General features: G+C 65.9%; 54 protein-coding genes and 3 tRNA genes (1 of these 57 cut by a window edge). 18 read left to right on the top strand and 39 right to left on the bottom strand.

The genetic code is table 11. From position 1 onward, the window contains the following. Positions 1-133: 133 nt before the first annotated feature. The 3 genes from Q1U94_RS08505 to Q1U94_RS08515 form a co-directional block, all read right to left on the bottom strand. Positions 134-748, bottom strand: a complete 615-nt coding sequence (locus tag Q1U94_RS08505; RefSeq protein WP_300543355.1) for a DUF2497 domain-containing protein — start codon at positions 746-748, stop codon at positions 134-136. A gap of 95 nt (positions 749-843) precedes the next feature. Beyond that, entirely contained in the window at positions 844-2,238 is a 1,395-nt protein-coding gene (locus Q1U94_RS08510; RefSeq protein WP_300543356.1) for a TolC family outer membrane protein, read from the bottom strand. Positions 2,239-2,460: 222 nt separating this feature from the next. Next, positions 2,461-3,114 carry a protein-L-isoaspartate O-methyltransferase gene (locus Q1U94_RS08515; RefSeq protein ID WP_300543358.1) on the bottom strand — a complete coding sequence of 218 codons (654 nt, stop codon included), beginning with the start codon at positions 3,112-3,114 and terminating at the stop codon, positions 2,461-2,463. A gap of 173 nt (positions 3,115-3,287) precedes the next feature. Here Q1U94_RS08515 and Q1U94_RS08520 point away from each other — a divergent pair. Then, positions 3,288-3,361, top strand: a tRNA-Cys gene (locus Q1U94_RS08520). A 52-nt stretch (positions 3,362-3,413) separates the two neighbouring features. On the opposite strand, the gene Q1U94_RS08525 is transcribed toward Q1U94_RS08520, so the two are convergent. Next, positions 3,414-3,767, bottom strand: a complete 354-nt coding sequence (locus Q1U94_RS08525) for a DUF962 domain-containing protein (protein WP_366917276.1) — start codon at positions 3,765-3,767, stop codon at positions 3,414-3,416. Positions 3,768-4,132: 365 nt separating this feature from the next. On the opposite strand from Q1U94_RS08525, the gene Q1U94_RS08530 reads away from it, so the two are divergent. Further along, positions 4,133-4,208 (top strand) — tRNA-Asn (locus Q1U94_RS08530). A gap of 59 nt (positions 4,209-4,267) precedes the next feature. Here Q1U94_RS08530 and Q1U94_RS08535 read toward each other — a convergent pair. The 3 genes from Q1U94_RS08535 to Q1U94_RS08545 form a co-directional block, all read right to left on the bottom strand. Next, positions 4,268-4,993: a prephenate dehydrogenase gene (locus tag Q1U94_RS08535; RefSeq protein ID WP_300543362.1), complete on the bottom strand. Its 726-nt coding sequence runs from the start codon at positions 4,991-4,993 to the stop codon at positions 4,268-4,270. Positions 4,994-5,083: 90 nt separating this feature from the next. After that, positions 5,084-6,991, bottom strand: a complete 1,908-nt coding sequence (locus Q1U94_RS08540) for an ABC transporter ATP-binding protein/permease (RefSeq protein ID WP_300543364.1) — start codon at positions 6,989-6,991, stop codon at positions 5,084-5,086. A gap of 143 nt (positions 6,992-7,134) precedes the next feature. Next, complete coding sequence (locus tag Q1U94_RS08545) at positions 7,135-8,160, bottom strand: LysM peptidoglycan-binding domain-containing protein (protein WP_300543365.1); 1,026 nt, start codon at positions 8,158-8,160, stop codon at positions 7,135-7,137. 133 nt (positions 8,161-8,293) lie between these two features. On the opposite strand from Q1U94_RS08545, the gene Q1U94_RS08550 reads away from it, so the two are divergent. Continuing rightward, positions 8,294-8,860, top strand: coding sequence for a TIGR00730 family Rossman fold protein (locus tag Q1U94_RS08550; RefSeq protein ID WP_300543367.1), 567 nt, complete (start codon positions 8,294-8,296; stop codon positions 8,858-8,860). Here Q1U94_RS08550 and Q1U94_RS08555 read toward each other — a convergent pair. The 6 genes from Q1U94_RS08555 to Q1U94_RS08580 form a co-directional block, all read right to left on the bottom strand. Beyond that, a complete protein-coding gene (locus Q1U94_RS08555; RefSeq protein WP_300543368.1) occupies positions 8,857-9,060 on the bottom strand; it encodes a helix-turn-helix transcriptional regulator in 204 nt (67 codons plus the stop codon). The two genes, Q1U94_RS08550 and Q1U94_RS08555, sit on opposite strands and share 4 nt — an antisense overlap. Beyond that, a complete protein-coding gene (locus tag Q1U94_RS08560) occupies positions 9,057-9,443 on the bottom strand; it encodes a hypothetical protein (RefSeq protein WP_300543369.1) in 387 nt (128 codons plus the stop codon). The genes Q1U94_RS08555 and Q1U94_RS08560 overlap by 4 nt, the downstream gene beginning before the upstream one ends. Further along, positions 9,443-10,354, bottom strand: a complete 912-nt coding sequence (locus tag Q1U94_RS08565) for an alpha/beta hydrolase (RefSeq protein WP_300543370.1) — start codon at positions 10,352-10,354, stop codon at positions 9,443-9,445. Before Q1U94_RS08565 ends, Q1U94_RS08560 begins: the two co-directional genes overlap by 1 nt. Positions 10,355-10,488: 134 nt before the next feature. After that, complete coding sequence (gene gltX, locus Q1U94_RS08570; protein WP_300543371.1) at positions 10,489-11,826, bottom strand: glutamate--tRNA ligase; 1,338 nt, start codon at positions 11,824-11,826, stop codon at positions 10,489-10,491. 102 nt (positions 11,827-11,928) lie between these two features. Further along, on the bottom strand, positions 11,929-13,593 hold the full coding sequence (locus tag Q1U94_RS08575; RefSeq protein WP_300543372.1) for an NAD+ synthase: 1,665 nt from the start codon (positions 13,591-13,593) through the stop codon (positions 11,929-11,931). Positions 13,594-13,650: 57 nt separating this feature from the next. Next, positions 13,651-14,580, bottom strand: coding sequence for a Gfo/Idh/MocA family oxidoreductase (locus Q1U94_RS08580; RefSeq protein ID WP_300543373.1), 930 nt, complete (start codon positions 14,578-14,580; stop codon positions 13,651-13,653). 180 nt (positions 14,581-14,760) lie between these two features. On the opposite strand from Q1U94_RS08580, the gene Q1U94_RS08585 reads away from it, so the two are divergent. The 3 genes from Q1U94_RS08585 to Q1U94_RS08595 all read left to right on the top strand — a co-directional run bounded on the left by Q1U94_RS08585 (position 14,761) and on the right by Q1U94_RS08595 (position 17,281). Then, positions 14,761-15,546, top strand: coding sequence for a hypothetical protein (locus Q1U94_RS08585; protein ID WP_300543375.1), 786 nt, complete (start codon positions 14,761-14,763; stop codon positions 15,544-15,546). 25 nt (positions 15,547-15,571) lie between these two features. Next, positions 15,572-16,567: an NADP-dependent oxidoreductase gene (locus tag Q1U94_RS08590; RefSeq protein ID WP_300543378.1), complete on the top strand. Its 996-nt coding sequence runs from the start codon at positions 15,572-15,574 to the stop codon at positions 16,565-16,567. 447 nt (positions 16,568-17,014) lie between these two features. Further along, positions 17,015-17,281: an HU family DNA-binding protein gene (locus tag Q1U94_RS08595; protein WP_300543380.1), complete on the top strand. Its 267-nt coding sequence runs from the start codon at positions 17,015-17,017 to the stop codon at positions 17,279-17,281. 257 nt (positions 17,282-17,538) lie between these two features. Here the strand turns inward: Q1U94_RS08595 and Q1U94_RS08600 are convergent, their stop codons facing one another. From Q1U94_RS08600 to glmU, 5 genes are all read right to left on the bottom strand, one after another. Continuing rightward, on the bottom strand, positions 17,539-18,909 hold the full coding sequence (locus Q1U94_RS08600; RefSeq protein WP_300543383.1) for a class II 3-deoxy-7-phosphoheptulonate synthase: 1,371 nt from the start codon (positions 18,907-18,909) through the stop codon (positions 17,539-17,541). A 1-nt stretch (position 18,910) separates the two neighbouring features. Next, positions 18,911-20,299, bottom strand: coding sequence for a glutathione-disulfide reductase (gor, locus tag Q1U94_RS08605; RefSeq protein WP_300543385.1), 1,389 nt, complete (start codon positions 20,297-20,299; stop codon positions 18,911-18,913). Positions 20,300-20,360: 61 nt separating this feature from the next. Beyond that, entirely contained in the window at positions 20,361-21,062 is a 702-nt protein-coding gene (gene rpiA / locus Q1U94_RS08610) for a ribose-5-phosphate isomerase RpiA (RefSeq protein ID WP_300543387.1), read from the bottom strand. Continuing rightward, positions 21,059-22,549 carry an NAD-dependent succinate-semialdehyde dehydrogenase gene (locus Q1U94_RS08615; RefSeq protein ID WP_300543389.1) on the bottom strand — a complete coding sequence of 497 codons (1,491 nt, stop codon included), beginning with the start codon at positions 22,547-22,549 and terminating at the stop codon, positions 21,059-21,061. Before Q1U94_RS08615 ends, rpiA begins: the two co-directional genes overlap by 4 nt. Before the next feature lie 3 nt (positions 22,550-22,552). Continuing rightward, the gene (glmU, locus tag Q1U94_RS08620; protein WP_300543391.1) at positions 22,553-23,905 is read right to left on the bottom strand and encodes a bifunctional UDP-N-acetylglucosamine diphosphorylase/glucosamine-1-phosphate N-acetyltransferase GlmU; all 1,353 of its coding nucleotides are present in this window, start codon (positions 23,903-23,905) and stop codon (positions 22,553-22,555) included. 115 nt (positions 23,906-24,020) lie between these two features. Between glmU and Q1U94_RS08625 the strand changes: the two genes are divergently transcribed. Then, positions 24,021-24,704 carry an HAD hydrolase-like protein gene (locus Q1U94_RS08625; protein ID WP_300543394.1) on the top strand — a complete coding sequence of 228 codons (684 nt, stop codon included), beginning with the start codon at positions 24,021-24,023 and terminating at the stop codon, positions 24,702-24,704. A gap of 9 nt (positions 24,705-24,713) precedes the next feature. On the opposite strand, the gene Q1U94_RS08630 is transcribed toward Q1U94_RS08625, so the two are convergent. After that, positions 24,714-24,932, bottom strand: a complete 219-nt coding sequence (locus Q1U94_RS08630; protein WP_300543396.1) for a phosphoglycolate phosphatase — start codon at positions 24,930-24,932, stop codon at positions 24,714-24,716. 252 nt (positions 24,933-25,184) lie between these two features. Between Q1U94_RS08630 and Q1U94_RS08635 the strand changes: the two genes are divergently transcribed. The 4 genes from Q1U94_RS08635 to Q1U94_RS08650 all read left to right on the top strand — a co-directional run bounded on the left by Q1U94_RS08635 (position 25,185) and on the right by Q1U94_RS08650 (position 29,140). Next, a tRNA-Val gene (locus tag Q1U94_RS08635) sits at positions 25,185-25,259 on the top strand. A gap of 154 nt (positions 25,260-25,413) precedes the next feature. Next, positions 25,414-26,484, top strand: a complete 1,071-nt coding sequence (locus Q1U94_RS08640) for an extracellular solute-binding protein (protein ID WP_300543398.1) — start codon at positions 25,414-25,416, stop codon at positions 26,482-26,484. Continuing rightward, a complete protein-coding gene (locus Q1U94_RS08645) occupies positions 26,484-28,109 on the top strand; it encodes an iron ABC transporter permease (protein WP_300543401.1) in 1,626 nt (541 codons plus the stop codon). Before Q1U94_RS08640 ends, Q1U94_RS08645 begins: the two co-directional genes overlap by 1 nt. Continuing rightward, positions 28,106-29,140 carry an ABC transporter ATP-binding protein gene (locus tag Q1U94_RS08650; RefSeq protein WP_300543404.1) on the top strand — a complete coding sequence of 345 codons (1,035 nt, stop codon included), beginning with the start codon at positions 28,106-28,108 and terminating at the stop codon, positions 29,138-29,140. Before Q1U94_RS08645 ends, Q1U94_RS08650 begins: the two co-directional genes overlap by 4 nt. On the opposite strand, the gene Q1U94_RS08655 is transcribed toward Q1U94_RS08650, so the two are convergent. From Q1U94_RS08655 to Q1U94_RS08665, 3 genes are all read right to left on the bottom strand, one after another. After that, a complete protein-coding gene (locus tag Q1U94_RS08655) occupies positions 29,137-30,210 on the bottom strand; it encodes a Glu/Leu/Phe/Val dehydrogenase dimerization domain-containing protein (RefSeq protein ID WP_300543406.1) in 1,074 nt (357 codons plus the stop codon). The two genes, Q1U94_RS08650 and Q1U94_RS08655, sit on opposite strands and share 4 nt — an antisense overlap. Positions 30,211-30,323: 113 nt before the next feature. Beyond that, positions 30,324-30,914 carry a uracil-DNA glycosylase family protein gene (locus tag Q1U94_RS08660; RefSeq protein WP_300543408.1) on the bottom strand — a complete coding sequence of 197 codons (591 nt, stop codon included), beginning with the start codon at positions 30,912-30,914 and terminating at the stop codon, positions 30,324-30,326. After that, positions 30,901-31,158 (bottom strand): DUF3253 domain-containing protein, encoded by a 258-nt coding sequence (locus Q1U94_RS08665; protein WP_300543410.1) that lies wholly within the window; start codon positions 31,156-31,158, stop codon positions 30,901-30,903. Before Q1U94_RS08665 ends, Q1U94_RS08660 begins: the two co-directional genes overlap by 14 nt. Before the next feature lie 44 nt (positions 31,159-31,202). Here Q1U94_RS08665 and Q1U94_RS08670 point away from each other — a divergent pair, with 44 nt between their 5' ends. Further along, positions 31,203-31,925 carry an acyltransferase gene (locus tag Q1U94_RS08670; protein WP_300543412.1) on the top strand — a complete coding sequence of 241 codons (723 nt, stop codon included), beginning with the start codon at positions 31,203-31,205 and terminating at the stop codon, positions 31,923-31,925. Here the strand turns inward: Q1U94_RS08670 and Q1U94_RS08675 are convergent. Beyond that, the gene (locus Q1U94_RS08675) at positions 31,922-33,202 is read right to left on the bottom strand and encodes a nucleoside transporter C-terminal domain-containing protein (protein WP_300543414.1); all 1,281 of its coding nucleotides are present in this window, start codon (positions 33,200-33,202) and stop codon (positions 31,922-31,924) included. The two genes, Q1U94_RS08670 and Q1U94_RS08675, sit on opposite strands and share 4 nt — an antisense overlap. 99 nt (positions 33,203-33,301) lie before the next feature. Between Q1U94_RS08675 and Q1U94_RS08680 the strand changes: the two genes are divergently transcribed. Both Q1U94_RS08680 and Q1U94_RS08685 read left to right on the top strand, forming a co-directional pair. Further along, positions 33,302-33,514, top strand: a complete 213-nt coding sequence (locus tag Q1U94_RS08680) for a DUF1289 domain-containing protein (RefSeq protein ID WP_300543416.1) — start codon at positions 33,302-33,304, stop codon at positions 33,512-33,514. A 19-nt stretch (positions 33,515-33,533) separates the two neighbouring features. Further along, a complete protein-coding gene (locus Q1U94_RS08685) occupies positions 33,534-34,238 on the top strand; it encodes a TIGR02281 family clan AA aspartic protease (RefSeq protein ID WP_300543419.1) in 705 nt (234 codons plus the stop codon). Here the strand turns inward: Q1U94_RS08685 and Q1U94_RS08690 are convergent. Then, a complete protein-coding gene (locus Q1U94_RS08690) occupies positions 34,235-35,050 on the bottom strand; it encodes a sulfite exporter TauE/SafE family protein (RefSeq protein ID WP_300543421.1) in 816 nt (271 codons plus the stop codon). The genes Q1U94_RS08685 and Q1U94_RS08690 overlap by 4 nt on opposite strands. A gap of 3 nt (positions 35,051-35,053) precedes the next feature. Next, positions 35,054-36,049 carry a tRNA dihydrouridine(20/20a) synthase DusA gene (gene dusA / locus Q1U94_RS08695; protein ID WP_300543423.1) on the bottom strand — a complete coding sequence of 332 codons (996 nt, stop codon included), beginning with the start codon at positions 36,047-36,049 and terminating at the stop codon, positions 35,054-35,056. 142 nt (positions 36,050-36,191) lie between these two features. Between dusA and Q1U94_RS08700 the strand changes: the two genes are divergently transcribed. The 4 genes from Q1U94_RS08700 (at position 36,192) to Q1U94_RS08715 (ending at position 41,792) form a co-directional block, all read left to right on the top strand. Then, complete coding sequence (locus tag Q1U94_RS08700; RefSeq protein WP_300543425.1) at positions 36,192-36,743, top strand: hypothetical protein; 552 nt, start codon at positions 36,192-36,194, stop codon at positions 36,741-36,743. Positions 36,744-36,825: 82 nt separating this feature from the next. Next, positions 36,826-38,400 carry an EAL domain-containing protein gene (locus Q1U94_RS08705; RefSeq protein ID WP_300543427.1) on the top strand — a complete coding sequence of 525 codons (1,575 nt, stop codon included), beginning with the start codon at positions 36,826-36,828 and terminating at the stop codon, positions 38,398-38,400. A gap of 16 nt (positions 38,401-38,416) precedes the next feature. After that, on the top strand, positions 38,417-38,971 hold the full coding sequence (locus tag Q1U94_RS08710) for a response regulator (protein ID WP_300543429.1): 555 nt from the start codon (positions 38,417-38,419) through the stop codon (positions 38,969-38,971). A 52-nt stretch (positions 38,972-39,023) separates the two neighbouring features. Then, a complete protein-coding gene (locus tag Q1U94_RS08715) occupies positions 39,024-41,792 on the top strand; it encodes a PAS domain-containing sensor histidine kinase (protein WP_300543432.1) in 2,769 nt (922 codons plus the stop codon). Positions 41,793-41,794: 2 nt separating this feature from the next. Here the strand turns inward: Q1U94_RS08715 and Q1U94_RS08720 are convergent, their stop codons facing one another. From Q1U94_RS08720 to Q1U94_RS08785, 14 genes are all read right to left on the bottom strand, one after another. After that, positions 41,795-42,340, bottom strand: coding sequence for a periplasmic heavy metal sensor (locus tag Q1U94_RS08720; RefSeq protein ID WP_300543434.1), 546 nt, complete (start codon positions 42,338-42,340; stop codon positions 41,795-41,797). Continuing rightward, positions 42,337-42,750, bottom strand: coding sequence for a hypothetical protein (locus Q1U94_RS08725; protein WP_300543437.1), 414 nt, complete (start codon positions 42,748-42,750; stop codon positions 42,337-42,339). The genes Q1U94_RS08720 and Q1U94_RS08725 overlap by 4 nt, the downstream gene beginning before the upstream one ends. A 4-nt stretch (positions 42,751-42,754) precedes the next feature. Then, entirely contained in the window at positions 42,755-43,387 is a 633-nt protein-coding gene (locus Q1U94_RS08730) for an RNA polymerase sigma factor (RefSeq protein ID WP_300543439.1), read from the bottom strand. A gap of 26 nt (positions 43,388-43,413) precedes the next feature. Then, complete coding sequence (locus Q1U94_RS08735) at positions 43,414-43,959, bottom strand: hypothetical protein (RefSeq protein ID WP_300543442.1); 546 nt, start codon at positions 43,957-43,959, stop codon at positions 43,414-43,416. A gap of 71 nt (positions 43,960-44,030) precedes the next feature. Next, complete coding sequence (locus tag Q1U94_RS08740) at positions 44,031-46,901, bottom strand: bifunctional [glutamine synthetase] adenylyltransferase/[glutamine synthetase]-adenylyl-L-tyrosine phosphorylase (RefSeq protein WP_300543446.1); 2,871 nt, start codon at positions 46,899-46,901, stop codon at positions 44,031-44,033. Beyond that, positions 46,867-47,565 carry a GSU2403 family nucleotidyltransferase fold protein gene (locus tag Q1U94_RS08745; RefSeq protein ID WP_300543449.1) on the bottom strand — a complete coding sequence of 233 codons (699 nt, stop codon included), beginning with the start codon at positions 47,563-47,565 and terminating at the stop codon, positions 46,867-46,869. The genes Q1U94_RS08740 and Q1U94_RS08745 overlap by 35 nt, the downstream gene beginning before the upstream one ends. Further along, positions 47,550-47,972: a GSU2403 family nucleotidyltransferase fold protein gene (locus tag Q1U94_RS08750; protein ID WP_300543451.1), complete on the bottom strand. Its 423-nt coding sequence runs from the start codon at positions 47,970-47,972 to the stop codon at positions 47,550-47,552. The genes Q1U94_RS08745 and Q1U94_RS08750 overlap by 16 nt, the downstream gene beginning before the upstream one ends. Positions 47,973-48,012: 40 nt before the next feature. Then, on the bottom strand, positions 48,013-49,452 hold the full coding sequence (locus Q1U94_RS08755; protein WP_300543453.1) for a HAMP domain-containing sensor histidine kinase: 1,440 nt from the start codon (positions 49,450-49,452) through the stop codon (positions 48,013-48,015). A 4-nt stretch (positions 49,453-49,456) separates the two neighbouring features. Continuing rightward, positions 49,457-50,128: a response regulator transcription factor gene (locus Q1U94_RS08760; RefSeq protein WP_300543456.1), complete on the bottom strand. Its 672-nt coding sequence runs from the start codon at positions 50,126-50,128 to the stop codon at positions 49,457-49,459. An 11-nt stretch (positions 50,129-50,139) separates the two neighbouring features. Further along, positions 50,140-51,645, bottom strand: coding sequence for a Do family serine endopeptidase (locus Q1U94_RS08765; protein ID WP_300543460.1), 1,506 nt, complete (start codon positions 51,643-51,645; stop codon positions 50,140-50,142). Positions 51,646-51,752: 107 nt separating this feature from the next. Further along, positions 51,753-52,997, bottom strand: coding sequence for an alpha/beta fold hydrolase (locus tag Q1U94_RS08770; protein ID WP_300543462.1), 1,245 nt, complete (start codon positions 52,995-52,997; stop codon positions 51,753-51,755). Between the two features lie 65 nt (positions 52,998-53,062). Further along, positions 53,063-53,512: a cytochrome c maturation protein CcmE gene (ccmE, locus tag Q1U94_RS08775; RefSeq protein WP_300543465.1), complete on the bottom strand. Its 450-nt coding sequence runs from the start codon at positions 53,510-53,512 to the stop codon at positions 53,063-53,065. Further along, the gene (locus tag Q1U94_RS08780) at positions 53,512-54,171 is read right to left on the bottom strand and encodes a DUF938 domain-containing protein (protein ID WP_300543467.1); all 660 of its coding nucleotides are present in this window, start codon (positions 54,169-54,171) and stop codon (positions 53,512-53,514) included. The genes ccmE and Q1U94_RS08780 overlap by 1 nt, the downstream gene beginning before the upstream one ends. Before the next feature lie 58 nt (positions 54,172-54,229). Beyond that, on the bottom strand, positions 54,230-55,456 hold the 3' portion of the coding sequence (locus Q1U94_RS08785) for a hypothetical protein (RefSeq protein WP_300543469.1). Its footprint extends 78 nt past the window's final position; 1,227 of the gene's 1,305 nt are visible here — the last part of the coding sequence; its start codon lies beyond the right edge, outside the window; its stop codon occupies positions 54,230-54,232.

Consider the following 55,456-nt stretch of genomic DNA (forward strand, 5'->3'; position numbering starts at 1 on the left):
GGCGCACATCCGCGCTTTGGCACTTTTATGGACATCTGCCCGCACTTGTCAGCCCGGCAGCTGCGGAAGACGACCCCAATGAAAAAGCGCGCCCGGCAGGACGCGCTTTCCAAAAGTCGCTACCGGCCAGCCCCTAACGCCGGCGGCGGGCCACGCGGTCGATCTCGGCCTGGACCTTTTCGTCCACGATGGCCGGCAGGTTGGAGTCGAGCCATTCCTTCAGCATCGGACGCAGCAGCGCGCGCACCACGCCTTCCAGGGTACGTCCCTCTTCCTCGGAGACGCGGATATTTTCCGCCAGCGTGTGGAAGGAGCCCATGGCGGCCGTGGCCGCCGGTTCGGACATGATGCCGTCGGAGACTTCTTCCTCGAGCGCGTCGAAATCGATTTCCGGCTCGGGCTCCGGCTCGGGTTCGGGCTCCGGAGCCGCTGCTACCGGCTCGGGTTCCTCCTCGCGATCGACGATCATCAGATCGTCGTCCACGGCCATCGGATCGGTGCCGCCGTCGGGATCCTCGATCTTGTCGGTCAGTTCCAGAACATCGGCATCGTCGCCGGCGCCGGCATCGGTGTCGCCGGCCTCGTCGAACATCGCATCGACATCGTCCTGGGATGCCGGCTCGTCGGCCGCGGGCGCGGCCTCTTCGGCCTCGGCCGTCTTGTCGTCATCATCCTCATTGATGATCCGGCGGATCGAGGAGAGGATTTCTTCCATCGACGGTTCGTTTTCGGCGGTCTGCTCAGCCATGCGCCAGGTCCTTGCGATATGCGGGTCTTATTCTCTTGTAACGCGAATTAACCGGGTCGAACAAAGCCTGTCCAGCCCGCGACTCTCAGGACAGGCTAGTCCCAGGGCGTTAAGTCAAGGTTAGGGAACCCCGATTCGCTTCGATCTTCAGCAGCCGGATCGTAAATTTCCACGTTCAGCCCCAGTTGCGAGGCCGAAACCGCCCCCATCGCCTGCAGAAGACGGTAGCCGGCCACGTAGGAATCCCGTTCCGCGGTCACCAGGGTGAGCCGCGATTCCAGAAGTTCCTGTTCCGCATCAAGCACATCGAGCGTGGTCCGGATGCCCACATAGGCCTCCTGCTCGACCCCGTCGAGCGCAATCTCGTTGGCCCGCACGGCCTGGCGCGAGGACTCGATCACCGCCAGCGACGCCATGTAGGCGCTCCAGGCATTGGTGACGCCTTCGGTGACCTGACGGCGCGCCTCGCGCACCTGGAAACGGGCTTCATCCTCCTGGGCGAGCGCGGCGCGAACACGCGACCGATTCAACCCGCCGGTGAAAAGCGGCACCGAAATCTCGCCACGCACAACCGTGGAATCGCGGACATCGCCGGAAAAGTTCGAATCGCGGGCCGAGGAATGCGACGCGTTCAGGGACACTTGCGGCCGCAGATTGGCGCGGGCGATCCGGATCGCGTGCCGGGCGGCCTGTTCCGCATACTGGGCCGCCAGCAATTGCGGGCTGGACGCATAGGCATATTCGGCGGCGTCGGCGAGCGCGTCCGGCATGTCCGGCAGGGCCGGCGGTTCGGACAGGGTCGCCGGCGGCTGGCCCGTCACGCGTTCATAATAGGCGCGGCTGGTCGAGAGCTGTGACTGGGCTGCGGACAATTGCGCCTGGGCGCCGGACAGGCGCGCCTCGGCCTGGGCCACATCGGTGCGGGTGATCTCGCCGACTTCGAAACGGTCGCGCGCCGCCTGCAGGTGCTGGGCGAGCACTTCGGCATTGTTGCGGCGGATCTCGACCACTTCGGCATCGCGCCGCACATCCATGAAGGCCGTCACCGCGTCCACGAGCACAGTCTGCTCGGTGGCCCGCAGGGTTTCCCGGCCGGCCATGATGACCGCAGTCGCCTGATCGATCGAACCGCTGATCCGGCCGCCCTGGTAGATCGCCTGGCTGGCACTGATGGAATAATTCTTCGGCGTCGCATCGCTTTCGCTGTTCGAGGGCACGCGCTGGCCGTTGATGACGAAGGTGCTTTCCGATTCCACGTGCTGGCGCGAGATCGAGGCAGAAGCCGACACCGACGGCAAACGCCCCGCCTGGGCTTGCACCCTCTGCTCGTCCGTGGCCCGCAAGCGTGCGCGCTCGGCCTGCAGGGTCGGATTGGAATTATAGGCCAGCGCCAGTGTCTCCTCGAGCGACTGGCCCGCCGCGACGCCCGACATTGCCAGCATGGACACACCGCCAGCCAGAGCCAGCGTCCAGTTTCTAAACCGCGTCATCTACGCACCCCTCGAACCGGCAGGCCATCTGCGGCCTGTCCCCTGTGGAAACCATAATAACGCCGGCTGGCCCCAAAGCCAGCGACGCGATGTCGCTTGCATATAGGAAGCCCTCGCACAGAAGTGAACGCCGTTCACCTGAATTTTTCGCAAGCTGGATCAAGCGTTGGGCATCGACACTGCTAACGCGAGCGCTGGCAGATTCCGTCGCCGCCGGCTGCCCTAGAACGCGAAGCGGGGTTCGGCCTCGAAACCGGGCAGGACTGCGGCACTGGCATCGAACACGACGCGTTCGCCGATGCCGGCACCGGACCGGGAGAACACCGTCGCCTTGCCGACCGGCCCATTGCGCACGATGACTACGAGCCGGCCGCCTTCGGCCAGCTGGTCGAACCAGGCATCGGGAACCGTGTCGACCGATCCATTGACGAAAATCACGTCGAACGGCCCCTGCTTGGGCACGCCGGCCTTGGGGTCGCCTTCAACGACAACCGCATTGTCGGCACCAACCTCGGACAGGAGGGCCGAGGACCGGGACAGACCGTCCTCATCGTCCTCCACGCCGACAACGGTCTCGGCCATACGCGCCAGGATCGCCGTGGAATAGCCGCGCCCGCCCGCGATATCGAGCACGACCTCGTGGGGCTGGATGTCGGCCGCGTGGATCAGCTTGGCCAGGTCGCGCGGACGCATCAGCGTACGCGTCTCGCTGGTCGCCACCTGCGTGTCGGCATAGGCAGCGGCGCGGCGCGAACGCGGCACGAAGAGATGGCGCGGTATGTCCAGGAAAGCCGCGATCAGACGCCGGTCGGTAACGTCGGCCGGGCGGATCTGGCTATCCACCATATGCTTGCGCGCCTGTTCGAATTCGCTCACGGGTCTCTCCCTCGCGGAACCGGTTCGCGCTGATATATCCTGCCCGCACAAAACTCGGCAACCACCCCACTGCGTGCGGGGCTATTTGCGGCGCGGGCAATTTCACATACCGGTGATGTGGCGGATTGCTCCGCTCGCGCACACCGGTTATAGCTCCCGGCTCGCAAGTCAGCGGCACCGTGGCGGAGTGGCTACGCAGAGGACTGCAAATCCTTGTACCCCGGTTCGATTCCGGGCGGTGCCTCCACCCTTCGTCCCAAGGGCGCGACGCGGGATTGTTTGCGACAGGTCCTTTCGACTTACGCGCGCACCGTGCCGTCCGGATTGACGCCGGCCTTTTCCAGCTCTGCATCCAGCCTGCCCGTCAGAAACAGGGCATACATGCGATAATCGCCGATCAGCGACCAGAGCGGATAGGTGAAGGTGGCCGGCTTGTTGCGCTCGACGAAGGCGTGGCTGACCCAGGCGAAGAAATAGCCCGCCACGGGCACCGCCGCGAGCGCCCACCAGGTCCGCGTCACCACGGCGCCGATCAGTACCAGGATGGCCAGGGTCGAACCGACATAGTGCCAGGCACGTGTCGCCGGCCTGGCGTGTTCGCGCAGATAGAAGGGCCAGAAGGACCCGAAAGTCTCGTGTTCGCGCATCGCCATCTCCCCTGATGCAACCGGTCCGAATCAGTAGCACGGCAGGCGCCGGGCCGCGAGACAGGTTCGGGCGAGGTTATCGCACTCTCAACGGCAAAGACCGCATTTCCCGGAAATCATTAGGCTTTGGGCAAGGACGATGAACCAAACGCCCAATTCTACACGCCCGATTAACCTACTCTTAAGGGTTCTGACCCAATCCTTCACACGTCTTCCCGTGAAGACACCCCACCATCCACCCAATGCCTTTTCGGGAGCCTCTGCGGCTCCCGATTTTTTTTGCAGGAAGTCCCTGCATCTTGCGCAGCAGGGTGCTTGCGCGGCGAGCCGAAGCTCTGATAAAAGCCACGCCTCGCTTGCGAGACATGTGTTCCCCGGTAGCTCAGTTGGTAGAGCAGGTGACTGTTAATCACCGGGTCGGCGGTTCGAGCCCGTCCCGGGGAGCCATTTCCTCCTTTCAGTAACATCGTCCGACGCTGCACGCTGCGTTGCCGCGCCGCGGCCGTCTATTCCGCAAGGCGTTCGTCCAGTGCGCGGGCCGCTTCGAAGAAGCGCTGCCGCAAGGCCGCTGCGTGGGGATTGTGGCGCTCGATCGCCCGGAAAAGTTCGTCGCTGTCCTGGGAGACCAGACGCGCCGCCTCGGCAAGCAGATCGTAGCTGCGTGTCGTATAGGGCGCTTCGGGCAGGCCGAGATCGGTAATCACCCGCGACACCAGATGCGTCAGTGCCTGCACGCTGGCCATGGTGCGGTCATGGGTGTCGGCGTCCGAGACATGCATGGCAAGGCCGAGCCTGTCACCCAGGAAGGCGGCGACACACTCCGTATCCACGCCCGGTCCGGGGCACAGGACGATCGACTGACCTGCCACGCCGTCTGCCGCACTTTGCGGACCGAACAGGGGGTGCGTTCCGAGAATGCGCGTTTGCGGGGGCAATTCCTCGTGCAGGATGCGCATGGGCTCCAGCTTCACCGAGGCCACGTCGAGGACCAGCGCGCCGGGCTGCAAATGCGGCGCGATGGCTGCGGCGGCCTGCGCCATGGCCTGCACCGGCACGGCCAGGATCACGCAGGGCTGCGCGGCTGCCTCCGCCAGTCCGGCCAGGCGCACGCCCGGTACGTCCGGCACATCAGGATCGTAGCCAGTCAGCTCCGCGTGCGGAGCCAGATTCCGGGCTGCCAGTGCCCCGAAGGCACCCAGGCCAATGAGACCGATACGGGGGCGCTCGCTCATCGGCCGGCTCCGCCCGGTTTCGTCAAAATGTCCAACTCTCGCATGACCGCCCGATCTCCCACGGATTTGGCGGATTATGCATGCGCCCCGTCAGTGCACCACACCCGTGTCAGCGGGAAATGCGATCACTTTGCCATCCTCGCCCGCTTCGCTCTGGCGCTTCCACATCGCGGCATAGAGCCCTTCGCGTGCAAGAAGTTCGGCATGGGTTCCGGATTCCGCAACCCGGCCCTCGTCGAGCACGAAAATGCGGTCGGCCCGGGCGATCGTGGACAGGCGGTGCGCCACGGCGACGGTCGTGCGCCCCCTGGCGGCCTCGGCCAGGGCCATCTGCACATCCGTCTCGGTCTGGCTGTCCAGCGCGGATGTGGCCTCGTCCAGGACCAGGATGGCCGGATTTTTCAGGATGGCGCGGGCCACGCCCACGCGCTGCTTCTCGCCGCCGGAGAGCTTCAGTCCGCGCTCGCCGACCCGGGTTTCCAGCCCGTCCGGCAATGCATCCACGAAATCGGCCAGGCGCGCACGCTCCAGCACGTCGCGGATCTCCGCCTCGCTCGCATCCGGACGCCCGTAGACGATGTTGGACCGCAGCGTGTCGTTGAACAGGACCACGTCCTGGGGCACCAGGCCCAGCGCCTCGCGCAGGCTTTCCTGGGTGAGATGGGCGATATCCTGTCCGTCTATCTCGACACGCCCCGTATCGGGGTCGTAGAAGCGGAACAGGAGCCGCAGCACGGTCGACTTGCCCGCACCCGAGGGGCCGCAAATCCCCACGAAACTGCCAGCCGGTATATCCAGGTTCACCCCATTGACCGAACGCGAACGCCCGTCATGGGTGAAGCTTACGGTCTCGAACCGGACCGCCCCGCCCGCCAGATGCAGCGGTTGCGCATCCGGCGCATCGGCCACTTCGGGCTTGAGTGCCAGGGTCTCATAGACACGTTCCATGTCGACCGCGCCCTGCTTGATCTCGCGATAGGCCCAGCCGAGAATGTTCAGCGGCTGATAGATATTCATCAGGATCATCGTCACCGCAGCCACATCGCCGGGCTGCAGCACGCCGTTCCACGCCTTCCAGCCCGCCGTCAGCGCCATCGCCAGCAGTCCGCCATTCATGATCAGCGCCTGGGTGCCGTTCAGCAATGCCAGCGAGGACTGCGACCGCGCGGCCGCCCTGGCGTAGCGGGTCATCGCCCCGTCAAAGGCCTCGGATTCGCGGCGCTCGGCGGCAAAGGCCTTTACCGTCTCGAAATTGATCAGGCTGTCGACCGCCCGCGCCGATGCCTCGTTGTCGGCCTCGTTCATGGTGCGCCGGATCTTCACGCGCCATTCGGTCACCGACCAGGTCAGGGCCATGTAGATGGCCACGGTGACAATGGCGATGGCGGCAAATTCCCAGCCGTATTTCACGCTGAGCACTCCGGCCGCGAGGACGAGCTCCAGCAGCGTCGGGGCAATGTTGAAGATCAAAAAACGCATCAGGAAATCGACGGCCCGCGCGCCGCGTTCGATGATGCGGTTGAGAGCGCCGGTCCGCTTGGTCTGGTGATAGCCGATCGACAGGCCCTGGACGTGGGCGAAGGCCTTCACCGCCGTCAGGCGCTGGGCGTCCTGGCTGACCGGGGCGAACAGGGCATCGCGCAATTGCGGCGCTCCCACCGACATGAAACGCGCCACGGCATAGGCGATGAAGGCCAGCGCAAAGGTTCCGGCAATGCCCGACAGCGCCGCCGCGGCTGCTCCGTCCCGGGAGTTGCCCCCCTCACCGCTACCGACATGCCGGGAGATCAGGTTGATGCCGTCGCCGAAAAAGACCGGCGCGGACACGGCGAAGAGTTTCGCCAGTATGGTCAGGCCCAGCGCGACGCCCATGCGAAAGCGCCACTTGGCCATTTCCGGCGACGCCAGAAGCGCGAACAGGCGCAGCATCGTTGTGCCGAGAGATCCCTGGGGGGCAGACTTGGCCTCGGCCTCGGTATCGGTGGGGAGCGGTCTCATAGGGGCTGGAGATAGGGCCTGAGCGGTCCGCGCGCCAGTGCCCGAGCTTCAGAGCGCCGCGTGCCTCTGCGTGCACACACATATTTTCCCGGTCGTGTTACGGGGAAAACAGGAAGGTGTTTGCCGAATGCGGGAGCAAAGCCCTACCCGTCGCCCTCCCCGTCCGTCTCCGGATCACGGGGCGCATCGAAGACCTGGCCGGGATAGATCAGGTCCGGATCGCGGATCTGATCGCGGTTGGCCTCGTAGATCACCGTGTACTGGATGCCCTCGCCATAGAGGCGCCGGGCCAGGCGCCAGAGCGAATTGCCGGGCTGCACCACGACCGAGTCGGGACCCAGATTGAGCGCTTCCGGAGCGACCCGTTCGAAGGGCAGCACGATCACGGCCGAGACATTGCCATCGGGGTCCACCTGGTCGATCTGGAGGTCGTAGACGCCGGGCGCCAGCAGCGAGCCGGCCTGAAGGTCCCAGCGTCCGTCGCGACCGACGGACGTTTCGCCCACCAGGGCCCCGTTGGCAAAGACCCGCACCGTGGTGCCGGTATCGGCGCGGCCGGAGAAGATCACGGCACCGGTGGCGTCATAGTCGACGGTTTCCAGCACCAGCGACCCCATTTCCGCATCCAGGCAGGACGGGCATTGCCAGACCCGGCTGGCTTCGCCAGGACGGCCTACGACCACCAGCGGCGTGGGTCCGCGCTGTTCGGGGATCGAAACGACGACAACCTGTTCGGACAGCATTTCCCGGCCGTCCGGCGCCACCATGCGCAGGGACAACTCGATCGCACCGGAGGGCAGCGGCTCGTCGGGGATGATCACCCACTCGCCGCGTTCATTGATTATCTGGGTATCGGCGCGCTGGCCCGATTCGTTCGTGAAGAAGAGCGGCTCGCCATCGGCCAGGAGCTGGATCGTCGCACCGGGCTCGCCGCGGCCCGCGGTGACGGCAGACCCGACCGGCGCCACGCGCACGATATCGAAGACCGGCGGCGCGATCATCGCGGCCGGCGCCGCGTTTTCCTCCGCATCCGTTTCGTCCGTGTGTGCGGCAGGTGGCGTTTCAATCCCGGTTTGCGACGCCGGGCGATACATGATGAAGGCCAGCGCGGCGGCGATCGCCAGCGCGGCCAGGGCAGCAGCGATAATGAACGACCGCGTTGCGGTCATGGCGGGCCTCCTGTCATCGATCGGCCAGAGCGGGACACGCCGGCCGGCGTCCTGATACTGGATGCAAGCCTCGCGCCGACAGCTTCCGGCGAATACCATCCCGTCCGGATAAAGCAAATATGGGCGATTTGAGATGGCAAAAGTAAGGTCGATAGGTGTCTTTTGCGGCTCACGGATGGGTGAGCGGGCACAATACCGCGACGCCGCGGCACGAGTCGGCCGGTCGATCGCCCGCGCGGGATGCCGCCTGGTCTATGGCGGAGGCGATGTCGGCCTTATGGGCACGGCCGCCTCTGCCGCCGCAGCCGAGCACGGCGAGGTGCTGGGCATCATTCCCGGTTTCCTGATCGCCCGCGAGGGGCATCTCGACGGCGTGGAGGTGCGAATCGTGGAGACGATGAGCCAGCGCAAGAAGCAGCTGATCGAGGAATCGGACGCCTATATCATCCTGCCCGGCGGCACCGGCACGCTGGAAGAAGTGTTCGACGTCGTCTCGCGCCAGCAGCTCGCCCTGCACGACAAGCCCATCGTCTTCCTGAACACCGCCGGTTTCTGGACACCGGTCATCGCCCTGATCGAGCACACGGTTCGCGAAGGCTTCACCCCGCAGAGCCTGGCAGATCACCTGGATCTGGTGGACGAGCCGGAGGCGGCGGTGACACACCTTGTCGACCTGATGGAGAAGGCGCCGGCGGCCTAGCCATCCTCACCGCGCGGGTCGAACACGTCCTCGATCTTCAGACCGAACGCATCCGCCAGGGCAAACGCCAGGGTCAGCGACGGGTCGTGCTTTCCGGTCTCCACTGCGTTGATCGCCTGGCGCGAGACACCGACCCGTTCACCCAGCTCGGCCTGGCTCCAGCGCCGCTCTGCGCGCAGCACACGCAACCGGTTCCTCATCGTCCCGCCCGCCAGTAGAGCAGGCACTGGGCCAGGCCGAACACGCCGATAATGGCCGGCAAGACCCAGGTGAAACTGATCCGCGGCACATCGACGGCCCCTTCCAGGAAACCGTATCCGAACGTGGCAAACCCCACGGTGCCCGCACCCCACAGGAGAGCCTCGGTGGCGATGCGGCGCTGGAATTCGTCCAGGGCGTGAAAGCGCGCAATGAAGGCGTGCAGGGCGTATAGCGCGGGAACGAGCGGGGTCAGCGAGGCCAGCCCGGCCGACCATCCCGACAATTCCCCGTTCTCGATTGCCGCGACCGAGCCGAACAGGACGAGCACGTAAGCCAGCATGGCTGTGCCGAAATGGATGAGATAGCGCCGGTTTGCGGACATTATTCGCCCTCCCCGTTCAAGACGATGCCGGTGACAATGTCATGAAAAGCCGGCGCGCGGTCCAGCATGATGAAGTGGCGGCTGCCCTCGACGACGCGAATATTCACAGCGTCGAGGCCGTCATACTGACTGCGGTAGATATCCGCGAGCTGCGGCGCGCTGACCGGCACCCCCTCGGCCCAGGCGACCAGTACCGTGACATCGGCCTCGACCCCGGGCAGCACGGGCGAAAAGTCGGCGCCGGCGACCTCGCCGAAGGCGGCCGCCACGGTCGCCTGGTCAGAGGCGCTCACCCAGTCCATGACCTGTGCCTGTCCTTCTGCGGAGATCGACTGGACCGGCAGGCCCCGGCGCATCTGGCCGAGATAGACGTCGTGCGGCAGGCCGGCCAGCTGCGCCGCCATGGCCGCGCCCTGGTGCCGGGCCATCTCCGGCGTCGCGGCCGGATTGAACAGGCCCGCATAGAAGGGCGCGCTGTCGACAACGATCACCGCATCCACCCGGTCCGGCATGGCGGCCGCGATCTGGAGGGCGATCTGCCCGCCCATGGAATGGCCGACAAGCACGAGGTCGTTCAGGCCCTCCGCCTCGGCATGAGCGATCAACGCCGTTACGGCCGTGCGGATCACGCCCGCATCGCCGTAATCAGCCGGCGGCTCGCCGCCGAAGCCGGGCAAGGTGACAACATGCATGTCGGCCTCCCCGTCGAGCGCTGCGACCGTGCCGTCCCAGACCGCGCCGGGCGTGGCAAGGCCGGGGATCAGGACGACGCTGCGCGCGCCCGCGTCGCCGGCCCGTTCGATGCGCGGCGCGGTCTGCGCGCCGGCGCTGGCCAGCAGGCTGGCGAAAATGGCCGCCGCGACGGCGATCCAAGCAGCCGGCGTCATCCGGCCGGATCTGGGGTGTGACATAACGGTCTCCATCAGGTTTGTACGACTTTGTGTCATGCAAACCTGACAATTTGCGGTGCGATTGTCAATACAACCTGACAATATGACTTTCAAAGCTGACTTTTAGTCACTGCGCCGTCGGCGGGAAGCCGGGATTACGCTGTTTCACCCTTCAGGCGTTTGAGCACTTTCTCACGGCCGATCAGCGGCAACAGGACCGCCATTTCCGGGCCGCGCGCCTCGCCGGTGATCATCAGGCGAAGCGGCATGAAGAGCTGTTTGCCCTTGCGCCCCGTCGCGGCCTTCAACGCCTCTGTCCACTCGCTCCAACTGGTTTCGGTCAGCGCGCCGGCGGGCAGGTGTTCGGCGGCGGCGGCGGCATAGTCCGGCTCCTCGATCACCGGCGTCACCGGTCCCTCGACCAGGGCCGCCCAGGCTTTGACGTCCGACAAACGCTCCAGATTGGGGCGGACGGCGTTCCAGAAGGCCTCACCGCCATCGGCACCCATCGCCGCAACACGCGGCTGCACCTGGGCGTAGGGCATGGCATGAAGCAGTTTGGCATTGACCCGCTTGAGCTCCTCCGGATCGAAGCGGGCCGGCGAACGCGACAGCTTGCCCAGGTCGAATCCATCCAGCAGGCCGTCCACATCGGCAAAGGCGTCGACGGGGTCCGAGGTGCCGATCTTGGCCAGGAGCGACATGATTGCCATCGGCTCCAGCCCCTCCTCGTCGCGCAGCTCCTGGATGCCCAGCGAGCCCATGCGTTTGGACAGCTTGCCGCCATCGGCACCGACCAGCAGCGCCTGGTGCCCAAAGACGGGTGCAGACCCGCCCAGGGCCTCGAAAATCTCGATCTGGGCGCCGGAATTCGTCGTATGGTCCTCGCCGCGGATGATGTGGGTGATCGCGGCGTCGATATCGTCGACGACGCTGGGGAGGGTGTAGAGGTAGGAGCCGTCCTCGCGGATCAGGATCGGGTCGGACAGGGAGGACGTCTCGATCGACACATGGCCGCGCACCATGTCGTCCCATTCCACCGGATCGCCGGAGAGTTTGAACCGCCAGTGCGGCTTGCGCCCCTCGGCCTCCAGCCTGGCCTTGTCCTCGCCGGACAGCGCCAGCGCCGCACGGTCATAGACCGGCGGGCGGCCATTGGCCATTTGCAGCCGCCGCTTGCGCTCCAGCTCCTCGCCGGTCTCATAGCAGGGGTAGAGGAGGCCCTTGGCCTTCAGCGCCTCGGCCGCCTCGCCATAGCGGTCGAAGCGTTCGGACTGGCGGAAGGTCTCGTCCCATACGATCCCCAGCCAGGTCAGATCCTCGCGGATTCCGTCCTCATACGCCTTCGTGGACCGCCCGGTATCGGTGTCGTCGATACGCAGCAGAAACGTCCCGCCCGCCTTGCGCGCGAAGAGATAGTTGAAGATCGCGGTGCGAACATTGCCGACATGAAGCTTGCCGGTCGGGCTGGGCGCAAAACGGACTTTGGTCATGGGACAAGGACCTTGGCTCAATTGGAGCCGCAGGGCTTAGCGCCGCGCGCGGGCCGGGGCAAGCGGGGGTTCAGTATGGCGGGCGGGAAAGGCGAGGCGGACCTACCCGCCCGACTTGAACCGGTTGGTGATCGGATAACGCCGGTCGCGGCCGAAATTCTTGGAGCCGATCTTCACGCCCGGCGGCGCCTGCCGGCGCTTGTATTCGGCACGGTAGAGCAGGTTTTCCACCTTGCGCACCATGGCCTCGTCCTGGCCTTCCGCGACCAGGTCGCGCACCGAGCGTTCCTCTTCCACCAGCCCGTGCAGGATGGTGTCCAGCACGTCATAGGGCGGCAGCGTGTCCTGGTCCTTCTGGTCCTCGCGCAGTTCGGCGGTAGGCGGTTTGGTGATGATGCGTTCGGGGACCACCTCGCCGACGGGACCCAGCCCAGGGGCGCGGGTCTGGGCGTTGCGCCACCAGGCTAGTTCGAAGACTTCCGTCTTGTAGACATCCTTGAGCGCATTGTAGCCGCCATTCATGTCGCCATAGAGCGTGGCATAGCCGACCGCCATCTCCGACTTGTTGCCGGTGGAGAGCACCATCGGCCCGAACTTATTGGACAGCGCCATCAGCACGACCCCGCGCACCCGCGACTGGATGTTCTCCTCGGTCGCATCCGGCTCGGTGCCCCGGAAGGACGTTTCCAGCGTCTTGCCGAACGCCTCGATCGTCGGCTCGACGTCGATGATGTCATAGCGGATGCCCAGCCGCTCGGCACAGGCCTTGGCATCATCCAGGCTTTCCTCGCTGGTGTATTTCGACGGCATCATCACCGCCCAGACACGTTCCGGCCCCAGCGCATCGGTCGCGATCGCCGCGGAAAGCGCGCTGTCGATGCCGCCGGACATACCCAGGACAACGCCTGGAAAGCCGGCCTTCTCGACATAATCGCGCAACGCCAGGACCATGGCCTTCCAATCGGCCTCGAGCCCCGAGAGGGTCTTCGCCTGCACACCGCCGCCGCATTTCCAGCCCGCCCCGGTACGCACCCATTCCGCCGCATCCAGCGTCTCCTCGAAGGTCGGCAGGCGCTGGATCGTCTCGCCATCGCTGTCCCAGGAAAAACTCGCCCCGTCGAAAACCAGCTCGTCCTGGCCGCCGACCTGGTTGACGAAGACCATGGCCTTGGGCGGGGCCCAGCGCTCGTACCAGGCGGAAAAGGCAGCCTTGCGCTCGCGCTCGATGGTGCGGCGCCAGGGCGAACCATTGATGACGATCATCATTTCCGCGCCCTGTTCGATCAGCGCTTTCGGCACCGCTTCGTACCAGATGTCCTCACAGACCGGCAGGCCCAACCGGATGCCGCGCCATTTGACAATTTCGGGCAACGGTCCGGGCGCGAAAACCCGCTTCTCGTCAAACACGGCATAATTCGGGAGTTCATGCTTGAAGCGCAGCGCGACGAGATGGCCCTCATCGACCAGGGCGACGGCATTGTGCAACTTCCTGCCCTGACGCCAGGGCAGGCCGACCAGCACGGCCGGTCCGGCCTTGGTGTCCTCGGCCAGCTGGTCGAGCGCGGCCTTGCAGGCCTCCACAGCCGCCGGCTTGAGCACCAGATCCTCGGGCGGATAGCCCAGCAGGAACATTTCCGGGAAGACGATCAGGTCGGCGCCGCGAATGCGCGCTTCCGACAACGCCGCCCGGGCCTTGGCCAGATTGCCCTTCACATCCCCGACGACCGGGTTGAGCTGGGCGGTCAGAATGGAAATCCGGTCTGTCATGATCGCGACTTAGACCGCGCCGCCCGCTCCCGCAAGTGGCACGCCGCCGCAACCGGTTCAGGAACCGTAGGTGCGCGCGCCGTCGATCGCCCGGGCCGCGTCCAGGGCGCGCAGCCCGGCAATCCCGGGCACGGCCACGGGTGTGCCGTCCAGCACGGAGGCGATGAAGGCATCGACATTGGCGCCCAGGGAATCCTTTGCGCTGGGATCCTCGGCAAAATCCGGATTGAGGTCGTAGGGCGTTGTGTTCTCGAAAGTCTTGGCGACGAAATCGATTTCCAGCACGCCGTTCTCGTATTCGACCCGCATGTGGCGGTCGCGTTCGTGATGAACTCGGCTGGCCTTGAGTTCGGCGATGCAGCCATTGTCGAAAACCAGCTTGGCCTGGGCCACATCCGGCGAGCCGAACCGGCCGTCGTCGACAATGCCGTCCACGGATTTCACGGCGCCCCCCGCCAGCGCGATAACCAGGTCGAGATCGTGCACCATCAGGTCCAGTGTCACAGAGACATCGAGACACCGGTCCGACGGCGGTCCCATGCGGCGCGCACAGACCCGCTTCGGCTTGTCCGGGACGCTCAACAATCCCATGGCATCAAAGACGAACCGCTCCTGGTGACCGACCTGCAGCACGCAGCCATGCGCCGCGGCCAGCGAGATCAGCTCCCGGGCTTCCTCGACGCTGGAGGCGATCGGTTTCTCCACCAGGACATGCCGGCCATTGGCCAGGGCCGCCGCTGCGGCTTCGAAATGATGCACGGCCGGGCTGGCCACGGTCAGGATATCGCAGTCTTCGATCAGCCGGGCGAGATTGTCATAGGGTTTCACCCCATGCCTGGCCGCCAGATCGCGCGCCTTGTCGCCATTCGGCTCGTAGATGCCGACCAGATCCGCGCGGTCGTGAGCGGCATATTTGGAGGCGTGAAATCCGCCGAACACACCCGCACCCACCACGCCGGCGCGCAGGACCTTCGTTTGCGATGACATGTCTTTTCCCTGTATGGCCGAGAGCGTGCATACCGGTCCGGCCTTGCGGATCAAGCAAGGCCTGCATCAACACGTGTTTCGGCAGGTTTCAAAATGCCCGCCGGCCGGCATCCGGACCGCCCTGCCCGCTTGCGCTGCAGAACCACGCGCCTAGGATGCGCGCGAGGGAGGGCGAAGGCATTGAGCAGCGAGCAGGACCGCGACACACCCGGCCGCGACGTCCTTGATTCCATTTCTATTGCCGCCTTCGACCTGGATGCCCGGATTTTCCGGACGCTGTGGCATTCGATCGTGCGTACACCGGACGTCGCCCTGGCTGCCGTGCAGGGCGATTTCTCGCGCTATCTCTCGCCTGTTCGCGTTTTTGTCGCGCTGTTCGGCCTGCAATTCGTCGTGGCGGCCCTGCTCGGAACGCCGCTGACAGGCACGATCGATCAATTCACCTCCCATGCCGACGACGGCATAGTCGCAGACTGGCTCGCCGCGGGGCGGACCGCCGGCGGCAATGTGCCCACGATCGCGGAAATAGACACTGCACTGGAGGCCTGGGGCAGCCTTCTGCTCTGGCCGATCTTCATTATCGCCTCCCTGCCCTATCTCGTCCTGCTCAAACTCTACCGGTTGAGGCTTCCGCTGTGGGCGCACCTGCAATTCTATCTGGTGCCCACCAATGCCAGCTTCATCGTCATGATCGCCATCATTCCGATCCAGATTGCGGGGATGGGCTGGTTCATGCTCGCCCTGGCCCCCGCCCTGGGTCTCTACTATGTCTGCATGGGCTGGCTGATCGTCCGCTTCTACAGCCGATCCGCGCTGGGAACGGCCTTGCGGCTTGGCGGACTGGTGCTTCTCCTGCCCGTCACTCTCATCCTGTCCAGCATTGGCCAGCTGCTCGGCACGGCCTGGATTCTGGACAGCCAGTTCGGTCTCAGCCTGATTGAACTCTTCCGCCTCGACTCTCTCTGACCTCCCCCAGCAAGAGGAAATCATCATGAAATCCCGTGAAGTTCATCTCAACGCCTATCTCAAGGGCGACCCCAGGCCCGAGAATTATTCCATCGTCGAAACCGACGTGCCCGCTCCCGGGAAGGGTGAGGTCACGGTGCGCAATCACTACATCTCCGTCGACCCCTACATGCGCGGCCGGATGAGCGGCATCCGCACCTATGTCGGCCCGTTCGAAATCGGCAAGGTAATGGAGGGCGGCGCCGTCGGCGAAGTGGTGGAAAGCCAATATGACGGTCTCAAGCCCGGCGATTTCGTCAATTCCATGTTTGGCTGGCGCGAAGCCTATACCGCGCCCGGCGACGGGCTGCAGAAAATCGATGTCTCGCAATTGCCGCCCCAGGCCTATCTGGGCATCGCCGGGCTGACGGGCATGACCGCCTATGTCGGCATCAAGCGCATCATCGGCCTCAAGGAAGGCGAGACCATGTGGATGTCCGCCGGTGCCGGCGCGGTAGGCTCGGCCGGCATCCAGTTCGCCAAGGCCATGGGCGCCAATGTCATCGCGACGGCCGGCGGCCGGGAGAAATGCGATTTCGTCAAATCGATCGGCGCCGATGCCGTCGTCGACTACAAGGCCGAATCCGACCTCACCGCCGCCATCCAGGCCGCGGCCCCGAAAGGGATAGACGCCTATTTCGAGAATGTCGGCGGCACGCATTTTACCGCGGCCCTGAACACGCTGAAACAATACGGCCGCATCGCCGCCTGCGGCATGATCCAGCGCTATAACGACGCCCAGCCGGCGGCGATCACCGACAATCTCACCTTCATCGTCGGCAAGTCGCTCCGGATCCAGGGCTTCATCGTCACCGACCATTTCGACATGATGGGCGACTTCATCAAGGAGCTGTCCGGCTGGATGGCCGCCGGCAAGATCACGCCGGCCGAGACGGTGATCGAAGGGATCGAGAACGCCCCCGACGCCTTCATGGGTCTCTTCTCCGGCCGCAATACCGGCAAGATGCTGGTCAAGATCTGATGCCGGGGCCGGATGACGGCGTCCGTTGTCACGGGCTGCCGTCATCCCGGGCTAGTTTCGGCAAAGGCGCCCCAGCGTCCAGCCGGCCGCAATAGCCGCCAGGACCGGCGACCAGGTGTCTCCCGCGCCTGCGAGGAAAGCCAGGCCGTAGGCGCTCAACCCTGCTGCAAGTGCGAATGGCAGCATGCGAATCGGACGATTCGCCACGGTCGCGTTAGGAGACGGTTCACCCTGATACATGTGGGAAAAGGTACGCAAAACAGGTGCCGAAGGCGAGAATCCGGCCCTGTCCCAAGGAAATTACAGTAAATCGGGCCGGATTCACCTGATATGGCTTGCAAAGCGCCCCGGTTCTCGGCCTTCATGAGGCGTCAACGAACACGCAGCATACCGAGCGGTTACGATGACCGTGACTGTCCGGCACTGCGCCTAACTGGGGGGAACCCTATGAACAAGTCTGATCTCGCCAAAGCCGTCAGCGACAAGACTGGCCTGTCCCGTTCGCAAGCCGGCGATGCCGTCGATGCCGCGATCGAAGCCATTGTCGGCTCCGTGAAGGGCAATGACAGCGTCCAGCTGGCCGGGTTCGGCACCTTCTACGCCAAGCACCGCGAAGCGCGTGAAGTTCGCAATCCGCGCACCGGCGAAAAGATGATGTCCAAGGCACGCACCCAGGCGGCTTTCCGTCCGGCTGCTGCCCTGAAGGACATCTAAGTCAGTCCAACGGGTTCTGATTATTCGAACGCCGCCCGGAGCAATCCGGGCGGCGTTTTTGTTTGGGTGGATGTTCCTGAGTTTTCTTCCCCACGCCAGTGGGGAAGTGGGCCGATGCGAAGCATCGGGTCGAAGGGGCAGCGCGAAGCGCTGTGGGTGTTCGAGCCTCGCTCCGACATTCCGCTGCGTACCGCAGCGGCCCCTCCCCCGCTTCGCGGGCCCCCCTCCCCACATAGTGGGAAGGAAAGAACTCACATCTACGCCGCATTCGCCGCCGCGTTGTTGTTCCGCACGCGCTTGAGCGATTCGGCGATCCGGAAGGCCATGTCCAGCGCCTGGTCGGCATTGAGGCGCGGATCGCACTGTGTGTGATAGCGCGCGGCGAGGTCGGCCTCGGTCACGGACTTGGCGCCGCCGGTGCATTCGGTGACATCGCGGCCGGTCATTTCAAAATGCACGCCGCCGGGATAGGCACCTTCCGAGTAGAGCACCTCCATGAAGCTTTCCAGCTCGGTCAGGATACGGTCGAAATTGCGGGTCTTGTAACCGCTCGACGCCTTGACCGTATTGCCGTGCATCGGGTCGGACGACCAGACCACCTTGCGGCCGGCCTCGGTCACCGCCCGCGCCAGTGCCGGCAGGTTCTTGCCGACATTGTCGGCCCCCATGCGCACGATCAGCACCAGCCGCCCGGCCTCATTGTCCGGGTTGAGCGTATCGATCAGCGGCAGGAGTTCGTCCGCCGTCATCGTGGGGCCGCATTTCACGCCGACCGGATTGGCGATGCCGCGGGCGTATTCCAGATGCGCCCCGTCCAGCTGGCGCGTACGCTCGCCAACCCAGATCATGTGCGCGGACGTGGCGTACCACTGGTTGGTATTGGGGTCGCGGCGCGTGAGGGCTTCCTCGAAGGGCAGGTGCAGTGCTTCGTGGCTGGTGAAGAAATCCACCGCTTCCAGCGACGGTGCGGAATCGCGGCCGATGCCACAGGCCTTCATGAAGTCGAGCGCTTCGGAAATCCGCACGGCCGTCTCGGCATAGCGTTCCGCCGCCGGGCTGTCCTTGACGAAATCCTGGGTCCACTGGTGCACATTGTGCAGGTCGGCATAGCCGCCCGAGGCGAAGGCCCGCAGCAGGTTCAGCGTCGACGCCGACTGGTCGTAGGCCTTGATCAGGCGCTGCGGATCCGGTTCGCGAGCCCCGGGCGTAAAGGCCACGTCATTGACGCTGTCGCCGCGATAGCTGGGCAGGGTCACACCGTCCACGGTCTCGGTGTCCGAGGAGCGCGGCTTGGCGAACTGGCCCGCCATGCGGCCGACCTTCACTACCGGCTTGGACGCCGCAAAGGTGAGAACGACGGCCATCTGCAGGAGTACGCGGAATGTGTCGCGCACGCCTTCGGTGGAGAAGTCCTTGAAGCTCTCCGCACAGTCGCCGCCCTGCAGCAGGAAGGCATTGCCGGCCGATACGTCGGCCAACTGGCGGCGCAGTTTGCGCGCCTCGCCGGCGAAGACGAGGGCCGGGCGTGCCGACAGCTCCTCGATCACGGCATCCAGGGCCGTCGCATCCTTGTAGGTCGGCATTTGCTGGACGGGGAATTCCCGCCAGGATTTCGGGGACCAGGTCATCTTACTCAGCCGCTTTCAACTCGGGCGGTGTCCATTTCTCCCGCATGGTCACCAATTCTTCCGCACTTGTCGGATGCACGGCACAGGCCGCATCGAACTGGTCCTTGGTCAGGCCCGCCTTCACGGCGATTCCGGCCAGCTGGATCATTTCGGGCGCATCCGGGCCGACAATATGCACGCCCAACACCCGCTCTGTCTCCCCGTCGACAACAAGTTTCATCATCATTCTCGACGCGTCGTTGGAGAAGCTGGCCTTCATGGGGCGGAAAGAGGTCTTGTAAATGTCCACTTGCGCAAATTTCTTGCGCGCATCGGCCTCGGAAAGACCGACCGATCCAACAGGCGGCTGTGTGAACACGGCCGACGCAATGTCAGTGTGATCATAGGCGGTCGGCTTCCCGCCAAAAACCGTCGCCGCGAACGCGGCGCCCTCGCGGATTGCGACCGGTGTCAGATTGACCCGGTTGGTCACATCGCCCACGGCATAGATGTTCTCCGCGGTGGTTCTGGAATACGCATCGACCTTGACCGCACCCGCGCCGTCCAGTTCCACACCGGCCTTTTCCAGCCCCAGACCGGTAACATGGGGATTGCGGCCGATGGCATACATGACGACGTCCGTGTCGACATGCTGGCCATTGTCCAGATGCACCCGCTTGCGCCCGCCGCCCAGATCCTCGATCCGTTCGAACACGGTGTGCGTGATCACCCGCACACCCGAGCGCACCAGCTCCTCGTGCACGGTGGAGCGGATATCGTCGTCGAAGCCGCGCAATACGGTGTCGCCGCGATAGACCTGGCAGACCTGCGACCCCATGCCGGCGAAGATCTGGGCGAACTCGCAGGCGATATAGCCACCGCCGGCGATCACGACATGCCGGGGCAGGTTTGCCAGATGGAAGGCCTCGTTCGAGGTGATGCCCAGCTCCGAACCCTCTATATCGGGGACAAAGGGTGTGCCGCCCGCAGCGATCAGGATCGTTTCGGCCGTCACCGTCCGGCCGGACTTCACCAGCCGGACCGTGTGCGCATCCTCGAACACGGCCCGGTCCTCGATCGTCTCGACGCCGGAATTGTTGAGATTGCGCTCATAAATGCCCGACAGGCGGTCGATCTCGTTGTCCTTGGCCGCAATCAGCTTTTCCCAGCTGAACGCGGTCTCGCCCACCGTCCAGCCATACCCTTCGGCCAGTTTGAATGTCTTCGAAAACTCGCTGGCATAGACCAGCAGCTTCTTGGGCACGCAGCCCCGGATCACGCAGGTCCCGCCGAACCGGTATTCCTCGGCGATCGCCACCCTGCCGGCGCCATGCTGCTTGGCCATGCGCGCCGCGCGCACACCGCCGGAACCGGCACCGATGACGAAAAGGTCGTAGTCGTAGTCAGTCATGGGTCAGCGCCCTCGTCCTCGTGTTGTCCGCGGGGCGCTGTGCCCCGTGCCGGGAGCCCTCTCAGAGCTCCATCACCCGCGCTTCCATGTCCTCACCGACGATCACCACGCGGGCGAGGCCGATGAAGAGGCCGTGTTCCACCAGGCCCGGAATGGCCTTGAGATGCTGGTCGGCCAGGCGCGCATCGGGGATGGCGCCGCAGGCACAGTCGAGAATGTAGTGGCCGCCGTCGGTGATCAAAGGGTCCAGCCCGTCCCCCTTGCGCCGCAATTGCACATCGGGAGATTTCACCCCGGCCCTTTTCAGCGCCTCATAGACCTGACGCGCGGTGATCGAGAAGCCGAACCGGTCGACCTCCACCGGCAGCGGAAACCGGCCCAGCGTGTCGACCAGCTTGCTCTCGTCGACCATCACCACCATCAGGTCGGAGGCGTTGGCGATGATCTTTTCGCGCAGAAGGCAGGCACCGCCGCCCTTGATCAGCTGGAAACGGCCATCGACCTCGTCGGCGCCATCCACCGTCACGGCGATCTGGTCGACATGGTCGACCTCGATCAGCGGCACACCGGCTTCGTGCGCCACCTCGGCGGTACGCTGGGATGTGGGCACACCCTTGACGTCCAGCCCCTCCTTCACACGTTCGCCGAGAAGACGCAGGAAGATTTCCGCCGTCGAGCCGGAGCCCAGCCCCAGCGTCATGCCGTGTTCGACGTATTCCAGGGCTGCCGCCGCGGCGTGTGCCTTCTGGCGTTCCGCACTCATCCGTCAACACCGCCCAGGAGGACGTATTTGAGCTCGGTGAACTCTTCCACGCCCCATTTGCCGCCCTCGCGGCCGATCCCGCTTTCCTTGACCCCGCCGAAGGGCGTCGAGGCGGCGCCAACCATCGGTGCATTGACGCCGATCATGCCGTACTCGATGCCTTCGGTGAGACGGTGCACGCGATTGACGTCGCGGGTATAGATATAGGCGGCCAGCCCGTAGGGCGTGTCATTGGCCAGGCGGATGATGTCCTCTTCGCGCTCGATCCGGTAGACCGAGGCGACCGGACCGAAGATCTCGTGGCAAGCCACATCCATCTTCGGATCGCCGCCATCGATCAGGGTGGGAGCATAGAAGGCACCGCCCAGCTCCTCGTCCAGCCGCTTGCCGCCAGTGACGATGCGGGCTCCCGCTTCACGGGCCTGTTTCACCAGGGCGTCGACCCGGCTGACGGCCTCCATGTGCACCAGCGGACCGAGATCGCTGTCCTCGGCAAAGCCGTCGCCGGCCTTGAGCCTGGAAATGCGGGCTTCCAGCGCCTCAACGAGTTTGTCGGCGATGCCCGGCTGGGCAATGATCCGGTTGGCGGAAACACAGGTCTGGCCGGAGACGCGGAATTTCGACGCGATAATGCCGTCGGCCGCCTTTTCGATATCGGCATCGTCCATGACGATGAAGGGCGCATTGCCGCCCAGTTCCAGGGCAACCCGCTTCACGCCATCGGCGGCCTGGCGCATCAACAGCTTGCCGACCTCGGTCGAGCCGGTGAAGCCGATCATGCGCACCGCGTCGGAGCCGGTCAGCACAGGGCCGATCTTCTGCGCGTCGCCGCAGACCACGTTGAACACACCGTCGGGCACGCCGGCGCGCTTGGCCAGCTCGGCCAGGGCCAGGGCCGAGAGCGGGGTTTCCGGAGCCGGCTTGATGACCATGGTGCAGCCCGCCGCAAGGGCCGGCGCGCATTTGCGGGTGATCATGGCATTGGGGAAATTCCACGGCGTGATACAGCCCACCACACCGATCGGCTGGCGGATGGTCCAGCCGCGTGAATTGGGGAAGGGCGTCGGCAGGGTTTCGCCGTGAACGCGCTTGGCCTCCTCGGCCGACCATTCGATAAAACCGGCGCCATAGACCACCTCGCCGCGCGCCTCGCGATAGGTCTTGCCCATCTCCAGCGTAATCAGCTTGGCCAGATCCGCCTGGTTCTCCAGGATCAGATCGTACCACTTCATCAGGATCCTGGCGCGCTCGAAGGGCGACACCTTTTTCCAGGTCTCGAAGGCTTCCGCCGCCTTGGTGACCGCCTGGCGCGCGCCTTCGGCACCGACATCGCCGACCTCGGCGATGACCTCGCCATTGGCCGGGTTGGAGACTTCGAAGGACGATGTGCCGGTCACCCACTGGCCGCCGATGAAACTCTCGGAACGCAGCAGGGTCTTGTCGTCCAGACGGTCCGCGATCGAGGCGGGGCGATCCATTACGGTCATGACTTAACTCTCCTTCCTGGCCTTGCGGGCTTCCTTGGCGGTGCGGAAACGCGCCGCCCAGCCGGCCTTGGTGGTTTGCGGGGTTCGGGTGAGCGCCAGGGCATCGCCGGGCACATCGTCGGTAACGACAGTGCCCGAACCGGTAAATGCGCCCGCGCCGACGGTAACGGGCGCAACGAGGCAGGTGTTCGAGCCGATGAAGGCGCCCTCGCCCACTATGGTGCGGTGTTTGTCGTATCCGTCGTAATTGCAGGTGATGGTCCCGGCTCCGATATTGGCGTTGGCGCCGATACTGGCGTCCCCGATATAGGTAAGGTGCGAGACTTTCGCGCCCTCCCCCAGCTGCGACTTTTTCACTTCGACGAAATTGCCGACCTTCGCGCCCGGTCCCAGATCGGTGCCCGGCCGCAGCCGCGCATAGGGACCGACCGAGGCACCCGACCGGACATGCGCACCTTCCAGATGCGAGAACGCACGGATTACGGCATCTTCCTCTACCGTCACGCCAGGGCCGAATACCACGTGCGGCTCCACGACCACATCGCGGGCGATGCGGGTGTCGTGGGAGAAGAATACCGTGTCCGGCGCGACCAGCGTCACGCCGCCGGCCATCAGGGCCCGCCGCTTTCTCGCCTGGAAGGCCGCCTCGGCCTCGGCCAGGTCGATACGCGAATTGACGCCCAGCACTTCACCGGCATCCGCCTTCACCACGGCCGTCTTCAGACCGCGTGCCCGCGCGAGGCCGACAACATCGGTAAGATAGTATTCGCCATTGGCATTGTCATTGCCGACCTCGCCCAGCAATTCGAGCAATAGCGGCGCCGGAGCGGCGAGAACGCCGGAATTCACCAGACGCACGGCGCGTTCGGCCTCGCTGGCATCCTTGAATTCCACGATGCGATCCAGATTCCCCTCGCTGTCGACGATCAGCCGGCCATAGGCCGCCGGATCCTCGGGCTCAAAGCCCAGCACCGCCACCGAAGCGCCGTCACCCAGTGCCGCGAACACGCGCTCCACGGTCTCCGGCGTGATCAGGGGCGTGTCCGCATAGAGCACGATGGCATGCCCCTCGACGCCGGCCAGCGCATCTCGCGCGGCAAGCACGGCATGCCCGGTGCCAAGCGGCGGATCCTGCAACGCGGTCGCCGTACCGAGCTGTCCGGCCGCATCCCTCACGGCGGGAGAATGGGCACCGTAGACGGTGACGATATCCGTGGCACCGCAGGTCTTCGCCAGATCGACGGTCCAGGCGAGCATCGGCCGCCCGCCGACGGCATGGAGCACTTTCACCGTCCTGGACTTCATGCGCGTTCCCTGGCCTGCGGCGAGGATAATGGCGGCGCGGGTGTGGGGCATGGGCAAGTCCTGATGAGCGAGAATCTGCACGTGGCGTCTGTCAGGCGCTATAGCCTATCGCGCCGGAGCGCGTAACCATGCTTCATCGCCGGGATACTCGCAAAGGGCTGAAATCATGCTGACGTCCGGGGACGCACCGCTGTTCGCCACCGCGTCCATCGCCTTCGACCTCGACGGCACGCTTGTCGATACGGCGCCCGATCTCGTGCGCGCGCTGAACGCCATCATACAGCCCCGCGGGCTCGCGCCCGTGCCTCTGGACGATGTCCGCGCCATGGTCGGCCGCGGCGCTCGTGCATTGCTGCAGCGGGCTTTCGAACGCTCCGGCCGTGCCCTGGAGGATGGCGATGCGCTGGTGGCCGAATTCATCCGCGTCTATGGCGACGCCATCTCGATGGAGAGCCGGGTCTTTCCCGGTGTCGAGGACACGCTGGCCTGGCTGCAGGCGCAGGGTGCGAGCCTTTCGGTCTGCACCAACAAGCCGTCGGTCCTGTCCGACCGGTTGATCGCCGAAGTGGGGCTGGCCGGATATTTCGACCGGATCGTGGGGCCCGAACGCACTGCCGCCAGGAAACCGGCACCGGACCATGTCCGCGATGCGCTGGGTACGGGTTATCAACGCGCCGCACTTGTCGGCGACAGCGCGCCGGATGTCGGGGCGGCATCGGCGGCCGGCATTCCCAGCATCGTGATGAGCTACGGCTATAGTGAAAACCCGGCCGGCTCATTGGGAGCCAGCCGGGTTGTTCATGCTTTTCGCGATGTTCCGCAGGCGCTGGCCGATCTGTGGCGCGCCTGAGGGGCTGGCCTAAGCGGTGCGGCGCTCGCGGCCCGTATCGTTGGCCGGGCGGGTCGGCATGCCGTTGACCAGGTTGGAGCGGATGTCGGTGCGCGCAGAGCGCATCGCCGGCATGAAACCGGCTTCGACGAGATCGACACTCACATCATAGCCGCGCTCGGCCCAATAGGCTTCAATTCGCGCTTTAAGACGGCGAGCACCTTCGGGCGTGCACAGATCGTTGCTCATGAACAAAAACCTCCTACCGGGCCGAAGCTTCCCTCGGCCGGGAATTGCGTCCAATCGGGTGATTGAAGGGCCCGGCCCGAATGGCCGCGAACCCAGCTTGGGCAGGCTGATATATGGGCCGGACGAATATGACGAGTGCATGAAGGTGTGGCAAGTTGTCGCACCAGCATCGCAGACGATCTGCACTTCAACTTCCACATGTAGTTGACCGGCCGCAGGCGCCTGCTTATACGACCGCCTCCGACACGGATCGGGCGATTAGCTCAGCGGGAGAGCACCTCGTTCACACCGAGGGGGTCGCTGGTTCAATCCCAGCATCGCCCACCACCCTTCGCCGCTTCAGCGAAGGGGACATGTTCGCGGCACGCGCGTTTCCCTCATCCCCTGCGTCACCCCACCGCACCGGTTTCCTGCGGCAATAACTTGCGAAACATTCTCAAGAATGGCAGGGATGCTGGCGACACAACAATCGGGGTGCTCCATGAAGTCTGCCAATATCCTGGCCGCCGCCGCGGTCTCCGCTCTGCTCGCCGCCTGCTCGCAACCGCAAACGCCGGACGACACATCCGCGCCGGCTCCGGAAACGGACACCGAACCGCGCGTGGTGAACGTCTACAGCGCGCGCCACTATCGCAGCGATGCGGCCGTCTACGAGGCCTTCACCCAGGCGACCGGAATCGAGATCAATCTAATCGAGGCCAATGGCGACCAGCTGATCGAGCGCGTGCGGGCCGACGGTGCGCGCAGCCCGGCCGATGTCATCGTCACGGTGGACGCCGCCCGCCTGCACCGCGCCGAGGAAGCCGGCCTGTTCGCACAGACGGAGTTTTCCGAATTCGTGCCGGCTGTCCCCGCCAACCTGGTCGATCCGGACGGCTACTGGATCGGCTTTGCCAAGCGCGCCCGCGTGATTGCCTATTCCAGCAGCCGCGTCCAGCCCGGCGAGATCGAGACCTATGAAGACCTGGCCGATCCGCGCTGGGACGACCGCATCTGCGTGCGCCAAAGCGGCAATGCCTACAATCAGTCCCTGCTGGCCTCGATCGTGGCCCGCCTGGGCGAGGACGAGGCCGAGGCCTGGGCCGCCGGCATCGTCGACAACATGGCCCGGCCGCCCCAGGGCGGCGATATCGCCCAGATCCAGGGTGTGGCGGCCGGCGATTGCGACGTGGCGATCACCAATCACTACTACTACGCCCTGATGGCAAACTCCGGCGAGGCCGCGAACCGCGCGGCAGCCGGGGCCGTGACCCTGTTCTTCCCGAACCAGGACTCTTCGGGCGCTCACGTCAACATCTCCGGTGCCGGCATTGCCGCCAATGCGCCGCACCCGGAAGAAGCCCGCGAGTTCATTGCCTTCCTGCTGACGCCCGACGCCCAGCGCATGTTCGCCGAGATGACCAACGAAATCCCGGTTGTCGAGGGCGTGGAATGGGACAATCCGACGCTTGAAGCGATGATGCCCTTCACCGGGGACAGCCGGAATGTCTCCGAACTGGGCGATCACAACGCCACCGCCCAGCGCATCTTCGACCGCGTCGGCTGGCAATAGTGGCCACCGGGCGACAGACGGGCGTCCTGCCGGATCGCGCGACATCGCTCGCGATCCTGGCGGCGCTCGTCTGCGCCGCGCCGGTGTTTGCGGTCACCTGGATCGCCCTGACCGGCGAGACCGGCGACTATCTCCTCCACCTCGCCCGTACGCGACTGCCGGTCTATCTGATCCATTCCGCCTATGTCGCCGCCGTGGCGGCCGGCGGGGCTGCGCTGATCGGCACAGGGCTGGGCTGGCTGGTCGCCCGCACCGACTTTCCGGGCCGGGCCGTCATGAGCTGGGTGCTGATCCTGCCGCTCGCCGTGCCGGCCTACGTCGCCGCCTATGCCTGGTTCGACCTGTCCCAGGCCGGCGGCCCTCTGCAGGCCGCGACAGCGGGCCTGTTTCCCACCATTCGCGGCAGCTGGGGGGCGGGATTGATGTTCGCCCTGGTGCTCTATCCCTACGTCTACCTGCTGGCGCGCGACGCCTTCACGGGCCAGTCCGCCGATGCCTATCATGCCGCCCGCACGCTCGGCGCAGGCCCGTTCGAGGCCTTCCGCCGTACCGCCCTGCCCATGGCCCGCCCGGCCCTGGCCGCCGGGCTGGCCCTGGTGGTGATGGAAAGCCTTGCCGACTACGGCACGGTTTCCCATCTGGGAGCTCCCACCCTGTCCATCGGCCTGATCCGCGCCTGGAGCGGTGCCGGATCGCTGGTCGATGCCGCGCGCCTGTCGCTGATCCTGGTCGCCATCGCACTGATCGTGTTCAGCCTGGAACGGGCCCAGCGCCGGCGCGCCCGAACCCATGCGGCCTCGGGCCGCCACAAACCCGCACCGCGCTTTCGCCTTGCCGGCCTGCAAGCCCTGCTGGCTGCACTTGCCTGCCTGACGCCGCTGATGCTGGGCCTTGTCATCCCGCTCGGACGCCTGGCCTGGCTGGCACTGAACGAGCTCCCGGCCACGGGCCTGGCCGCCGCCGCCTGGCACAGCCTGACCCTGGCCGCAATCAGCGCGCTGTGCGCCGCGGTCCTGGGTCTGGGCACGGCCTATGCCCTGCGCAGCCGCGGTATCCTGGCCATCGCATCCGCCCGTGCCGCCGGGCTGGGCTATGCCGTTCCCGGTGCCGTGGCCGCGGTGGGCGTCATCGCCATTCTCTCGGGCCTGCAGAGCCTGATCGATCCGGTCTGGCGAGCGCTGACAGGCCAGGTCTTTCCGATCCTGCTGACCGGCGGCGCTGCCGCTCTGATCTTTGCCTATCTTTCGCGCTTCGCCGCCGCGGCGATCGGCCCGTCCGAAGCCGCCCTGTCCCGCGTGACACCGGCCCTGGACGGCGCCGCCCGCACCCTGGGCGCCACACGCGGCGAGACCGTGCGGCGCGTCCACTGGCCCCTGATAGCAGGCGGCGTGACGTCCGCGGGCCTGCTGGTCTTTGTGGAAGTGCTCAAGGAATTGCCCGCGACAATGATCCTGCGGCCCTTCAACTACGACACGCTCGCCATCATTGCCCACAACTACGCCAGCGACGAACGCCTGGGCGAGGCCGCCCTGCCCTCGCTCCTGATTCCGCTGGTCGCCCTGCTTCCCATGATCTTCGTGGCCCGCTACCTCTCCCGGACGCGATCGTCGACGGGGACGGGATGACCGAGCAACGCACAGTGCTCAGCGTGCGCCAGGCCGAGCGCCGCTATGTAAAGGGGCAGGCCGCGCTGGCCGGCGCCGATCTCGACCTGCATGCCGGCCGCATTGCCGCCCTGCTGGGCCCTTCCGGCAGCGGCAAGTCGACCCTGTTGCGCGCCATCGCGGGGCTGGAGCGGCTGGATGGCGGCGAAATCCGGCTCGGCGGGGCCTTGTGGAGCGGACCGAAGACGCATCTGGCACCGGAAGCCCGGCGCGTGGGCATGGTGTTCCAGGACTACGCCCTCTTCCCGCACCTGACGGCACTGGCCAATGTCGCCTTCGGTCTCAAGGGGGCCGGCGCCCGGGACCGGGCCATGGCCCAACTCGAGGCCGCCGAACTCGGCCACAAGGCCGGGGCCTATCCGCACGAACTCTCCGGCGGCGAACAGCAGCGCGTGGCGCTGGCCCGCGCGCTGGCACCCGAACCGGCAATCATCCTGCTGGACGAACCCTTTTCCGGCCTCGACCGGCGCCTGCGCCACGAATTGCGCGAACGCACCGTCGACACGCTGCGCCGCGCCGGCGCCACGGCCCTCATCGTCACCCACGACGCCGACGAGGCCATGGCCGTCGCCGACGAGCTGGCCCTGATGGAGGGTGGATCGGTGATCCAGACCGGCACGCCGGAAGAGGTCTGGATGCGCCCGGTCAGCGCCGTAGCGGCGCGCCTGCTTGGCGATGTCGAAACCGTCGAGGCCAAGGCGCAGGCCGGCCGCGCGGACACCCCTTTCGGGGCCGTCGATGCCCCCGGTCTTGACGACGGGACGCCCGTGCATGTGCTGGTCCGGCCGCAAGCCATCGGTCTCACGCTCGACGAAAGTGGCGCGTTCACCGTGACCCGCCGCCGTTCGGCCGGCACCCATCTGGTCTTTGACATATCCGACAGCACGCAGCGCCACTGGCATGCCCATACACCATCGCCCTCACCGATCGGCGAGGGCGACAGTGTCAGCGTCACGCTGGATCCAGCCTATGTGACCGTGGTGGAAGCCTAGGCGACTTCCGCCACTTTCTTGGCCCGCTTTTCCTCGATGCGCTGGCGGGCGATCTCGTCGGCGATGATGTTAGAGGGGCGGCCTTCGGATTCGGACTGGTCGAGGATCTCTGCCAGGGTCACTTCCAGACCGTCCAGCTTGCCCTTGACCCATTCCGGATTGAAATCGCCGGAAATCTCGCCCATCACGTTGATGATGCCGCCGGCATTGAGGACATAGTCGGGGGCATAGAGCTTGCCGCGCTTTTGCACTTCCGCCCCCATCTCGCGCGTGGCGAGCTGGTTGTTGGCGGCACCGGCAATGATCTTCGCCTTGATGCGGTCGATCGTGTCCGGATTGATCACGGCGCCCAGGGCGCACGGCGCGAAAATCTCGACATCCTGGTCGTAGATCTCGTCGAGACCGACGATGGTGGCGCCGTATTCGTCCTTCAGGCGATTGAGACCGTCCTGGTTGATGTCGGTGATGAAGAGTTCCGCACCCGCCCTGGACAAATGGCCGCACAGATAGGAACCGACATGGCCGGCGGCGCCCTGGATGGCGATCTTCACGCCGGAGAGATCACGGCTGCCGAGGCCACGCTCGGCGCAGACCTTGATACCGCGGAACACGCCATCGGCGGTCACCGGCGAGGGATCGCCCGAGGCGGCCTTGCCTTCCGGCAGGCCGACCACATGCTCGGTCGAGCGGCGCACGGCCATCATGTCGTCCGGGCTGACGCCGACATCCTCGGCCGTGGTGTACTCGCCGTTCAGGCTCTCCACGGCGCGGCCGAAGGCCTCGAAGAGGGCCTGGCGGTCAAAGGCACCGTCCGGCTTCATGATAACGGACTTGCCGCCGCCGATCGGCAGATCGGCCATGATATTCTTGTAACTCATGCCCTGGGACAGGCGGAGCGCATCGGTCAGGGCCGCTTCCGAATTCGGATAGGACCACATGCGGCAACCGCCGCAGGCCGGGCCGCTGGCCGTCGAATGCACACCGATGATGGCCTTGAGGCCGGTGGCTTCGTCGGTCGCGAAAAGGATTTTCTCGTGATTGTCGAACGACGGGTGCTCGAAAACACTCATTACGGGCTTACCCTTTTATAGCGATGGCAGCGACGGAAGCGCTGCAAGACCGGGCGTGGAAATACCCTTTCGCGAGCCGCGGCACAAGCGCGCGAAAACACCCCGAATCTTGGTTACGATAACAATTCTTGGATGCGGCGGCGCAGCATCGGGAGAATTCTTGCCCCGAACCACGGGTTTTTCTTCAGCCACGCATTATTCCGCCAGGAAGGGTGCGGCAGCGGCAGATAGTCCGGTCCGTAATCTCCGGCGCGCTCGACTGTCTTTGTGAGCGTCTGCTGCATGCGCGAACCCAGATGAAAGCGCTGGGCATACTGCCCGACAAGCAGGGTGAGCCGCACATTCGGCAGGCGTTCACGCACCTTCGTCTGCCAGAGCGGCGCGCACTCCCTGCGCGGCGGCAGATCGCCGCCCTTGGCGTCCAGCCCGGGAAAGCAGAAGCCCATCGGCACGATGGCGATGCGGGACGTGTCGTAGAATGTCGCTTCGTCGACCCCCATCCATTCGCGCAAACGGTCGCCGGACGGATCGGTGAAGGGCTTTCCGGAGGCGTGCACCCGCGTGCCCGGCGCCTGTCCGACAATGCAGATGCGCGCCGTCGCACCGGCCCGGATCACCGGACGCGGCTCATGCGGCATCGCCTCCGCACAGACCCGGCAGGCGCGGATCTCGTCCAGCAACCTATCGAGTTCAGGCGCGGCCAATCCGCCAGACACCCTTGAACGTCTCGACATCCTCGACCGGCTTGCCCTTGCGCAGAATGGTCACCTTGCCGGCCTTGGCCAGCCGGATCGCCGCCTGGCGCACATGGCCGAACCGTCGATTGAAACGCTCCGGATCGACCGCCCTGGCGACATCGGCCGGCGCGATGGAGCGGCCTTCCGGCGCTGCGGCGACCAATCGCAGAATGGCGGCTTCGATGGGATCGGTTTCCGGTGTATCGGTCATGCTCTCCCTTTAGGCCGAACCGCGCCGCCAGACCAGAGAGCTCGATGCAACGTGACCACCGCCCCTATTGGATGCACCGGTTCTGGGAGCGCTGCGAGAATGCGTGGACGCGGCATTTCCTGGCACCGCACTTCGCCGCTCTGGGGATCGAGCCAAAGATCGTGCGTCCCTGGCATGTCGAGATTTTCGGGCCGAACATCACGGCGGGGGAGCGGCTGCACATCGTCGCCAACAAGGCCGATCCCGTGCGGCTGACGGTCTGGTCGCCGCAGACGCAGTCCGGGCGGATATCGCTGGGCGATCACGTCTTCATCGCCGGCGGCACGCGCATCCTGGCCGCCGGGCAGATCGAGATCGGCGACGACTGCCTGATCGCCAACAAGGCGACGATTTCCGATTGCGACTGGCATTCCATCCACGACCGGGTCGATCCCGCCCCGGCCTGGAAACCGGTCAGGCTCGGCCGGAATGTCTGGGTGGGCGACGGCGCCTTTATCGGCAAGGGCGTGACCATCGGCGATCATTCGGTCATCGGGGCCCGCGCCGTGGTCACGCGCGATGTGGAACCCTGGACCATTGTCGCCGGCAATCCGGCCAGGATCGTCAAGCGCATCGATCCGGACACGCCGATGAAGACGCGCAGCGACCTCTATACCGATGCGCCGGGCCTGGAGCGCTTCTTCGACGCCGCCTATCGCGAGGCGCTGAAGGGAAACTCGACGCCCGGCTGGCTGCGCTCGCGGCTGTGGCCGCGCCGGGGGGACTAACCGAACAGGCCCGCCGGCAGTGCGCCCACCGCCGCCCCCGTCATCAGCGTGGCCAGCGTGCCGGAGACGAGCGCCCGCGGGGCGAGTTCCAGGATGTCCTCGCGCCGCGAGGGGGCAATGGCGACCAGGCCGCCGGTGAGGATGCCGACCGAGGAGAAATTGGCAAAACCGCACAGCGCGTAGGTCATGATCAGCCGGGTCCGCTCGCTCAGCTCGCCGCCGACCTGGGACAGGCGGTCATAGGCGTAGACCTCGTTGAGCGCCGTCTTCAGCCCCATCAGCGAGCCCGCCTGGGTGGCTTCGGACCAGGGAATTCCCGCCAGCCACACGATCGGCGCGAACACCCAGCCCAGAATGCGGTCGGCCGAGAGCGGCGCGCCCAGAACGTCGGGGAACAGGCCGAGGATGACATTCACCAGCGCCACCAAGGCGGTGAAGACCAGCAGCATGAAGATGATGTTGAAATAGAGACGGATGCCGTCGGACACGCCGGTCGTCAGCGCATCCATGGAGGAATGATAGATCTTGGTCGGAATCTTCTCCTTCTGCAGCGCCTCCTCGGAGACCGGCTCGGCCGGCATCATCAGGCGCGAGAGGAGAACGGCCGCCGGCACGGAAATCAGCGAGGCGGTGAAGATATGTCCTGCGGCCCCGTCGATCACCGAGGACAGCTGGCTGACATAGAGCGCCATCACCGAACCGGCGACGGTGGAAAAGCCGACCGTCATGATGAGAAACAGATCGGAGCGGGTCATTTCCGGCAGGCGCGGACGGATCAGGACCGGGCTTTCCGTCATGCCAAGGAAGATGTTGGCGGCAGCACCGAGACTGGCCGAACCGGAGAGATTGAGAAGGCGCCGGAAGGCTGCCGCGAACCCGCGCACCAGGAATTCCAGGAGGCGCCAGCGCCACAACAGGGCCGACAGGGCCGAGAGCACGATGACCATCGGCAGGGCCTGGAAGGCGAAAATGAACAGGCCGCCCGCATTTTCCTCGTTGACTTCGAAGGGCATGGCCCCGCCGGCCAGATAGCCGAACACGAATTGCGCGCCCTCGTTCGTCACCTCCTGCAACACGGCAACGACACCGGTCAGCGATTGCAGGAACGCCCGGAAGGGTGCCAGAGAATAGAGCAGCCAGGCGATGGCCAGCTGGAGCGCGATGGCGCCGGCGAGCAGGACGAGCGGAACCTTCTTGCGCGGACCGAGCAGCCAGGCCAGGCCCGCAAGGGCAAAAAGTCCCACAAAGCTGCGGGCCTGCAGCAAAAGATCGTCCATGAAAGTCCCCAGCGGCGCGGAAAGCGGCGACAATATTCCGCGAGCCCCCGCGGCTGCAAGCGCTTGCCACAACGGCCCGGGCGCGAAATGCTGCCAGGCATGAGCGCTCCGCCCGTCAAGACACCCTGCGTCAAGGTCTGCTTTGTTGATCCCAAAGCACAAATCTGCGTCGGCTGCTTCCGTACCCTGGAGGAGCTGGGCCGCTGGACCGCTTACAGCGATGCCGAGCGTGACGCGATCATCAAGGCACTCCCGGAGCGCGAAACGGCCTATCGCAGGACCGGAACCCCGCCTGGCGCACTGCGCCGCTAACGCCCGGGAGATTGGCCTCATGCATCGCCTGATCGCCCGACTGGCCCGGCCCGTGCTTTTCCTGGGCCTGGCACTCCTGCTGCTGCGGCTGGCGGCCTGGCCGCTCTGGGACCAGATCGGCTCGCCGCTGCGCTTTGCGCTCGCCTGCCTGATCGTCGGCCTGTTGTTGACCGCCCTGGTCTTCGCCGCCTTTACCGCGCCTGGCACACGGCACCGCAACATGGTGGCCTGGCTGAGCGTCATCGCGGCCTTCGGCGCCATTGCCGTCGTGGACCGGGACTATGATGAATGGCAGCATGACCGGGTCTGGTCCGGCGCGCCGACGGCAATATCCGAAGCCCGCCCCTCGCCGCCTGCGGACGGCGAGATCGTGCTCCACCGCCAGCCGAACGGGCATTACTACATGGATGCCGCCATCAATGGCGCATCGGTGAACTTCCTTGTCGATACCGGGGCCAGCGTCCTGGCGCTGAGCGCCGAGGATGCCCGGCGCGTCGGCATCCGCACGGACCGGCTCGACTTTGCCTATCCGGTGTCCACGGCGGCCGGCCAGGCCATGGCAGCCCGGGTGATCGTTCGCCGGATCGATGTGGCCGGACACAGTTTCGAACAGGTTCCCGCGCTGGTCTTGCGCGGCAGCCGCCAATCGCTCCTGGGCATGTCGATACTCGAGCGTTTCGACTCGCTGGAAATCCGGGAAGACCGGCTGGTCCTGCGGCCCTAGACGCCGATCGCCGCCTCGCGGATCAGCATGGCGCCCACCACGACCAGGCCTACGGCAAAACAGCGCTTCAGCGTCCGTTCCGGCAGGGCGTGCGCGAGCTTTGCGCCCAGTGGCGCCACAAAGAAAGCCGAGCCGGCCAGCAGCGCAAAACCGGGCAGGTTCACATAGCCCAGCGACATCGGCACGGCATCCTGGCCCCAGCCATTGACGATGAAACCGACCGCGCCGGGAAAGCCGATGGCGACCCCGAAACCGGCGGCAGTCGCCACGGCCCGGTGAATGGTCTTGCCGCACAGCGTCATCAGCGTGACACCGAAGACCCCGCCACCGATCCCCATCAGGGCCGAGAGGATGCCGATCGTACCGCCCAGCCCCCAGCGCAGGGGCCCCGAGGGCATTTTATCGGCCAGTTTCCAGTCCGGCCGGCCGAAGAAGAACTGTGCCGAGAGCAGTATGGCCATGCCGCCGAAAATGCCGGTCAGCCAGTTGCCCGGCAGGAGGTGGGCGATGCGCGAGCCGATCAGCGTGCCGAGCACGATCCAGGGGGCCCAGCCGCGCAACACGTCGAAATCCACCGCGCCATGCCTGGCATGCGCCAGCATGGAACGCATCGAAGTGGCGATGATCACCGCCAGCGAGGTACCCACGGCGACCTGCATGATGCGCGGATCGTCATAGCCCAGCGCCTGGAAGGCGTAGAACATGGCCGGCACCATGACGACGCCGCCGCCAATGCCGAACAGGCCCGCGATCAGGCCCGCAAACGCCCCCGTGGCCGCCATGGCCAGCACCAGAAACCAGATATCGGCCATGATCTACGCCGCCTCGTCGCGCCGGGAGACGGCTGCCAGCGCCTCGTCGACTACCTCCAGACCCGCTCCGCGCCGGGGCGCCCTTTCCGACAGGATGCGCCGCCACATCCGCGCGCCGGGCTCGCCGGTGAACAGGCCCAGGATATGCCGGGTCATGTCATGCAGACGCGTTCCCGCCTCCAGCCGCCGGGCCAGATAGGGTTTGAACGCCTCGACCGCTTCGAACCGCGTCGACACACTGTCTGCATCCCCGAAGACCCGGCTGTCGGCCCCGGCCAGGATCCAGGGTGTGTGATAGGCCGCCCGGCCGATCATCACGCCGTCCAGTCCCTCGCTTTCGGTCAGGCCATGATCCAGCGTCTCGATGCCGCCATTGAGGATGATCTCCAATGCGGGGCGTTCCCGCTTGAGCCGGCGCACGAGATCGTAGTCGAGCGGCGGCACGGTCCGGTTTTCCTTGGGGCTCAGCCCTTTCAGCCAGGCCTTGCGGGCATGGACAGTGAAGCTGGTCACACCGGCATCGGCCACCGTGTCGACGAAGTCGAACAGCGCGGTCTCCGGCTCCTGCTCGTCCACGCCGATGCGGCATTTCACCGTCACCGGCACCGAGACCGCATCCTGCATCGCGCTCACGCAATCGGCGACCAGCGCCGGCTCCTGCATCAGGCACGCCCCGAACCGGCCGGACTGCACCCGGTCGGAGGGGCAGCCGACATTGAGATTGATCTCGGCATAGCCGAAATCCTCCGCAATCCGGCTGGCTTGTGCCAGGTCGGCAGGATCGGACCCGCCCAGCTGGATGGCGACGGGATGCTCGGCCGTCTCGAACCCGATCAGCTTGCCGCGGTCGCCATGGATCACGGCCTTGTCGACCGCCATTTCGGTATAGAGCAACACCCGTTTCGTCAGCACACGGTGAAACGCCCGGCAATGCCGGTCGGTCCAGTCCATCATCGGGGCCACGGAAAGGCGGCGGTCGGGGGCGAGCATTGCTGTCATGGGCGCGACATAGCGCGCTCGCCGGCAATCACCAAGAGCGTCCAGCAAACGCTCTCGACACAGACCGTTCAAATTCGACGCGTTTCCTTCACCCCGTTTCAATCCGGCGGTGTTTTGATAGGCATCGAGGGAGGCGCAGAACATGGCCAAGGCTGTCTATCACAAGCATCAACGGGTCTTCGTACTGCCCGTAGGGACGTGGGCGCTTGTCGAACATGTCAAGCCGCAATGGGTGAAGGATGTCGAAGAGCCCGTCCGGGTTTTCTACGACTGCGGCCTGGGCCGCGACTTCACCGCCGAGGAACTGGCCGCCGAACAGGCCGATTCCATGGAGGCGGGGCATTGGCGGGTGCTGCGGGCAAAGAACAAGTGGCAGTCGATCGAAGAATGCGCCCGGCATCCCTTCCCGGGTACGTTTCCGGTCGTCGTCACCGAGAGCATGGACTGGGGCGGCTGGCGTGTGCCGGCGGCCGAATACGATCGCGATCCGCAGCGGATCGAGGCCCAGGCCCGCCTGATGGCGAATGCGCCGCGCCTGATGGAGATCGCGGAAACGCTCGCCCGCCTTGCCGGGGAGGACGGCGAAATGCCGCCGGCATTAAGCAAGTTGAGCCGGCGCGCGAACGAAGTACTCAAAGAGATAAATACGAAACCTGCCAGCAAGGACAACGGTAGTTCACGACGGGCCGCCTAGGTGATTGCCTGAAATTTTAATCGCCTTCTAACGTTTACCCCGGACTATCCTTCCTCTGTGCCAATGCCCCGGGGTCCAACGCATGTCCCTTGTCGAACAACGCAACCGGTTCCTGTCCTTTGCGTTTGCAGCGTCCGATATCCTCGTTGAGACCGACCGGGATGGCCGTATCACGTACAAGGCCGGCGCGACCGCGGCGCTCGGCGCCCCGCGAAAAGGGGTTGAGGACACGGCAGGCGATACGCTGGAACACCGTATCGACCACACCTCCCGCCCCATTCTGCGCGCCCTGATGCGCCGCCTGAAGCCGGGTCATCGTATCGGTCCCACGCGGATCACCATCGACGGCCGCGAGGCCCGCCTGAGCGGCTGGCTGCTGGACGCCGGCGACCGCGTGTGCTGGACGCTCGCCTTCGAGGCGATGAGCGCACCGGACGATGTCGATCCGCAAGCCTTCGAACGCAGCGCGTCGGCCGCCATCAAGACCGCACGCGAGGACGGCACGGACATGACGATGTCGGTGCTTCGTATCGATGCCGGCGACGAGATCGACCGGCTGATCGGCCCCGATCGGGCCGCGCATCTTCACCAGTCGGTGGCCGCGTCCTGCGCCCTGGCGATCGGCGACGAGGGCGTATCGCGCCGTGTCGACGCTGCCCGCACGGCACTGATCCATGCCCGTTCGGTCGATCTCGACGCGCTGAAGAGGGAAATCGGGGACACGCTGGAACAGTACGGGCTCGACGATGCCGACGTGCAGATCCAGTCGGTGTGCGATGCACCGGAACTGGAACCGGAAATCGCGGTACAGGCCTTCCTGCACGCCGTGAACACCGCCGCCGACAGCGGCCAGGCGCTGGATGTGGTTTCCCTTCAGGAGACCGCGGAACGCATGATGGCCGATACACGCAAGCGGATGACCGAGTTGCGCACGACCATCGCCGGGCGTGTGATCGAACCGCATGCCCAGCCCATCGTCGAACTGGAGACGGGCAAGGTTCATCATTATGAACTGTTGTTGCGCCTGCCGGGCGGAAAACCGGTCGAGGACAGTGTCGGCTTTGCCGAGAGCACCGGGCTGATCTACGAAATCGACTACGCCATGACAGAGATCGCCGCCACCTTCCTGCGCGACGATTACGACCGCCCCGCCCTGTCCGTGAACCTGTCCGGCAAATCGCTCACCAACATGGCCTGGGCCAAGAAATTCCTGGCCCTGCTGGCCGATCTCAAGATCGACCGCAAGCGGCTTACTTTCGAACTCACCGAGACGGCATCGGTAAAGAACATCAAGGCCGCCAATGCCGTGATCCAGAAGATCCGCGAACGCGGGCATGCCGTGTGTCTCGACGATTTCGGTGCCGGTGCTGCAGGCATTCACTATCTGCGCGACTTTCCCGCCGACGTGGTCAAGATTGACGGTGCCTATGTGCGCCGTGCCGGAAAGACCGAGCGGGACACCGTCCTGATCCGCGGCATGATCGATATATGTACGTCACTGGGTGCCGACACGGTGGCCGAAATGATCGAAACCGAGACCACGGCAACCCTCATGCAGTCGCTCGGCGTGCGTTTCGGGCAGGGTTACTATTTCGGTAAGCCTGTTCCGCTAAAAGACCTCAAGGACTCGCGAATCACGCCCACGCGGGCCGCCTGATCAACACGAGACGACCATGGCCGCAGATTTCAGCCGCGTTCGCACGCTTATCGTCGATGACAACGGCTACATGCTGACCATCCTGCGCACGATCCTGCACGGTTTCGGGATCAAGCAGATCCACGAATCGCGCGATCCTGCCGATGCCTTCGACCTGGTGAAGTCCGACGCCGTCGACATCATCATCACCGACTATCAGATGGACATTCTCGACGGGCTGGACTTCGTGCGTCTCGTGCGCACGGCCGATGACAGTCCCAATCCGCTGGTCCCCATCATCATGCTGAGCGCCTATTCCGAGCGCTCCCGGGTCGAGGCGGCACGCGATGCGGGGGTGACCGAATTCTGCTGCAAGCCGATTACGGCGAAGGAAATGTTCTCCAAGATCGCCTCGGTGATCAACGAACCGCGGCCATTCATCCGCAACAAGAATTACTTCGGCCCCGACCGGCGGCGTGCAGACCCGGACAAGTCGACCTACAAGGGCCCCGAACGGCGCAAGAGCCGGCAGAAGGCAAAGGCGGAGGACGCAGACCGGACACCGCCGGCGGAGACCGGAACGGGCGGGTGATCGGCGGTCGACAGACAACGCCGACACACCCTAGTTTGGTGCGATGAATCATATGCGGCCCGATAAGCGCCCGTCCTCGGACAGGGCGGCACGCCCTTCGTCCAAAGGGGCAGTGTCGCGCGGCCGCAAAAAGGTGGGCAAGGGCACGGGCGCAGTCTGGATCGTGCTGGCCATGATCCTGTTCACCCTCGCCTATGGCGGCATCCTGCTGGTGAAGATCCAGCAGGAGCGCGAAATCCTGATCACCGAGGCGGAACGTTCCCAGGCCAATGCCGCGGGTTATCTCGCCGAACGCGTGACCGCCCGCATGGCCGAGGCCCGCTATGCGCTCTCCTTTGCCAGTGCCGACCTGCGCGACACGCCAATGGAGGACATCGTGTCCGCCGCCCGTGCCCGGATGACGGCAATCGGGGAGTCCGAGATCGTCGAAGATGTCGCCTTGCTACTGCCCGACGGCCGTACGATTTCCGCGGCCGAGCTCGGCGGAGGGCTGCGCGAACGGGCCGGCGAAGCGCTCGATTCACCGTCCGGCCTGGCGGCCGAAATCGTCGATGACGAACCGGCCCACCTCATTCTTGCCGTACCGGCACAATTGTCCGACGGAACCGTGGGTGCGTTCGTGGCCCGGCTGGGCGCCGACAGCGTCCTGCCCGACTGGGGCGACGATCGCGTCGTGGCTTTGGCCGACCGCGATGGCGGTATGCTGGCGATCCGCCCGCAGATGCGCAGTGCGCGGCCCGGCACCCCGCTGGCAGAGCGCTTCGGACTGGAGCCCGGTCTGGTCGAACGCCTTGCCAATGGCGGGGGCGGCGCGACCTCGGATGCCCGTTTCGGCGAGGAACGCGTCACCTTCGCCGTTGCCCCCATCGGCGGTACCGAACTGCGGGTCTATGCCCTCGGCGCCATGCGTATCAATCAGAATGCCTGGTACAGGACGATGTCCTTCTACGGGCTGATGTTCATCGCGCCGATCTTTGTCGCCATGGGCCTGTCCGCCCTGATCTTCATGCAGATGGGCCGGCTGCGGTCGACACGCCAGCAGCTGGAAGACAATGAACAGCGCTTCCGCGTCGCCATCGAGGGCGCGCGCTGCGGTGTCTGGGACTGGAACCCGGACGCGGACAGCGTCTTCGTCACCGACAGTCTCGCCCGCATGCTCGGCCTGGAAGGCGCGATCGAGTGTTCCGGCCAGGAATTCCTGCGGCTGTTTTCCAAACCCGACCGCGAACGCCTGCGCGCCTCCATGCACGGGGCCCCCACCGGCGGCGAGGTGGATCTGGAAGTGCTCGCCGCCCATGCCGCGGTATGGCTGCAGATGCGCGGCCGCATCGTTTCGGCCGGCAGCGGCGACACGCCGGACCGGATCGTCGGTGTCGCCATCGACATCACAGAGCGCAAGGGCGCCCAGGCCCGCGTCGCCGCCGCGGAATCCCGCCTGCGCGCGGCGCTGGAATCCATGTCCGAGAGTTTCGTGCTTTGGGACAGCCGGCGCCGGCTTGTCCTGTGGAACCGCAAATTCCGCGACCTGTTCGATTTCGCCGACGGCATGCTCAAGCCCGGCATGAGCTATGACGCCGTCGAGCACGCCGCGGCGCGTGCGATCAAGACGGTTCACGGCGGCGACGGAAACAAGCAGGCCTACGAGATCGAGCTCGCCGACGGGCGCTGGCTGCACTATTCCGACCGCCCGACCGCCGATGGCGGCCTGGTCTCGGTCGGCGCCGACATCACCGATCTCAAGCATCACGAGGCCGCCCTCACCGAGAACCAGGCGCAATTGCGCAAGACGGTCGAGGACGTGAAACGCTCCCAGGCCCGCATCGCCGATCTGGCCCGCAAATACGAAGCGGAGAAGATCCGCGCCGAGGAGGCCAACCGGTCCAAGTCGGAATTCCTGGCCAATATGAGCCACGAATTGCGCACCCCGCTGAACGCCATCAACGGCTTCTCCGAGATCATGCTCAAGGAGATGTTCGGTCCCTTGGGCGACGAGCGCTATACCGGCTACATGAAGGACATCCTCACATCCGGCCAGCACCTGCTCGAACTGATCAACGACATTCTCGACATGTCCAAGATCGAGGCCGGCAAGATGCAGCTTCAGCTGGAGCCGACAGACGCCGAGGAACTCATCGAGCAATGCCTGCGCATCGTGCGCGGCCGGGCCGAGGAAAAACGCCTTCAGCTGCGTGCCGACGTCTCGGACCTGCCCGAACTCGACGTCGATCCGCGCGCCTTCAAGCAGGTGATGATCAATCTGGCATCCAATGCGGTGAAATTCACGCCGGAAGGCGGACGGGTGAATGTACGCGGCTTCCTGTCCGGCCTGGGTGTCGCCTTCCAGATCTCCGACACGGGGATCGGCATTGCCAAGGAAGACCTGCCGCGCCTCGGCCGGCCCTTCGAGCAGATCGAAAGCCAGCATTCAAAGAGCCATCAGGGCTCCGGCCTTGGCCTGGCCCTGTCGAAATCCCTGGTGGAGCTGCATGGCGGCACACTGAGCATCGATTCCGTTCTGGGCGAAGGCACGACCGTGACCGTGGTTATCCCGATCAGCCAGGACCAGCCCATCGACAAGGATGCCCTGGCCCGTGTGGAAGCCGGCGAAGACATCGCCGATGTCGAACTCGTCGAGGCCGCGCCGGACGCGGGCGACGAAATCGACGCAGCCCTGATCGCACACTACGAGGCCGACGATCACCCCGCCGACGCGGACCGGGCGCGGATCGAACGCCTGCTCAATGACGGGCTGGACGATATCGGTTTCGAAGCCGATGACGAATTCGTCAGCGGCGATCCCCGGATGGCGGCAGGCAAATAGGCTCAGCGCGGCTCGGGCCGGCCCTCTTCGAGACCCGGCCCTTCAACGGGTGGCGGTCTGTGCCGGCGAAAACGCGGGCCCCGATCGCCATGAAGTGCTTCCAGCGCCGCCGCACGCGTATCCGCATCGAGTTCCACAAGGATGTCGAGCACCACGGCTTCCATGCCGTTTTCCAATTGCGTCCGCGCGTCCCGCATGCGCTGCAGCGCATGAGCGACCGCTTCGCGATCCACGGTTTGCGCCGTCAGAAGGGTTTCCAGCTCCTCGCGGGCCGCGCGGCTCTCGCGGAACAGGCCGCGAACCTCGTCCATATTGGCGCGCAGACGCTCGCGTACCTCGCGGCGGGCATCCTCGGGCAGCGCAAACACGAATTCCCGCATCTCGAAACCGCGCCCGCCGCGCCGGTGCCGGTGGCTGCCGGGCCCGTCCTCGTGATGCGGCCGCCAGTCGGGCCCGTCGGCCGTGCGATGCAGGACGAAACCCGCCAGCACCCCGTTGATCAGGACCGAGGCCAAAAGTGCGATAATCCAGGGTGTCGAAGGTTTCACACGTCGTCTCCCAGCCAGTCGACCCAGTCCTGGTCGAACCCGTAAACCGCGTCCGCCAGCAGCGTATCCTCCACCGGATCGCTCGCCGTCAGCGCCCCGCTGGCAAAACCGATAAACGCTCCCAGGACGAGCGCAGCCGCCGCGGCTGCCGGAATCTGCCAGCGCGGCGCTTCCGGCCGCACCGGCCCTGCCGGGAACGCCTTCAGGATGCGCCGCTCCAGCAGATCGGACGGCTCGGCCGCTGCGCCAACCAGACAGGCATCCAGTGCCGCGGCTTCGCGCAGCGCGGCCGCCACCTGGTCCCGATGGGATTGCGCAAAGGCTTCCGCCGCCGCACGTTCATCGTCCGGCCAGCGCGCCGGATCGGCGCCATAGGCCTCCAGGATCTGAAAAAAGCGCTCTTGCGTCATTGCGTTACACCGTGTTGGCCATATCCGGCCCCGTAAAGCTGGCCATCAGATCGGGGGCATCCCCGAGCAAGAGGGCCTTCAGTTTGCGCCGGCCACGGGCCAGCAGGGATTCCATTGCCTCGACCGAAACCTGCATCAACTCGGCGGCGGCGATATTGCTCATCTCCTGGAAGTGAACCAGTTCGATGGCCTGCCGCTGCCGCTCCGGCAGTTTCGCCATGGCATCGACAATCCTGTCGCCGGTTTCGGCCCGGCTCATCGCCGCTTCCTGATCCGGCGCCTCGTCGGCGCGTTCGGGCAGGGTCCCGGTCAGGACGTCCCGGCGCTTGCGCAGCCGGTCGTAGCACAGATTGATCGCGATCCGGCACATCCAGGTCGAGACCCGCGCCTCCCCGGAACGCCAGCGCGGCGCCGCCTTCCACACCCGGATGAAGGTCTCCTGCGCCACATCCTCGGCCTCGGTCTCGTCGCCCAGCGTGCGCCGCGCAAGGCCGAGAATGCGCGGCAGGTTGCGTGCCATCAGAATCCGGGCTGCGCCCCGGTCGCCGCCGGCGATCCGGGACATCAGCACATCGTCGGACGGCGCCTCCGGGGGTTCGCGCACGCGGCGGGATTCGGCCGGTCTGTCAGCGTCCATACCGCGTCCGTCGAACATTGCGAGGCTCAGTCGCGCCACCAGAAACGGCGATCCTGACGCCGCTCGGCGGCTGCGTCCAGCTCCTCCGGCGTCACCACACCGCTCTCGTCACTGTCGAGCCGGTCGAAGATGCGGTTCTCGCGCCCCAGGAATTCGGCACGCGAAATGCGGCCGTCCTCGTTGGCGTCGGCGCGCATGTGATCCCGTCCACCGTCCGGGCCACCGCGATGACGGCGCCAGCGCCGGCCTTCGCCATCCTCGCCGTCTTCGGCATGAATGGCCCGCAGGCGGGCCCGCATGGGCGACTGGTCGGCCTCATCCAGGAATCCGTCACCATTGCGGTCCATCCAGTCGAACATCTCCGCCTGCAGGGCGTCGACTTCAGCCCGGGTGATGGAATTGTCGCCGTTCGCGTCGGCAGCGCGGAGCATCATCAGAGCATGCCCGGCTCCGCCCCTGTGCGCGCCGTGATGACCGCCGCGGCCGCCGCCGAAGGACTGGGCCTCGGCCACGGTGCCGGCCAGCATCAGTGTGGACCCGGCGAGAAGAACGATCAGCTTGGAGTGTTTCATCAGGAAAATCCTTGTCTTTGACCACCTCGCTGACCCTTCAACGCGGCAGGCCGGACTTTCCGTCGCCGCCTCTACAGCTTTCCGACAAGCCGCCGGAAAGCCTGCCGTACGGCCGCGCATCGCTGCTCCAGATCCCTTTCCAGACTGTCCAGCGACGCATCGCCGGCCAATCCCGCCAGGCGCTCGGCAAAGCCCGCACTGGCGCTCTGCGGATCGAAGCCGGACCCGTGCGCACTGCGCAGCAATTGCAACAGGCCCAGATAGAGCCCCAATGTCTGCGACAGCAGGCTGGCATCGCGGGCATTGAGTGCGCCGGCTTCGGCCAGCGCGGCGATGGCGTCGCGGGTCGAGGCGCGCACCACATTGCGCCGGGCGGCGTGGATCAGCTGCAGTGTCTGGGCGATGAATTCGACGTCCTGGATTCCGCCGGCCCGTGCCTTGAGGTCCCAGGGCCCGCGCGCAGGCTTGGCCTCCTCCAGGCGCCGGCGCATGGCCAGCGCATCCTCGCGCACTCCACGGCTGTCGCGCGGCTCCTCCAGGGCAGCGCGGATCGCCGCCTCGACGCGGGGCGACAGTGCGTCATCGCCGACCACGATGCGCGCCCGTGTCAGCGCCATCATCTCCCAGGTCCAGGCCTCCCCGGGATAATAGCTTTCGAACCGCGTGACATTCACCGCCACCGGGCCGGCCTTGCCGGACGGGCGCAGCTGCATGTCGACGGCGAACAGCTCGCCTTCCTCGGTCGGCGCCGACAGGGCGCTGATCAGGCGCTGGGCGAAGCGGCCGAACCAGGCCTGGGCGCCGGTATCGCCCTCATAGACGATCATGATGTCCAGATCGCTGTCCGAGGCGAGCTCCCGCCCGCCCAGCTTGCCCATGCCCAGCACGACGAAACGCCCCGGCATGGCACCGAAGCGGCGTTCGGTTTCCGCCTGCGCCGCCTCGGCCATGGCATGCAGTGCAATCTCCGCCATCGAGGAGAAGGCCATTCCGGCAGTGTCGGCATCGGCCCCCCCGCGCAGAATCTGCGCCCCGATACGGAAGCGTTCCTCGCGCACCAGCCGGCGGGCGGCGTTGAGCGCGGCCTCATAGCCGTCGGCGCGAACCATGGCCTCCTTCATCATCCGTGCAAACGCGCCGGGCGGATCCTCGGCCAGCGGCACCGAAAAGCGCCGGTCCAGCATGGCGTCCAGAAGATTGGGCCGGCGCGCCAGATCCGCCGCCATGCGCGGCGCCAGGGTGAGGATGGAGATGAGATCGTCCGCCAGGCCCGGCTCGTTGGAGAGCAGCGAAAGCGGTTGCACCCCCATGGGCAGGTTCTCGAAAAAGGCCGCGAACCGGACCAGTGCCGCATCCGGCTCGCCGGTGGCGGCCATGCGGTCGACGAGGCGCGGTGCGATACGCGCAAACAGGGCACGCGCGCGGGTGGAGCGCACGGCGCGCACACGGCCGGCCGCCCAGGCATTGAGCCGCTTCCACACCGCTTCGGGGTCGGCAAAGCCCAGGGTTTCCAGCGTCTTCAGCGTATCCGGCGTAGGCTCGACCCCGGTGAGGATCAGCGAACCGGCCTCGGAGGCGAGAGGTTCGTCGCCCTCGAACTGGTCGGAGAAATGCCCGTGCACCCGGCGCAGGCAGGCTTCGACCGCACTTTCAAACTCCGCCAGATCGGCAAAGCCGGCCATCGCGGCGATCGCGGCGCGCTCCGCGCCACCCTCCGGCAGGGTCTGGCTGGCTTCGTCCTGGCGCATCTGTACGCGATGCTCCCAGGCCCGAAGTCGGCGGTAATCGGCGCTGAGAGCGGCCACGACATCGCGGTCCACAATGTCCGCCTCGGCCAGGGCCGTCAGCGCATCCAGGGTCGCCGGCAGACGCACGCTCTCGTCGCGCCCGCCGAAGACCAGCTGGGGGATCTGGGCGTAGAATTCGATCTCGCGGATACCGCCCCGGCCCAGTTTGAGGTCATGCCCGGCCGGCCGGATTTCCGCGCGCCGCCCCACGGTCTGGATCTGGCGCGCCAGGCCGCGAATATCGTCGACGGCGGCGAAATCGAGCGAACGCCGCCAGATGAAGGGCTGCAGGTGCCTGAGAAAGGTGTCCGCAGCGGCGAAGTCACCGGCACAGGCGCGCGCCTTGATCCAGGCCGCGCGCTCCCAGGTCTGGCCCAGGCTTTCGTAATAGTTCAGCCCTGCCTCCGTGGAGATCACCACCGGCGTCGCACCGGGATCGGGACGCAGGCGCAGATCGACGCGGAAGACATAACCGGCCTCGGTGACGTCCTGCAGCGTCTTAGCCACGGCCTGGACCAGGCGCGGCAGGCGTTTGCGCGGCTCTTCGCTCTCCGGCAGCACCAGCGCATCGGGATCGTAGAACACCACCAGATCGATATCGGAGGAATAGTTGAGATCGCCGGTGCCCATCTTCCCAAGGGCCAGTATGAACAGGCCCGGCAGGGGGTTGGCGCTGCCGGCCGGCGGGAAGGCCCGCTCCCGATCTGCCAGAAAGCGGACATGCCCGGTCAGGGCTGCCGCCACTGCGGCATCGGCAAAGCGCGTCATCGCCCCGGTGACCTGTTCCACGCTCCAGGCGCCGGCCAGGTCGGCCAGGGCAATCACAAGATGGGCATCGGCCTTGGCGTCGCGCAATGCCCGGTCCAGCGCCGCCACATCCGGCGCCGCCTCGCCGGCGATGCGGGCATTGTCGATCGCATGGCCGATCAGATGTTCCGGCCACTCCGTGGCACAGGCTGCCAGTGTCGCCGGGCGCCGCTGCGCCAGCCGGGCAATGTAGGGAGCCGCATCGAAAACAGATCCAAGAAAGGTGCGGACGGGCGTCACGGCTGCCCGGGTCTCTGCCGGCAGCGCGTCCAGGATGTGCCCGCAGCGTTCGGGATCACGTCCCGGCAGGGGTTCAAGTCCGGCATGAAGGATCGGCGTGTCGGTCATGTCCGGCAAACTGGCCCGATCCGGCCTCGTGGTGAAGCCTGTCGTGTTGCGATCTCGAAATCTCACCGATCCAGGCGGCAAGGTCAGCGTGCCGCCGCACCGAAGCATCCAGCGCCGATCGCCATTTCGGCCCGCGCTCGACTGCCTCGTCATAGGCCCGCGCCAGATCTCCAGGCCGGTCGTCGACCAGGACTTCGATCAGCGCCTTGGCCTGGGCGATGTCCTTGCGCGCCTTGTTCCGGTTCGGCCCGGACCGGCGTTGCGCGACAATAAGCTTGTGGATGGCAAACCGCGCAGGCTGGGGCACCTTGACAAGCACGCCGTTGCGATAAAGAGCGACCGCCGGTATCGGATCGGCAATCAGATAGTTGAGGAAGTGCAGGCTCTGTGCGGTCACGCCGAGCGCCGGGAGCGGCCGGACGCTTTCCGCCTCGTCGACGGACGGTGTCAGAAAGTCGAGCGATGCTCCCCCGCCTTTCATGCGCCAGCGCGCGCCACCTTCGGCCGGTTTGAGGCCCGGCACGGGCTCGAGGCCAAGAAGTTTCAGGGCGTCCGGCAGGGCGGGGCTGGCCTCATCCTGTATCACCATTGCCAGGCGTTCGAACGTCGCGATATCGACATCCTCCGTCATCGCGATGGCCCGGCCCGTCACCCATCGACCCATTCTGCCGTGTAAAGGCGGAACGCGTGTGTCCCGACCAATGTTCCGCCGAGCCGGAATACGCCCGACTTCGCCAAGGCGTTGAGGAGCTTGCCCGTGGATTGATCCACAGTCGGCAGACCTGCGGTACGCAGCTGGGAGACCCAGGCACCACAACGCTTGTCGAAGGACTTGGCGTTTTCTCGCTCTGTCTGTGCCCGTTCGATCCGTTTTCGCGTTTCCGGCGAATCCGGACCTATGTATTTGTGCGTGACCTTTGTTCCGATACGGAATTTTGCATACCAATACCCCTTTCCGCCTCGTTTGCGCAGCTCAGGAGCGCCTCCGATATCCAGCACACGACGGGTGAGGTGCGCTTCCAGGAGTTCCTGATACGCGGTCTGCAGGGAGAGCGGATAAGGTTCGGTCATGGATCATGTGCTACAAAATACTCTCTTGTAGCACACACCCCTAACCGGGCTCGGCGGGCGCTCTCGGGAAGCTCAGGGATGCCCGCAGGCCCGGGCCGTGCCCGCCCTCGACAACGCCGGGGCCTTCGCCCAGTTCGAAGCGGCCATTGTGGACATCGGCGATGGCCTGGACCAGGGACAGGCCGAGCCCCGAGCCCGGCTTGGTACGCGAATTGTCGAGGCGGACGAAGCGCTGGGTGACACGGTCGCGGTCGGCATCGGGAATGCCGGGCCCTGTGTCGGTGACGGAGAACTCGATCCGCCCGTCGCCGGTTTCGCGCAGACGCAGCGTTACTGCGCCGCCCGGCGGGGTGTATTTCACGGCATTGTCGAGCACATTCGCCAGCGCCTGGGAGAGCAGGCCGCGATCGCCCAGCATGACGAGGCCGGTCTGGATCTCGCTGTCGAAGGCCAGGCCGTCATCCTCGCAGACCGGCTCGTAGAGCTCGGCCAGGTCGTTGGCGATCTCGGCGGGATCGAGGCGCACGATCGACGTCCGGCTCTCGCCCGCTTCCAGACGCGAGAGCGAAAGAATGGCGTTGAAAATGCCCAGCAACTCGTCGGTATCGGCCACCGCGCGTTCCAGCGCCTGTTCGCGCGCGTCCAGATCGCCGCCCTCGCGCAACGCCTCGTCGAGCCGGTTGCGCATGCGGGTCAGCGGCGTACGCAGATCATGGGCGATGCTGTCGCCGGTATGGCGCATGCGGTGCATCAGCGCTTCGACCCGGTCCAGCATGTTGTTGAAATTCTCGGACAGCTCGTCCAGCTCGTCGCCGGTATAATTGCGCGGCGCGCGCGGCTGCAGGTCGCCGGCGCGAACCCGGCGCGCAACACTGTTGATCCGGTCGAGACGCCGCACGAAACGCCGGCTGACGAAAATCCCCGCCGCCACGCCCAGCGCCAGCGCCAGTGCCGAGGCCGCCAGGATGGTGTTGAGCATGCGCGCCACGAGGCGTGTTTCCTCGTGCACGTCCAGCCCCACGAACAACCGGTAGCCCGAGGGCAGGCCGACGATCCGGCCGCGCGCCGTGCGGTCGTCCTTGCCGTCCTCGCCGGCTTCGTCGCCCACGGGCGGACGCTGATAGACAAACTGGATGCGCCCTTCCTCGTCCGGCTGGACGCCGGAGGGCAGCCCCGTGAGATTGCCCGACATCGATCGGCCGGACGGATGGACGAGCACATAGAGATAGTCCGCCCCGCCGCCGACCGTGCGCTGCAGGATATACCGGTTGAGGCTGGCGATGCCGCCCAGCTGGAAACGCTCCTCGAGCACCTCCACCTCGGCATTCACGGCCGCATCCGCCCGGCGCAGCATCATGCCGGCCGATGCCGCGTACACGAAGCCCAGGATGACGAAGCTCGACAGGGCGAACAGCGCCGCCGACAGGAGGGTCTGCCGGAAGGCTGTCGTCCTGAGGAAGGCGGCGCGGCGACGCTCCACGCGATCAGGCCTGGAGGCGGTAGCCGGCTCCGCGCACCGTGTGCAGCAGCGCCCGCGGGAAGGGTTTGTCGATCTTCGAGCGCAGACGCGAGATATGCACGTCGATCACATTGGTCTGGGGATCGAAGTGATAGTCCCAGACCTTCTCCAGCAGCATGGTGCGTGTGACCACCTGGCCGGAATGCTTCATCAGGAATTCCAGGAGGCGGAATTCGCGCGGCTGCAGCAGGATCTCTTCGCCGTCGCGCACCACGGTGCGGGCCAGCAGATCCATCTCCAGATCGCCCACGACGAGCTTGGTGCGCACCGTCTCCGGATCGCGCCGGCGGGCCAGGGCCTCGACCCGGGCGAGCAGTTCGGCGAAGGCATAGGGCTTGACCAGATAGTCGTCGCCGCCGGCCTTGAGCCCCTTCACGCGGTCGTCCACCTCGCCGAGCGCGGAGAGGATGAGGACCGGCGTGCGGTCCTCGTCCTTGCGCAGGGTCTCGACCATGGTCAGCCCGTCCATGCGGGGCATCATGCGGTCGACCACCAGCACGTCGTATTCCGCCGCACGGGCCATTTCCAGACCTTCCTCGCCATCGGCGGCGTGGTCGGCCACATGGCCGCTCTCGCGAAGCCCCTTGCGGATGTAGCTGGCCGCCTCGCGGTCGTCTTCGACAATCAGAATGCGCACCCGTGTCTCTCCTATTCCTCGTCTTCGTCGAGCTGCAGCGCGACATAGCGCTGGCCGCCGCGGGTCTCGACGAGAAGCAGGATGGCGCTGCGGCCGTCCTCGCGGGCATTGTCGACTGCGGCACGGAAGGCTTCCGGCGTCGCCACCGCCCGGCCGCCGGCCTCCAGTATCACATCGCCCGTAGCCAGCCCCTTGCGGGCCGCCTCGCTGTCGCGATCGAGATTGTCGACGACCAGGCCGGGCGTTCCGCTGTCGATATTGCGCAGCTCGCGATCCTCATCGCTCAGCGGCACCAGGCGCATGCCGAAATAGGACGCTTCGGCCTCGGCCTGGCCGGCCGCGGTCATGGAATTCAGCTCGTCCTCGCTGGGCCGGTCGCCCAGGGTGACACGCAATGTGCGCTCCCCGCCGTCACGCACGATCAGGAAGCGGACGCGTTCGCCCGCCTGCAGATCGCCGATACGGCGGGTCAGGTCGCGCGACCCCTCGACTTCCTCGCCATTCACTTCCAGCACGATATCCTCGCGCTCGAACCCGGCCTCGTCGGCCGGACCGCCGGCAACGATGGAGCTGACGATCGCGCCGCGCGGCTCGTCCAGGCCCAGCGCGCCGGCAATGTCCTCGGTCACGTTCTGGATCGACACGCCCAGCCAGCCGCGCGCCACGCGGCCGTCTTCCATGAGGTCGGCGACGATACGGGCCGCCACGTCGGAGGGAATTGCGAAGCCGATGCCCACATTGCCGCCGGTCGGCGAAAAGATCTGCGAATTCACGCCGATCACATTGCCGGAAAGATCGAAGGTCGGACCGCCGGAATTGCCGCGGTTGATCGGCGCATCGACCTGGATGAAATCATTGTATGTGGCCGTGCCGATCGGCCGGCCGATGGCGGAGATGATGCCGGCGGTCGCCGTACCGCCCAGGCCGAACGGATTGCCCACGGCAACCACCCAGTCGCCCACGCGATAGTGCGGATCCTCCTCCAGCGTCACATAGGGAAAGTCGGTATCGGTATCGATCTTCAGCAGCGCCAGATCGGTTTGTTCGTCCGAACCGATGATGCGGGCATCGTATTCGGTGCCATCGCTGAGGCCGATCGTGATCTCCTCGGCATCGCGCACGACATGGTGATTGGTGACGATATGACCCTCGGCGGAAATGAAGAAGCCCGAGCCCAGCGACTGGCGCGGTCGCGGCTGGCTGGGCTGACCGCCGAACTGGCGTTCCAGCCATTCGCGGAACTGGGGGGGAAGGTTCTCCATATCCGGGCCGAGCCCGGCATTCTCGACGCTGCCGCGCGCCTGGATCGTCACCACGGCCGGGCTGACGCCTTCGATCAGGTCGGCAAACGACATCGGCGCCCCGTTGGGCACGGCGGCCGCAAAGGGCGGACGGACTTCCGTGTCCTGGGCGTAGGCTGAACCGTGCATCGGGCCGGCCAGCGCGATCGCGGCCAGGGTGGACAGGGCCAGGAGCGAGACACCGCCGAGGCGGCGCATACGATCTACCGAAATCATGGAACTATCGACCTTTTTCATTGCGAACTGGGGACACTCTCTCGCGCACCGGTTATCGGCCGCGTTTCTTGAACATTACAATAACATTACATACCGTAAGCTACCCGTCATGTTTCCGCGGAGACCTTGTCCTCAAGGCGGGTCCGGATCACCACAGGGCTGTTGAGCGTCCGGTGCACCGGACATTTGTCGGCGATTTCCAGCAATCGCGCGCGCTGCTCCTCGTCAAGATCGCCCTCGATGGCGACCCGTCTTTCTATGATGTCGACCTTGCGCTCCTCGCCTTCAAGGCAATCGGCGCAATCCTCCGCATGACCTTTTTCGTGATGCAGGGTGACGGTGACCCGGTCGAGCGGCCAGGCCTTGCGCCCGGCATACATGCGCAGCGTCATCGACGTGCAGGCGCCCAGCGCGGCCGAGAGATACTGGTAGGGAGACGGCCCGGCATCGCCGCCGCCGACGGATTCCGGCTCGTCCGCCAGATAGGCGTGCGGGCCAATGCCGACGCTGTTTTCATAGCGCCCGCCCCCCGTCTCCTGCACGACCACGCCCTCGCCGGCGGCCGGCCGCGGCGTCGCGGCACCGGTTTCGGGCGCGACATAACGGGCGCCCCAGGCGGCAATGACATCGCCGATATAGGCGGTGTCCGTCTTGTCGGAGAGGAGGTGGTCGGCCTTGTCCAGGCTGACGAAACTCTTGGGATGCCTGGCGGCCAGGAAAAGCCGGCTGGCATTCTCGATACCGACGGTGCCGTCCACGGGCGAATGGGCGATCAGAAGCGGCCGTTTCAGCGCGGCCGCGGCCTCTTCCACATTGTGCCCGGCGATATCGTCCAGAAACTGCTTGCGGATGGTGAAATGCCGCCCGGCCAAGCTGACCTCGGCCTCGCCGGTCTCTTGGATCCGGCTGAGATCGGCGGCGAACTGCCGTGTCACATGTTCGGCATCGGACGGTGCGCCCAGCGTAGCGACGGCCTCGACCGAGGGCAAATGCGCGGCCGCCACGATCGCGGCCGCACCGCCCAGGCTGTGCCCCACCAGCAGGGCCGGCGCCTCATGCTCGGCCGCCAGATATTCGCCGGCCGCAACCAGGTCGGCGATGTTGGAGGAGAAATTCGTGTTGGCGAAATCACCCTCGGACTGGCCCAGCCCGGTAAAATCGAAACGCAGGACGGCAAAACCCCGCTCCGCCAGCCTGCGGGCGATCCGGCTCGCCGCGTAAATATCCTTGGAACAGGAGAAGCAATGGGCAAACAGGGCAAAGGCCCTCGGCTTTCCGGCCGGTTTTTCCAACCGGGCGGCGAGCCGATCGCCGCCGGCCCCGGGAAACTCAACGCGTTCGGTCTTTGCCATGGTTTTTGCTCCATCTGTCCGGAGCAAGAGGTAGCGGTTCCGGCGCCGGCCGCAAGACGGGCGGCCTATTCGCCGCCTGTGTCCTCGCCCTGCCATACCCCTGCCTCGCGCAGGGCCTCGGCAACTTCCGGCGGCATGTAGGTCTCGTCATGCTTGGCAAGGACGGTCTCGGCGACGAGCGTTCCGGTCTCGGCGAAACGGCCCTGCACGATGACGCCCTGCCCCTCGCGGAACAGGTCCGGCAGGATGCCGGCATAGCGCACACCGACATCGGCTGCGCCGTCGGTGACGATGAACGCCACCTCGCCCGCTTCGGTCTCGCCGACACTGCCCTCGCGCACCAGACCGCCCACACGGACCCGGTCCTCGAAACCGGGATGATCGGCGGCGATCTCGCTCGGCGAATAGAAATAGACGATGGCTCCGCGCATGGCGGTCAGCCCCAGTGCGACCGCGGCAATCAGCACGGCGCCGGCGGCGGCCACAGTGGCCAGTCGGCGATTGCGGTGGCGCATCAGGCGGTCTCCTGTTTCACGAAGACAAGCGAGAGGTTGTTGGCCGGCATGCCGGCGCGGCGCTCGAGGGCAAAACCCCTGCTTTCGAACAGCGCAACGACGTCATCGAGCTCGCGCACGCCCCAATCCGGATTGCGAGACTTCAGGGACCGGTCGAAATCGAGATTGGACGGCGCGGTCTTCTCCCCTTCCCTGTAGGGGCCATAGAGAAAAACAGGCCGGCCGGGACCGAGCAGACGCCCGGCACCCGCCACCAGATTCCCGGCGACGCGCCAGGGCGAGATATGGATGACATTGATGCAGACGATGGCGTCCACCGGGGCAAGGTCCCTGTCCCAGTCGGCCTGGAGAAGGTCCAGTGCCAGGGGCGGCGCTATGCGCCCGTCCGCCTCGGCGGCCCAGGCTGCCTGGCTGCGGCGTGAGGTTTCGTCGGGATCGCTCGGCTGCCAGGCGATATCCGGACGCGCCTGACACAGCGTGACGGCATGTTCGCCCGTGCCCGAGCCGATCTCCAGAACCCGCGCATGTTCAGGCAATACCGCGCCGAGAATACCGGCGATCGGTTCGCGGTTCCGCGCCGTGCTGGGCGAGAACAGCCGGTCCTCCCTGGAAACGCGGTCTTCGAGCGCGACGGGGGATGTATCGGATGAACGGGTCATGCGGGCCGAATTAAGAGCGCGGCGCGCGCGAGGCAAGCCGCAAGCGCAAGCCGGGACGCTATGCCGCGGCCGCCAGTCCGCGCCGGCGCAGCAGATTGGCCAGGTCGTCACGTCCGGCCACATCGAGCAATCTCGCGGTGATTTCCAGACCGTCCTGGGCCGCGGTGCGGTTCTGTCCTTCGCTGGACGCCACCAGGTCGACCAGCAGGTCGCCGGCCTCCTGCATGCGCTTTTCTGCCAGATCGGCATTGCGCTTGTGGGCCGTGCCGATCGCTGCGGCATTCACATGTTCCCGGCACCCGTTGAGGAAGAAGAGCAGGCCCTCGATCCGGTCGATAGCCTGCTCGCTGGGCAGTTGCGCCGGAATGATGCGGCCCGAACGGCCGCGCCGCGGTTCCGGCAGGCCACTGTCCAGCGCCAGGGGGATCTTGTTGAGAATTTTCTCGACATTACTGGACGCTTCGGCGCGCAGGGAGAACAGGACCTGCCCCCAGCGGCCAGCCTTGCGAATACCGAACTCGCTGGTCATGCCCGTCGAATAGACAACGAAATTGTGGAACAGCTCGTAACACGCCTTCGCCTCGTCCAGGGTTTGCGGCGGTTGTTTCAGCTTGGCCGCGAAAAAGCCGGTATCGGCCAGAACGGCATCGCCGACGGCCGCGAGATCCGTCTTGGAGACCACCAGATCGTCTTCGCGATTGCCGATCTTGGCGACAACTCGGAATATCTGCCAAGGATAGACCAGCCGGCCCATCGTCAGCAGCAAAACCCAGAGCGCGGCCTCGGGCCGTTCTTCCAGCAGGCCTTCGTGCAGTTCCTGGACCATAAAGACGAGGTCCGGGTCAAACTCCTCGATCCGGTCGGGCAGTTGCTTCATCGCGACCGCGATTTCCTCGGAATGGGTCAGCAGCGCCGCCGCATCCACCAGCATCGTCTTGCCTTCGGGACCGAAGCGTTTCATCAGCGCGGTCATGTCCTTGGGCACACGTTCGGCGGCGTGAATGGCATTGTTCAGCGCCTCGCCTGCCTCGCGGCGGAAATCGAACCAGACGGGATCGCTCTCGGGTTTGGTACACTTCTTGGCACGCTCGACCATGTCCTTGGCGAGGTGCCGGGCCAGCCAGCCCCAGATCTTGGACAAGTCTTCCGGCGTAAAGCGGAACCGCGATGGCGGTACTGTATCGGGATCGCCGACCAGCGGCCGCAGGGGCGAGAGCACATAGGGCTTCGCCAGCTCGCCCGCCGGACCGCGAACCAGATCCTCCAGCTGGGTAATGATGTCGAA

Source organism: Maricaulis sp., from assembly GCF_030149515.1.
Classification (GTDB): domain Bacteria; phylum Pseudomonadota; class Alphaproteobacteria; order Caulobacterales; family Maricaulaceae; genus Maricaulis.

Bases quoted from the DNA above. Each gene is read 5' to 3' on its own strand.
- Q1U94_RS08505 (WP_300543355.1), bottom strand. From the start codon at position 748: ATGGCTGAGCAGACCGCCGAAAACGAACCGTCGATGGAAGAAATCCTC.
- Q1U94_RS08510 (WP_300543356.1), bottom strand. From the start codon at position 2,238: ATGACGCGGTTTAGAAACTGGACGCTGGCTCTGGCTGGCGGTGTGTCC.
- Q1U94_RS08525 (WP_366917276.1), bottom strand. From the start codon at position 3,767: ATGGCGATGCGCGAACACGAGACTTTCGGGTCCTTCTGGCCCTTCTAT.
- Q1U94_RS08535 (WP_300543362.1), bottom strand. From the start codon at position 4,993: ATGAGCGAGCGCCCCCGTATCGGTCTCATTGGCCTGGGTGCCTTCGGG.
- Q1U94_RS08540 (WP_300543364.1), bottom strand. From the start codon at position 6,991: ATGAGACCGCTCCCCACCGATACCGAGGCCGAGGCCAAGTCTGCCCCC.
- Q1U94_RS08545 (WP_300543365.1), bottom strand. From the start codon at position 8,160: ATGACCGCAACGCGGTCGTTCATTATCGCTGCTGCCCTGGCCGCGCTG.
- Q1U94_RS08550 (WP_300543367.1), top strand. From the start codon at position 8,294: ATGGCAAAAGTAAGGTCGATAGGTGTCTTTTGCGGCTCACGGATGGGT.
- Q1U94_RS08555 (WP_300543368.1), bottom strand. From the start codon at position 9,060: ATGAGGAACCGGTTGCGTGTGCTGCGCGCAGAGCGGCGCTGGAGCCAG.
- Q1U94_RS08560 (WP_300543369.1), bottom strand. From the start codon at position 9,443: ATGTCCGCAAACCGGCGCTATCTCATCCATTTCGGCACAGCCATGCTG.
- Q1U94_RS08565 (WP_300543370.1), bottom strand. From the start codon at position 10,354: ATGTCACACCCCAGATCCGGCCGGATGACGCCGGCTGCTTGGATCGCC.
- gltX (WP_300543371.1), bottom strand. From the start codon at position 11,826: ATGACCAAAGTCCGTTTTGCGCCCAGCCCGACCGGCAAGCTTCATGTC.
- Q1U94_RS08575 (WP_300543372.1), bottom strand. From the start codon at position 13,593: ATGACAGACCGGATTTCCATTCTGACCGCCCAGCTCAACCCGGTCGTC.
- Q1U94_RS08580 (WP_300543373.1), bottom strand. From the start codon at position 14,580: ATGTCATCGCAAACGAAGGTCCTGCGCGCCGGCGTGGTGGGTGCGGGT.
- Q1U94_RS08590 (WP_300543378.1), top strand. From the start codon at position 15,572: ATGAAATCCCGTGAAGTTCATCTCAACGCCTATCTCAAGGGCGACCCC.
- Q1U94_RS08595 (WP_300543380.1), top strand. From the start codon at position 17,015: ATGAACAAGTCTGATCTCGCCAAAGCCGTCAGCGACAAGACTGGCCTG.
- Q1U94_RS08600 (WP_300543383.1), bottom strand. From the start codon at position 18,909: ATGACCTGGTCCCCGAAATCCTGGCGGGAATTCCCCGTCCAGCAAATG.
- gor (WP_300543385.1), bottom strand. From the start codon at position 20,299: ATGACTGACTACGACTACGACCTTTTCGTCATCGGTGCCGGTTCCGGC.
- rpiA (WP_300543387.1), bottom strand. From the start codon at position 21,062: ATGAGTGCGGAACGCCAGAAGGCACACGCCGCGGCGGCAGCCCTGGAA.
- Q1U94_RS08615 (WP_300543389.1), bottom strand. From the start codon at position 22,549: ATGACCGTAATGGATCGCCCCGCCTCGATCGCGGACCGTCTGGACGAC.
- glmU (WP_300543391.1), bottom strand. From the start codon at position 23,905: ATGCCCCACACCCGCGCCGCCATTATCCTCGCCGCAGGCCAGGGAACG.
- Q1U94_RS08625 (WP_300543394.1), top strand. From the start codon at position 24,021: ATGCTGACGTCCGGGGACGCACCGCTGTTCGCCACCGCGTCCATCGCC.
- Q1U94_RS08630 (WP_300543396.1), bottom strand. From the start codon at position 24,932: ATGAGCAACGATCTGTGCACGCCCGAAGGTGCTCGCCGTCTTAAAGCG.
- Q1U94_RS08640 (WP_300543398.1), top strand. From the start codon at position 25,414: ATGAAGTCTGCCAATATCCTGGCCGCCGCCGCGGTCTCCGCTCTGCTC.
- Q1U94_RS08650 (WP_300543404.1), top strand. From the start codon at position 28,106: ATGACCGAGCAACGCACAGTGCTCAGCGTGCGCCAGGCCGAGCGCCGC.
- Q1U94_RS08655 (WP_300543406.1), bottom strand. From the start codon at position 30,210: ATGAGTGTTTTCGAGCACCCGTCGTTCGACAATCACGAGAAAATCCTT.
- Q1U94_RS08665 (WP_300543410.1), bottom strand. From the start codon at position 31,158: ATGACCGATACACCGGAAACCGATCCCATCGAAGCCGCCATTCTGCGA.
- Q1U94_RS08670 (WP_300543412.1), top strand. From the start codon at position 31,203: ATGCAACGTGACCACCGCCCCTATTGGATGCACCGGTTCTGGGAGCGC.
- Q1U94_RS08675 (WP_300543414.1), bottom strand. From the start codon at position 33,202: ATGGACGATCTTTTGCTGCAGGCCCGCAGCTTTGTGGGACTTTTTGCC.
- Q1U94_RS08680 (WP_300543416.1), top strand. From the start codon at position 33,302: ATGAGCGCTCCGCCCGTCAAGACACCCTGCGTCAAGGTCTGCTTTGTT.
- Q1U94_RS08685 (WP_300543419.1), top strand. From the start codon at position 33,534: ATGCATCGCCTGATCGCCCGACTGGCCCGGCCCGTGCTTTTCCTGGGC.
- Q1U94_RS08690 (WP_300543421.1), bottom strand. From the start codon at position 35,050: ATGGCCGATATCTGGTTTCTGGTGCTGGCCATGGCGGCCACGGGGGCG.
- dusA (WP_300543423.1), bottom strand. From the start codon at position 36,049: ATGACAGCAATGCTCGCCCCCGACCGCCGCCTTTCCGTGGCCCCGATG.
- Q1U94_RS08700 (WP_300543425.1), top strand. From the start codon at position 36,192: ATGGCCAAGGCTGTCTATCACAAGCATCAACGGGTCTTCGTACTGCCC.
- Q1U94_RS08705 (WP_300543427.1), top strand. From the start codon at position 36,826: ATGTCCCTTGTCGAACAACGCAACCGGTTCCTGTCCTTTGCGTTTGCA.
- Q1U94_RS08710 (WP_300543429.1), top strand. From the start codon at position 38,417: ATGGCCGCAGATTTCAGCCGCGTTCGCACGCTTATCGTCGATGACAAC.
- Q1U94_RS08715 (WP_300543432.1), top strand. From the start codon at position 39,024: ATGCGGCCCGATAAGCGCCCGTCCTCGGACAGGGCGGCACGCCCTTCG.
- Q1U94_RS08725 (WP_300543437.1), bottom strand. From the start codon at position 42,750: ATGACGCAAGAGCGCTTTTTTCAGATCCTGGAGGCCTATGGCGCCGAT.
- Q1U94_RS08730 (WP_300543439.1), bottom strand. From the start codon at position 43,387: ATGGACGCTGACAGACCGGCCGAATCCCGCCGCGTGCGCGAACCCCCG.
- Q1U94_RS08735 (WP_300543442.1), bottom strand. From the start codon at position 43,959: ATGAAACACTCCAAGCTGATCGTTCTTCTCGCCGGGTCCACACTGATG.
- Q1U94_RS08740 (WP_300543446.1), bottom strand. From the start codon at position 46,901: ATGACCGACACGCCGATCCTTCATGCCGGACTTGAACCCCTGCCGGGA.
- Q1U94_RS08745 (WP_300543449.1), bottom strand. From the start codon at position 47,565: ATGGGTCGATGGGTGACGGGCCGGGCCATCGCGATGACGGAGGATGTC.
- Q1U94_RS08750 (WP_300543451.1), bottom strand. From the start codon at position 47,972: ATGACCGAACCTTATCCGCTCTCCCTGCAGACCGCGTATCAGGAACTC.
- Q1U94_RS08765 (WP_300543460.1), bottom strand. From the start codon at position 51,645: ATGATTTCGGTAGATCGTATGCGCCGCCTCGGCGGTGTCTCGCTCCTG.
- Q1U94_RS08770 (WP_300543462.1), bottom strand. From the start codon at position 52,997: ATGGCAAAGACCGAACGCGTTGAGTTTCCCGGGGCCGGCGGCGATCGG.
- ccmE (WP_300543465.1), bottom strand. From the start codon at position 53,512: ATGCGCCACCGCAATCGCCGACTGGCCACTGTGGCCGCCGCCGGCGCC.
- Q1U94_RS08780 (WP_300543467.1), bottom strand. From the start codon at position 54,171: ATGACCCGTTCATCCGATACATCCCCCGTCGCGCTCGAAGACCGCGTT.